At 43.8% G+C, this 49,489-nt stretch carries 36 protein-coding genes and 1 tRNA gene; 15 read left to right on the top strand and 22 right to left on the bottom strand.

Annotated features, from left to right (window positions below; translation table 11 throughout):
* Window positions 1-33 precede the first annotated feature (33 nt).
* The 8 genes from PLE34_RS15465 to PLE34_RS15430 form a co-directional block, all read right to left on the bottom strand.
* Window positions 34-107: transfer RNA gene (locus tag PLE34_RS15465), tRNA-Pro, on the bottom strand.
* A gap of 76 nt (window positions 108-183) precedes the next feature.
* A complete protein-coding gene (locus PLE34_RS15460; protein WP_324558402.1) occupies window positions 184-342 on the bottom strand; it encodes a hypothetical protein in 159 nt (52 codons plus the stop codon).
* Between the two features lie 40 nt (window positions 343-382).
* The gene (locus PLE34_RS15455) at window positions 383-2,311 is read right to left on the bottom strand and encodes a peptide-N-glycosidase F-related protein (RefSeq protein ID WP_324558401.1); all 1,929 of its coding nucleotides are present in this window, start codon (window positions 2,309-2,311) and stop codon (window positions 383-385) included.
* Window positions 2,312-2,609: 298 nt separating this feature from the next.
* Window positions 2,610-3,695: a Gfo/Idh/MocA family protein gene (locus PLE34_RS15450; protein ID WP_324558399.1), complete on the bottom strand. Its 1,086-nt coding sequence runs from the start codon at window positions 3,693-3,695 to the stop codon at window positions 2,610-2,612.
* A gap of 196 nt (window positions 3,696-3,891) precedes the next feature.
* Window positions 3,892-5,835: a GDSL-type esterase/lipase family protein gene (locus PLE34_RS15445; RefSeq protein WP_324558398.1), complete on the bottom strand. Its 1,944-nt coding sequence runs from the start codon at window positions 5,833-5,835 to the stop codon at window positions 3,892-3,894.
* 174 nt (window positions 5,836-6,009) lie between these two features.
* A complete protein-coding gene (locus tag PLE34_RS15440; protein ID WP_324558396.1) occupies window positions 6,010-8,148 on the bottom strand; it encodes a TIM-barrel domain-containing protein in 2,139 nt (712 codons plus the stop codon).
* Window positions 8,149-8,230: 82 nt separating this feature from the next.
* Window positions 8,231-10,006, bottom strand: coding sequence for an SGNH/GDSL hydrolase family protein (locus PLE34_RS15435; protein ID WP_324558394.1), 1,776 nt, complete (start codon window positions 10,004-10,006; stop codon window positions 8,231-8,233).
* A gap of 22 nt (window positions 10,007-10,028) precedes the next feature.
* Window positions 10,029-11,570: a sulfatase gene (locus tag PLE34_RS15430; RefSeq protein WP_324558393.1), complete on the bottom strand. Its 1,542-nt coding sequence runs from the start codon at window positions 11,568-11,570 to the stop codon at window positions 10,029-10,031.
* A gap of 138 nt (window positions 11,571-11,708) precedes the next feature.
* On the opposite strand from PLE34_RS15430, the gene PLE34_RS15425 reads away from it, so the two are divergent.
* Window positions 11,709-12,161, top strand: coding sequence for a DinB family protein (locus PLE34_RS15425; protein ID WP_324558391.1), 453 nt, complete (start codon window positions 11,709-11,711; stop codon window positions 12,159-12,161).
* Window positions 12,162-12,607: 446 nt separating this feature from the next.
* Complete coding sequence (locus tag PLE34_RS15420; RefSeq protein ID WP_324558390.1) at window positions 12,608-13,717, top strand: family 20 glycosylhydrolase; 1,110 nt, start codon at window positions 12,608-12,610, stop codon at window positions 13,715-13,717.
* A 10-nt stretch (window positions 13,718-13,727) separates the two neighbouring features.
* Here the strand turns inward: PLE34_RS15420 and PLE34_RS15415 are convergent, their stop codons facing one another.
* Window positions 13,728-14,024 (bottom strand): hypothetical protein, encoded by a 297-nt coding sequence (locus PLE34_RS15415; RefSeq protein WP_324558388.1) that lies wholly within the window; start codon window positions 14,022-14,024, stop codon window positions 13,728-13,730.
* A gap of 177 nt (window positions 14,025-14,201) precedes the next feature.
* Here PLE34_RS15415 and PLE34_RS15410 point away from each other — a divergent pair, with 177 nt between their 5' ends.
* The 3 genes from PLE34_RS15410 to tamL all read left to right on the top strand — a co-directional run bounded on the left by PLE34_RS15410 (window position 14,202) and on the right by tamL (window position 22,750).
* The gene (locus PLE34_RS15410; protein WP_324558387.1) at window positions 14,202-14,900 is read left to right on the top strand and encodes a 3-keto-disaccharide hydrolase; all 699 of its coding nucleotides are present in this window, start codon (window positions 14,202-14,204) and stop codon (window positions 14,898-14,900) included.
* 442 nt (window positions 14,901-15,342) lie between these two features.
* Window positions 15,343-20,448, top strand: coding sequence for a translocation/assembly module TamB domain-containing protein (locus tag PLE34_RS15405; RefSeq protein ID WP_324558386.1), 5,106 nt, complete (start codon window positions 15,343-15,345; stop codon window positions 20,446-20,448).
* A 1-nt stretch (window position 20,449) separates the two neighbouring features.
* Complete coding sequence (tamL, locus tag PLE34_RS15400; protein WP_324558384.1) at window positions 20,450-22,750, top strand: translocation and assembly module lipoprotein TamL; 2,301 nt, start codon at window positions 20,450-20,452, stop codon at window positions 22,748-22,750.
* Window positions 22,751-22,845: 95 nt separating this feature from the next.
* On the opposite strand, the gene PLE34_RS15395 is transcribed toward tamL, so the two are convergent.
* On the bottom strand, window positions 22,846-24,726 hold the full coding sequence (locus PLE34_RS15395) for a six-hairpin glycosidase (RefSeq protein WP_324558382.1): 1,881 nt from the start codon (window positions 24,724-24,726) through the stop codon (window positions 22,846-22,848).
* 214 nt (window positions 24,727-24,940) lie between these two features.
* On the opposite strand from PLE34_RS15395, the gene PLE34_RS15390 reads away from it, so the two are divergent.
* Window positions 24,941-25,270, top strand: coding sequence for an MmcQ/YjbR family DNA-binding protein (locus PLE34_RS15390; RefSeq protein WP_324558380.1), 330 nt, complete (start codon window positions 24,941-24,943; stop codon window positions 25,268-25,270).
* A 91-nt stretch (window positions 25,271-25,361) separates the two neighbouring features.
* Here the strand turns inward: PLE34_RS15390 and PLE34_RS15385 are convergent, their stop codons facing one another.
* The 4 genes from PLE34_RS15385 to PLE34_RS15370 all read right to left on the bottom strand — a co-directional run bounded on the left by PLE34_RS15385 (window position 25,362) and on the right by PLE34_RS15370 (window position 29,449).
* Window positions 25,362-25,883, bottom strand: a complete 522-nt coding sequence (locus PLE34_RS15385; RefSeq protein WP_324558379.1) for a flavodoxin domain-containing protein — start codon at window positions 25,881-25,883, stop codon at window positions 25,362-25,364.
* Window positions 25,884-25,981: 98 nt separating this feature from the next.
* On the bottom strand, window positions 25,982-26,299 hold the full coding sequence (locus PLE34_RS15380; protein ID WP_324558378.1) for a DUF3817 domain-containing protein: 318 nt from the start codon (window positions 26,297-26,299) through the stop codon (window positions 25,982-25,984).
* Between the two features lie 121 nt (window positions 26,300-26,420).
* Entirely contained in the window at window positions 26,421-27,884 is a 1,464-nt protein-coding gene (locus PLE34_RS15375; RefSeq protein WP_324558377.1) for a glycoside hydrolase family 28 protein, read from the bottom strand.
* Between the two features lie 269 nt (window positions 27,885-28,153).
* A complete protein-coding gene (locus PLE34_RS15370; RefSeq protein WP_324558376.1) occupies window positions 28,154-29,449 on the bottom strand; it encodes an acetyltransferase domain-containing protein in 1,296 nt (431 codons plus the stop codon).
* Between the two features lie 105 nt (window positions 29,450-29,554).
* On the opposite strand from PLE34_RS15370, the gene PLE34_RS15365 reads away from it, so the two are divergent.
* The 5 genes from PLE34_RS15365 (at window position 29,555) to PLE34_RS15345 (ending at window position 35,943) form a co-directional block, all read left to right on the top strand.
* Entirely contained in the window at window positions 29,555-31,618 is a 2,064-nt protein-coding gene (locus tag PLE34_RS15365; protein ID WP_324558374.1) for a tetratricopeptide repeat-containing sensor histidine kinase, read from the top strand.
* Window positions 31,615-32,364 carry a LytR/AlgR family response regulator transcription factor gene (locus PLE34_RS15360; protein ID WP_324558373.1) on the top strand — a complete coding sequence of 250 codons (750 nt, stop codon included), beginning with the start codon at window positions 31,615-31,617 and terminating at the stop codon, window positions 32,362-32,364. The genes PLE34_RS15365 and PLE34_RS15360 overlap by 4 nt, the downstream gene beginning before the upstream one ends.
* A 228-nt stretch (window positions 32,365-32,592) precedes the next feature.
* Entirely contained in the window at window positions 32,593-33,225 is a 633-nt protein-coding gene (locus tag PLE34_RS15355; RefSeq protein WP_324558371.1) for a hypothetical protein, read from the top strand.
* 50 nt (window positions 33,226-33,275) lie between these two features.
* Window positions 33,276-33,500, top strand: a complete 225-nt coding sequence (locus PLE34_RS15350) for a hypothetical protein (RefSeq protein WP_324558370.1) — start codon at window positions 33,276-33,278, stop codon at window positions 33,498-33,500.
* 25 nt (window positions 33,501-33,525) lie between these two features.
* Window positions 33,526-35,943, top strand: a complete 2,418-nt coding sequence (locus tag PLE34_RS15345; RefSeq protein ID WP_324558368.1) for a T9SS type A sorting domain-containing protein — start codon at window positions 33,526-33,528, stop codon at window positions 35,941-35,943.
* A gap of 80 nt (window positions 35,944-36,023) precedes the next feature.
* On the opposite strand, the gene PLE34_RS15340 is transcribed toward PLE34_RS15345, so the two are convergent.
* The 6 genes from PLE34_RS15340 to PLE34_RS15315 form a co-directional block, all read right to left on the bottom strand.
* Complete coding sequence (locus tag PLE34_RS15340; RefSeq protein ID WP_324558366.1) at window positions 36,024-37,322, bottom strand: bifunctional folylpolyglutamate synthase/dihydrofolate synthase; 1,299 nt, start codon at window positions 37,320-37,322, stop codon at window positions 36,024-36,026.
* A 151-nt stretch (window positions 37,323-37,473) separates the two neighbouring features.
* Window positions 37,474-38,355, bottom strand: coding sequence for a hypothetical protein (locus PLE34_RS15335; protein WP_324558365.1), 882 nt, complete (start codon window positions 38,353-38,355; stop codon window positions 37,474-37,476).
* A 195-nt stretch (window positions 38,356-38,550) separates the two neighbouring features.
* Window positions 38,551-39,846 (bottom strand): hypothetical protein, encoded by a 1,296-nt coding sequence (locus tag PLE34_RS15330; RefSeq protein WP_324558364.1) that lies wholly within the window; start codon window positions 39,844-39,846, stop codon window positions 38,551-38,553.
* 87 nt (window positions 39,847-39,933) lie between these two features.
* A complete protein-coding gene (locus PLE34_RS15325; protein ID WP_324558362.1) occupies window positions 39,934-41,028 on the bottom strand; it encodes a sialidase family protein in 1,095 nt (364 codons plus the stop codon).
* Between the two features lie 165 nt (window positions 41,029-41,193).
* A complete protein-coding gene (locus tag PLE34_RS15320; protein ID WP_324558360.1) occupies window positions 41,194-42,132 on the bottom strand; it encodes a dihydrodipicolinate synthase family protein in 939 nt (312 codons plus the stop codon).
* A 147-nt stretch (window positions 42,133-42,279) separates the two neighbouring features.
* The gene (locus PLE34_RS15315) at window positions 42,280-43,803 is read right to left on the bottom strand and encodes a sodium:solute symporter family protein (protein ID WP_324558359.1); all 1,524 of its coding nucleotides are present in this window, start codon (window positions 43,801-43,803) and stop codon (window positions 42,280-42,282) included.
* A 154-nt stretch (window positions 43,804-43,957) separates the two neighbouring features.
* Between PLE34_RS15315 and PLE34_RS15310 the strand changes: the two genes are divergently transcribed.
* Both PLE34_RS15310 and kdsA read left to right on the top strand, forming a co-directional pair.
* Window positions 43,958-44,845: an AraC family transcriptional regulator gene (locus PLE34_RS15310; RefSeq protein WP_324558357.1), complete on the top strand. Its 888-nt coding sequence runs from the start codon at window positions 43,958-43,960 to the stop codon at window positions 44,843-44,845.
* A 250-nt stretch (window positions 44,846-45,095) separates the two neighbouring features.
* Complete coding sequence (gene kdsA, locus PLE34_RS15305) at window positions 45,096-45,914, top strand: 3-deoxy-8-phosphooctulonate synthase (protein WP_324558355.1); 819 nt, start codon at window positions 45,096-45,098, stop codon at window positions 45,912-45,914.
* A 171-nt stretch (window positions 45,915-46,085) separates the two neighbouring features.
* Here kdsA and PLE34_RS15300 read toward each other — a convergent pair whose 3' ends face one another.
* Window positions 46,086-46,430 carry a heavy-metal-associated domain-containing protein gene (locus tag PLE34_RS15300; protein ID WP_324558353.1) on the bottom strand — a complete coding sequence of 115 codons (345 nt, stop codon included), beginning with the start codon at window positions 46,428-46,430 and terminating at the stop codon, window positions 46,086-46,088.
* A 205-nt stretch (window positions 46,431-46,635) separates the two neighbouring features.
* On the bottom strand, window positions 46,636-47,265 hold the full coding sequence (gene pyrE, locus PLE34_RS15295; protein ID WP_324558352.1) for an orotate phosphoribosyltransferase: 630 nt from the start codon (window positions 47,263-47,265) through the stop codon (window positions 46,636-46,638).
* A gap of 28 nt (window positions 47,266-47,293) precedes the next feature.
* Here pyrE and PLE34_RS15290 point away from each other — a divergent pair, with 28 nt between their 5' ends.
* Both PLE34_RS15290 and PLE34_RS15285 read left to right on the top strand, forming a co-directional pair.
* The gene (locus tag PLE34_RS15290) at window positions 47,294-47,938 is read left to right on the top strand and encodes an NUDIX hydrolase (RefSeq protein ID WP_324558350.1); all 645 of its coding nucleotides are present in this window, start codon (window positions 47,294-47,296) and stop codon (window positions 47,936-47,938) included.
* Window positions 47,939-48,103: 165 nt separating this feature from the next.
* On the top strand, window positions 48,104-49,216 hold the full coding sequence (locus PLE34_RS15285; RefSeq protein WP_324558348.1) for a hypothetical protein: 1,113 nt from the start codon (window positions 48,104-48,106) through the stop codon (window positions 49,214-49,216).
* Window positions 49,217-49,489: the final 273 nt, after the last annotated feature.

The following is a 49,489-nucleotide window of genomic DNA, read 5'->3' as shown; positions in this document are numbered from 1 at the left end:
CCAACACAGCATTGAATTTGCGGAAATTATCTGTCGGGAGGACAGGATTCGAACCTGCGACCCCGTGGTCCCAAACCACGTATTCTACCGGGCTGAACTACCTCCCGAACTGTTCTCTTTATTCTATCCCGCCCCGAGGCGGGATCTTCGAAAATCTATTACTCGTTTCGTCGCAATGATTTTCTACGACCGGGCTGAACTACCTCCCGAACTTTCTTTTCCTGCCACCGCCGCCAGGGCAAATGCAGAAAGGGTGGCAAAGGTAATGGAAATGATAATCAATTCCCAAAAGAGACTGAATTCTTCCTGAAAAATTTCTACAGTGGTTGCTTCTCTTACCATCTTACCATCTTACTATCTTACTATCTTACTTTTTTACCCCCTACCCTCCTACCCTTACCCTTTTATTAAAAACCAGCTTCCCGCCAACATATACCTTTAAATAATAACGTTGTGCCGGACGGTACGACAGATCGTAAGTAAATACACCTTCTTTCAGTTGTTCGTATATATGTTCTTCTATTACCTGGCCACCAGGATCAGCAACTAATTGTACCGTTACTTTTTGCGGACTATTGCTAAAATAATCCATCGTGGTTTTACCGCTTGTACGCGTTGGAAATACGCCAACAGCGGGCAGGGCATCCGGTAAAGCAAGCGCCGTGGTATCGGCCGATACTTCAAAGCTATAATAGATCTCACTTCCAAAATCGGAATCAAAATGTTTAAGCAATTGTCCTTTAATATTCAATAGCCTGGCAAACCCCCTTCCCCCACGGGTATTGAACCAGAATTCCAGCCCGTTATCTGCCGTATCTTTTAATACCAGTTCATAACATCCCGGTGCCAAATGAAGCGTATCCCTGTAATCGGTTTCCGCTTCTAAGGTACCCAAAGCTCTTTCATACATTGTTTTACCATCACTGCTGCGTACAATATACCCGTTTTGCTGCGGCTGGTTATTGGTGCGTAAATGAAATACCAGCGCACTGCCATGCACAGCTGCTTTTGTATATACGGTATGCATGGTATTATCGCTGCTGTTAGCGTCTTTTTTTTCATTGGGTGCAGTAAGCGATACGGTGAAAATGTTTTCCCCTGCATTGCCAGGTATTGTGCCGGGAAGCTCAATTTCAGTTTGCCGGTTAAACAACAGGTTGCCCTTCCATACGTATCTCCGCTTGTTAAAACCCGTGGTACCATATTCAATTACACATTGCGTAAGCGGCTTGCTGCCCATGTTCCGGATCACAATTACGGGATTAACACAGGAGGGGTTTTTACGAAGATGCGTTTTTGAACCGGTGGGTACCACAATATCTTCAATGGCCACATCATGCTGCGCCGCCGGCTTTTTATATTGAATAAGATAGGCGCTGATGCGTTCATTGGCGCTGGGGTTGGCAGTAACATAGGGTTCCATATTCATATCTATCGTATGTTCCACGCCGTTAGTAACAGGCAGATCAAATACATCGGGCTGCTGCAGGTAACCGGGGCACCAGTAGGCACGGTCTATGAGCCAGGTGCCCGCCTGCGGGTATAAAGGATTATCGCCACATTTTTTCCAGATATTCCTTTTGTCTATCATTTTCCCGTCGAACCACAGTTCGCGGTAGCGGCTGCAAAACTCGCCGCAACCATTGGCATCCATACCATGCCCTGTTTGAAAAATAAGGATACGGGCATGCTGTGCATTTTTTGCGGCAACAAAAGAAACCGGCTTTAAGTTTTCCTCAATATGTTGCGTACTGTCGCCGTAAGGAAAGCTGCCATCATATAATTTAAGAATAGAAACGGGTTCCAGCACCGGTTTTCCTTCAATGATCTCAAAGGTTATGGTAATCTTCCAGCCCCTGTCGTCATTCGGTTCATAACCCGTATGCTCGTATTCAATTTCAACGCTGTCTCTCAGCAACAAGCTAAAATCGGTAATGTCCGATTTCCAGTCAAAGCTCCAGTCCTGCCCAAACGCCCCGCCGTAAGGTGTAAGCATTCTTCCAACAGGATAATCTACAGACGGGCTGTTAACCCCTCCTTTTCTGCGGATATAAATATGATCTAAGTAATCCCAGTCGGCACAACGCAGCGAATCGGGGCAGCCGAAAGTAACCAGCAGGTTAATTTTGCGTACCGGCACTTTTGCCGAAGGAAATACCGCCCACTGCCGGTAGGCTTTCACACCTGTAGCCGGGTCAGTAACCACTATAGTCTGGTTGTGTGAAACAACGCGTATAGTGTCTCCTGTTTTTGACCAGAGCAGGGGAATGCTGCAAAATATAAGTGCAAGGGATAATAGAATTGTTTTCATATTATTTTTTTCTTTTTTTTGCTTGCCCAAAAAAGAAACAAAAAAAGGCACACGAAAACCCAGCCTGCCGGCTGGCAGGGATTACTGCCCGTTTTCGTGCTTGTTCCCTGATGCGACTTTTGTACTACTGTGATTTCAGCAGCAGGAAGTCTATTGCAGGCATCTCATTCAACACGCTAACTTCAAATCAATCCTTTTTCTATTTTCAGAAACGATGCACAAACTTTTAAAAGTAATCTCTTACTGTAATCAAAACATCGTAATCCCAAAATATTCTATTTCGTGCATGCACGCTATCTTAGGTCAACGCTACCACCTTGCCGGTATGTACCGATTCATCGCAGGCAAAGGCAATACGCAGGCTGTTCACGGCATCTTCAATATGATCGGTGAGATCAATGTTTTCATTTATAGCTTTCTGAAAATAAAGTTGTTCGCGGTCGCACAATTCCTGGTGGCCGGGCTCATCTTCTAAGTTGATCCATTCATCTTCCTTTGCGAATTTTTCATCCGCGTCTAATTCTGCATGATGCACCAGCAACGATTCCGTTTTGGTATGCGCATCAATAGAATCGGATTTACCGCTTCCTCCCGCTGTTTTGGCAACAATGGATACCGAGCCTTTCGGACCAATTACATCTTTTACAAAAAAAGCCGTTTCACTGATCATGGGGCCCCACCCTGCTTCATACCATCCTACCGATCCGTCTTCAAAACGGATCTGTAGCTGACCGTAATTATAATTTCCTGCCGGAATTTCTTCGGTTAGCCGCGCTCCTATAGCATATACCTGCACCGGTTTTGAGCGGGTCATCTGGCACATCACATCAATATAATGCACACCGCAGTCAACAATAGGGCTCAATGATTTCATAAGATTGCGGTGCAACGTCCACATTTTTCCGCTGCTTTGCTGGTTCAGGTTCATCCGTATGGCCAACGGCTTACCCAGCTTATGCGCTTCTTTAATAAAACGTTCCCACGATGGGTGATGCCGCAGGATATAACCCACTACTAATTTCTTTCCCGTTTTGCGGGCAACTTCCGCCACGCGTTCCGCGGCAGCAACTGAATCGGCTATAGGTTTTTCAACAAAAACATGGCAGCCGCTTTCCATTGCTTTTATAGCAAAACGTTCATGCGTATCGGGATAGGTAGATATGCATACCGCATCAGGCTTTGTAGCTTCCATGGCCAGGTCAAAATCGTTATACAGGTCATAGCCGCCACCTAATTTCTCATTCAATATTTCTTTAGTGCTCCCCCCTGAAACCAGCCCGCAAATTTCAAAACCATCAAGATGGTGATAAGCAGTTGCATGAGAGCTTCCCATATTGCCGCAACCAACTACTAATACGCGTATGTTTTTTGTGCTGTTAACCATAAATGAAATGATATTTATTTTGTAAAAATAACTGACCCTGTTTTTTAATTTCTTAATCTGAACAGCATTTGTACTGTATTTTTTTATGAGCCCGGTTTCAGTACTACTATTAAACCCAGTTGCCCGTCCGTACCGGCACGGGCGGGCGTCGCACGCTTCAACGTTCTGTTCACTATTGGCCTGCCCCACCCGTCTTTTACTTATTCACCAAAAAATGTACAACGCGACAGGCATTCCCTTTTGAATCTTTGTTCTTTTGAGCAATGATCTCCACCTTCAATACATGTTTACCGCGAGGCAAACCATCAGCCAGAACCAAATACCAGGGCAAATGCAATCCCCCGCTCCACTGTGTGTACATATCAATGGTTTTGGCCGGCTTTCCATCCACTGTATATTTTATCATTCCCGCATCCGGCCCGGCCACAATGGCAATACCCGCCGCATTTCCTGTAAAGGTAAAGCTAAAAGAAGCACCGGGGTGGCCCGCTTCAAGCACAGGCACATTCACAAATCCTGCTCTTGTTCCCACCTCGTCTTTGGGCTGCCAGCCCGGGGTAACGGAAAACCCCTTCAGCACAGTGGCTTTGTCTACACTTACATATCTTCCATTATCATAAGCTGATTTATATTGGGCAACCGGAAGTTTTACAGGTGTTAATCCTTCTTCTTTATACTCCGCGCCTGCCTTTTTTAAAAGTGTTTTAATGGTTTGAAAATAAATTTCCTGTCCAAAAGGAGAAGGATGCAGATCTTTAAAATCATCCTTCCATGTAAACTCTTTATTAGCAATCCGCTGCTGCACTTCCTGTGCAAGGTTAAGAAAAGAAAGCCGATAATGCTTTGCCACCTGGTCGTGTAAAGCTACTTCTGCAGGTGTTTTGCCACTTTCATAGTCCCTGATCTTGTCTTCGTCTGCAAAAGCCATCAATACAATATTCATGTAAGGATTAGCCGTAAGCGCATGCCTGATTATGCCTTCCATTGCTTTTTGCTGTTGTGCTACAGGGGTTTGATTGGCCAAATCGTTTACCGCCGCTTCTACAAACAAAAGGTCAACTTTTCTCTTACTTAAAACATCTGTTTGCAAACGAAAAGCATGCGGTACGCTTCCCAAAGATGCAATGCCCGCATATATAAAATGAAAGGTTGTTTGAGGATAAGCTTCCTGCAGGTATTGGGCTGTCTTATCCTTCCAGCCGGGGTTTTGTGTTATGGAGCCACCCAGGAAAGCAACGGTCAGCTCCTTTTTTTCTTTAACCTGGTAAAACGTATTGTTCAGGCTGCCATAGCTATGCACAAATTTTTCATTAGTAAGCGTTTGCTTTAAAGGGATCGTATGATTGAAAATAAAATCCGCATATTGTTCCGGATCTTTAATCGTAAAATGATGTCCCACATCATTTACACCTTCCGTCATATAATCCACGCGAATTTTGCCTCCATACTTTTTGTAATTCTTTTCCAGTATTGCTGTATTTTCAGCCAGTGGCACAATGCTGTCTCTTTCACATACCACGTGCACAACAGGCACTTTAAACGCGGCCAGTGTTTCTAAGTGATCAACCGGGTTATCGGCAAAAGCCATAGCCTGCTCTTCTGTATAATGATATGCTTTGAATAGTTTTTTCCAGTCGGCATCGCTGCCCCTTCCCTTTCCCTTGCCACCGGGCCAACTCTTAATGTCTAATACAGGTGCTTCGGCATAAATACAGCTCACCTTACCTGGATTCCGTTTAGCCCATGCATATACATACAGTCCGCCGCGGCTTACGCCTTCCAATGCCGGCTTTTCTGCAAAACGTTTTTCGCGTATAAGATAATCGTAAAATTTATCCCATACCTGCATGGCTTCCGCACTGCCAAACATATCACCACAATCAACATACGCGATATGGAAGCCACGTGCTAAAAGAATGCTGTCCATATCGGTATGCCAGTCGGGGAAATAGGCACGCCATACCCACGGGTTTCCCGGCAAAGCCTGTTGCGGCGCCACAATACGCGCCTGCCTTCCCTCAAAAATAAAACTGTGTTTAACAAAGCCATGCCATGGGCTTTGATCCGGCCCCTGCTGCGCAAACACAGATGTGCAGGCGAAGATGCAGAGCAATAATATGTTTCTGATGATCTTGTTCATATCTGGAAAAGTGGTGAATAGTCAATAGTGAATTGTGAATAATGAAAAGTGAGAAGTGAAACATGAGAAGAAGCCCCTTTCATCGTTCCCTTCCCGTCTATCGTTTCCCCTGCAACTTGTAACCTATGGCCTTGCAACCCGTACCCTGTACCCTGTAACCTGAAACCTCCTCTCCTACTTCGTCATAAACACCCACTCCACTTTATTATAATGAAAAGCCTTGCTTTTAGGTAATACCACCGAACCTTTTAAAACAGCTTTCTTATCTTTCTTTACCGACAATAACGCCCTGGCATAAGCGCCTTTTTCATAGTCAAAGGTTTCGCCATCATCATCATACAATTCTATACTGTTTTCCGCATGTCCGTAATGTCTTACCGTTAAAGGTAATATTTCATCCTTACCCGGCGTATGCAATACCGGCGGGATCATTGGAATAAGGGCTCCTTCTTTTACGAACAAAGGAATGTTTTGAAGTCCCGGTTCAATTTGAATTATAGCGCCATTACCTGCAAGCTTGCCCGTATAGAAATCGTACCAGTTGCCTTTAGGCAACACTACCTTTCTTGTTTTTTCACCGGCAAACATCGGCGCTACCAATATATAATCACCCAACATGTACTGGTCTTTAATATCCTGCTTTATGGCTGTTTCATAAGGGTTGTCGGATGAATTCAAATTTCCCCTTTCTGCTTTCGCATTAAAAAGGAATCCTTCTTCTAAATTCATGGCCCGTACCGGTGGTTTTCCTTCAAAATGATATTGCGCGAATGCATTGTACAGGTAGGGTAGCAATTGCATGCGCAGCAGCATTACCGATTTCACTTCGTTGGCCACATCAGCAAAAGTCCAGGGCTTGGTACCATCCGCCCATGCATTGAGCATAGCCATAGGAGAAAAGCAAACCGACTGCATGCGCCGCAGCCATTCTTCCGCTGTTTTGGACGAACGTGCTTCCGGCGTCCACAGCACGCCTATAAAGCTGCTGTTGCATAAAGCCGTAATGAAATCGCGGTGATTGTAATAATCATTATAGATCACGTAAGGCAAAGAAGGCGCGCCTGCATTGGAAGCCCGCGTTAACCCGTAAGTACGCTGATTTTTTTCGCGGAACCACTGGTCGCTCATTTTCTGAAACTGCAACCCATATACCTGGCGCATTTGCTCACCGCTCAGCCCGGAAGGGAATTTAGCGCCATCGGGCCAAAGCCATACATCGTAGCCATCTGTTTCATCTACTTTGTACCCCGATACGCCGATACCGAGATGCTGCTGCGAAAAAAGTTTTTTATACAGATCCTGTACCGGAGGTAGCGTAAGGTCGGGTACCACACCAGCCCAAACGGTATGCGTACCGGTGTAGGGTAGCACATCTTTGTAAATGGGTGAATGGGAAGATATATATGGGTTGATCCACAGGTTTACCCTAATATTTTTATCTAATAACCCCCGGACAAATTTTTGCGGCTGGGGAAAGCGAGCGCTATCCCAAACGAAATTATTAGGATAGGAATAGGTTTGCCAGCCAGGCTCCAGTCCTATAAAGCTTAAAGGATATCCTCTTTGTTCAAAAGCATCCACTTCTTCCATCACCTGCTTATCTGAAAAAAGTGTTGGGGTACGTTGGGTAAAACCCAGTCCCCACTTGGGTGGCAATACACCTCCGCCGCAAAACAGATTATAACGTTGCACCACTTCCAAAGCATTGCTGCCTGCAAAAACATACACTTCTGTTCCAGGCGCAGGCACTACTATCTCCACTGCATCGGAGTAAGGCTGCGGATCCCAGTTGGACTGGGTATTGCGGTTCATTTCCTCCGGCGGGCTTTTACTGTCTTTGCGCACGGCTATGCCCGCGTACACTTTAATGCGACGTGCGGCATTGATCAAAACCCCGTAGCCCTTATCGGATATATATAGCGCAACAGGCGCATGGGTACGGCCATCATCTTTTCCGCCATAATGATCTACCTGCAATTCCTTAATGGTGCCTCTTTGCTGAACCGATTTAAAATTCAATCCCAATCCAAAAAGCTGTTCTTCTTTTTCCAAAGGAAACCGAAGCAGGGTCTTTGCATCGAAAATTTCGTTTACACTTTGCCGTAAGTTTGCCGGAAAAACCGGCTCACCCAGCTTTGCAAGCGCCTGCTCATTGGGCTGTATACCGGCAATGCTTAAAGGGCTTATCTCTTCCGGAACACCTGCTACAGCTTTCCATACGCCCGGCGCCACCTGCTGCCATTGCAAAGATTTTTCCTGGGCGCTAACAACAATACAACCAAAAGTTAAGCTTAAATAAATCAAATACTTCATACTGGTGGTTTATGGTTTCATAATCTTTCCCCGTATCATTCAAAAATTTGAAAGATACTAAGCAAGGGATTATCAAACGCTATTATTTTTTAAGGTAAGCCGCCAGCACCGGCGCCAGCTTATTATAGCCCGCCGCATTAGGATGCAGTCCGTCGCTAAAAAGATTTTCATCAATTTTACCGGAAGCCTTAAGGAATACCCGGCCGGGGTTAATATAGGTAACCTTCATTGCCGCTGCCAGTTTTGTAATTTTTCCATTGATCTCCCCCACTCTTTTTTCCATATCTCTTCTTGGAAATATACCAGAAAGCAGTATGGCTGTTCCCGGCTGACGCAGTTGAACGGCTTCCACCAACAGTTTCAATCCTGCTATTATTTCTTCATTGGTATTGATGGCCAAATTATTGGTGCCGATCATGATCACCACGTGCTTTGCGGTATATCCGTCTAATGCACCATGGTATACCCGCCATAGCGCATTTTCTATCCTGTCCCAGCCAAATGCCATATTCCTGAGATCCAGTGGCGCCAGGTAGCGGTTCCACGAATCTTCTCCCCTTACAATCGGGTCTTTGGGTTCACCCGCCCAGTAATGAATAATGGAATTAGCGATAATTCCATTACGGGGTGGAGATTTTTTATTGAGTTCAATGATGGCATTGTGTCTTCCACGCCAGTTGTACCCGTCGCGGGTTTGTATAACAGGCTGCGTAGTACTGTATGCCGGGTTTGCAGGCTCATGCACAATTTCGCGGATGGCTTTCGTGTATGCGTCGGCGTGCTGCTTCATGCCCAGGTCGGTGGGATGGCTGCCGTCTACGGTTGAATTAATATCCATACCCAGCGCAGTACTGGATAATATATAGATATTTTTTACACCTTCGCTTTTTAGCTTCGCAAAGGTTTGCTGCAATACCTTTGTTGATCTTTCACAATCCTCCACTCTTTTAGCATTGATGATACCCGAATGGGAGCCCAGGCTGTGTTCAACCAATAATATGGGTGTGGAAGGACGTTTATTCTGCAAGCCTTTCACAGATTCCCTGATTTTATTTTCCAGTTCTTCATCGGGAACACCTACCAGGTTAGGCAAACAATCGAGCACGTATATTTTAGCGTCAATTTCTGTCATCAGGTCAATCACCGGCTTTTCTAATCTTCCATTACCTGAAAAACCGAGATTGACTAAGGGATAATCCAACTGCCGTTCTAATATAGCCGTCCATGCCATGCCGGGCCGGGATGCACAACCGCCCTGGGCTATAGAAGTGCCATAGATCACCACCGGCTTTTCTTCTGAAAGCGGCATTGGGATAAACGTATTTCCTTCCGGAACGCCAATTTCCATCCAGCTAACGGCATTGTATAGGGGAAGGAACAGCCTGAATTCGCAATCCCTTCCTTTAAATTGCGTGTCTGCTTCTATATTGGCATACCGGTAGGTTATCGTATCAGAAAAATTATATTGCCCCGGCGCCCACACCCAGTTTCCACTATGGTCAATAGCATACAGGTCTACTCCACTCACTCCGGTAGCCGGCATATGCGGCATGGCGAAGTTGCCTGTTGAAGTTACGCCGTAGCGAACCACAATGTTACTTGCATTCGTTTTGAATTTAATGTACAGTCCAGCGCTGTGCCGCGATAAATTCCATACTTCTTTTCTTACGGTTTGTTCGGCTCTAGCGGGTAAGCGGTCGTAAAAGCTTTTCACTTCCTTTGGCCATGCCTGCCCTTCAAGAACAGGAAAGGCATTGCCGGCAGGGTTCCACCAGGTAATGGTTTCTGTTGTTTGCGCCGCGGCTTTTTCAGCTATTAAAAAACAGATCAGTATCCCAAACAGGTATTTTAATTTCATACTCCGGTTTTTTAACTTGTATTTATAAGGATGCTCTTTCACCCGGCCAGGGCGTGTGCTTACCATTTGATTTATACACCGGCCTTTGGGCTTTTACCTCTTTTAAATATACTGTTAGCCGGCTGGCCAGGCTTTTCACCATAGCCGGGTATTTTTGTGCAATGTTATTCTTCTCTCCGATATCGTCTTTTATATTAAATAATTCCGATCGTGCATCTTTATAATAGTAGATCAGTTTCCAGTTGCCGGAACGGATGGAACTGGTTGCTCCGATACCGGGTCCTGCAGGACCCCAGTTATTGGGAAAATGCCAGTACAGGTTACGGCTTTTTCTTTTGGCCTGCGGATTTTTTAAAAGATCTTCAAAAGATATACCATCAACATGCTGTACCGTTTCCGGCGTTTTTATTTTAGCCAAAGAAAGGATGGTTGGGAAAAAATCTTCAGCAATAATATATTGATCACAGGTACTGCCGCCTTCGGTAACACCCGGCCATCTTACCAGCATAGGCTCCCGTATGCCGCCTTCATAGGCAGAGCCCTTGCCACTGTTGAGCGGGGCGTTATGGGTATGGGGACTGCCTGCCCGGGCATGGGCACTCAGTCCGCCGTTGTCCGACATAAAAATGATGATCGTATTGCCGGCAATACCTTTTTCATCAATGTAATTCAAAATGTCATCTAAGCTTTTGTCCATGCCTTCTATCATAGAAGCATACCGGGCTTCACTTTCGGGCAAGCCCTGATCCTGATACTTTTTATAGTAGCGATGGTCGGCTTCCAACGGAACATGTATGGCGTAATGCGATAAATACAAATAGAATGGCTTATGCAATGAGAGGGCAGTATCCATTGCCAGCATAGCTTCCCTGGTAAGCGCATCGCTCAGGTTAATATCCTGCCCCCAGTATTTTTGCAGTCCCGGAATGGCCCATACCTGTTTGCCGGCGTCTGGCGAATTGTTACCAAAATCATTTCGTCCCTGGTAAGTGGCCGGGCCGCCTGCAGCGTGGCCGGCAATATTCACGTCAAAGCCCAGGTTCTTGGGATCAGCCCCAGGCGTGGCTATTGCGCCCCAGTGCGCTTTACCGCAATGAATGGTATAATACCCGTTGTTCCGTAGTACAGCGGGTAACGGGGTAGCATACACGGTGCGCTCAATACCGGGAACGGGCGATAAGCCATTTACATTCCATAGCGGATACTCAAGCACATCGTCTTTCGCATCATTAGAGGCATTTTTTCGCAAAGTCCAGTTGGTTACCCGGTGCCTTGCCGCATTCATTCCTGTCATCAAGCTCACACGGGTAGGCGAACACACGCTGCTGGCATAAGCCTGGGTAAATTTCATGCCCGAGGCCGCCAGCCGCTCCATGGCGGGTGTATGATACAAATGGTTAAAAGGCGTTGCTTCCGTCCAGAAAGGAACCGAAGTATCCTGCCAGCCCATATCATCTACCAAAAAAAAGATGATATTGGGTTTGGGTTTATTCTGCGCGGATGATACCACGGGTGCAATAAACCAGGACAAAAGAAAAGCGGCAAATAAACAGGCTCTCTTCACTTCAAGTTATTTTACAGGCAGTGCGCTTTATACCAATCATTATCGCCAAACTTCAGCAACTACGCAATGCGAATAAAGACAAAAATTGGGGTTGCGCCTAAAACAAATGCTATAATTTTATGAACAATTTACATCGCTATGACAGCTACCATCCATGAACTGCAGGCTATTGTTGAAAAATACAGTCTGCTGCTGGCAGGGATTAATGAGGCAAATTACACATACAAACCATTACCGCACAAATGGAGCAAAAAAGAAATACTGGGTCATTTGGTAGATTCAGCACAAAATAATATCAGACGGTTTATTGTAGCGCAATATGAAGATGAGCCCCGGATTACCTACCAGCAGGATGAGTGGGTAAGCATATGCAATTACAAGGAATATTGTGTGCAAGACTTAATTCAACTGTGGCAACTGCTGAACCGGCATATTTGTGTTATACTGAACAATACTTCATCTGAAAAGCAAAACAGAACGGTATGCACAAGCGAACCCCATACAATTGCCTGGGTAGCCGAAGATTATAATAAACACCTCCTGCATCATTTGCACCAGGTGCTGGATATGGAACCTGTGGCTTACCCGTAATCAAAAAAAAACACATAGGCACAGTAGGATCATAGATATTATAAAGTCTCTTACATCATTTTCACCAGGTGCCGGATATGGAGTCTGCAAATTACCCAAGCACACTATGTGTTCCTATGCAACTATGTGCCTATGTGTCAAAACAATTAATACATAGGCACAGTAGGATGATAGATATTATAAAGCCTCTTACATCATTTGCACCAGGTGCTGGATATGGAGCCTGTAGCTTACCCGTAGTCAAAAAAATTAAACACATAGGCACAGTAGGATCATAGATACTATATTAACACCTCTTACACCATTGCACCAGGTGCCGGATATGGAGTGTCTGTAAATTACCCAAGCACACTATGTGTTCCTATGCAACTATGTGCCTATGTGTCAAAAAATATATTGTTTTGCTATGCCGGATTGTTTCAACAAAAATGCAGTATATTGGTTTTATGAAAAAAACAAGTATCCTTTTCCTTTTTTCCATGATCATTTTTATGGTAAGCAGCAATGCTTTAGCTCAAAATACTTTAGACAGTATATTACCTGTTCGTGGGTTTTGCATTGCGGCGCCGATGCCAAAAGGTGTGGATTCATTTGTAACTTTTATCAATAAGGAACTGGCTCCCCGCAAGGTAAACACACTGATCCTTCGTGTAGATTATAATTATCAATATACCAGTCACCCTGAATTGCGCGACAGCATTGCTTTATCAAAAACAGATGTTAAAAAAATAGTAGCCGCCTGCCGGGCGAACGGCATAAAAGTAATACCACAGGTTAACCTGCTCGGACACCAGTCCTGGGCAAACAAAACATCCAGTCTTTTGCGCGTATACCCGCAATTTGATGAAACACCCCATGTAAAAATGCCGGAAAAATATGTATGGCCCAATGCAGACAGTTTGTACTGCAAGAGTTATTGCCCCCTGCATCCCGGCGTTCATAAAATTGTATTCGCATTGATGGATGAGATCTGCGATGCTTTTGAAACGGATGCTTTTCATGCGGGCATGGATGAAGTATTTTATATTGGCGATGCCAGGTGCCCCCGCTGCGGCGGAAAAGATAAGGCGGAACTGTTTGCAGGAGAAGTAACCCGTATACACGACCATCTTGCCGGTTCAGGAAGAAAATTATGGATCTGGGGCGACAGGCTGATTGACGGGTATGCTACAGGGTTGGGTATGTGGGAAGCCAGTCATAACAATACCCACCAGGCAATTGATATGATCCCCAAAGGTGTAGTGATATGCGACTGGCATTATGAACGTCCCGATAAAACGGCGGTATACTTTGCCATGAAAGGGTTCAACGTAGTTACCTGTCCCTGGCGAAATCCATCCATTGCTGTGAGCCAGTTAAACGATATGGTAAGCTTCAGAAATGGATCCACACCTGAAATGAACTCCAGGTTCCGGGGAATGGTTCAAACCGTATGGTCGGGCGCCGATGGATTCCTGCGTGGTTATTATGGCGGCACAGAAAATGCTTCTGCAGCCGGCAATACGCCATGGGATTGCTTCCGGGTACTTTACCAGGAAATCAATAAGCTGCAATAAACAGCGGATACTACATTACCTGTTTCATGATCTCCCTTTCTGAAAACAACACCAGGGGCTTAAATTGCTCATACCAGCTTTTCCATTGATCACCGCCCAGTTCTTTTTTCAGATCGGCTTCATAATCGGCCAAACGGGCATAGGGTAATTCAATAATCAGGCGGTAACCTTCGCCGGTAAAATCGGTTAAAACCCTTGTGCCGGTGGGATGAAGCAATAAGCCTTTTTGCATGCCTTCATCCAATAAAGCTTTGGCATCGCGGTAGCGGCCAAACTGAAGATGGAAAATTTCACGAAAGATGTACATAACCCATTTGTTAAGATGAATAATAGGAATGAGCTATAATGGATCAGTAACAAAATACAGAACAAGATAAGCACCTCCTGTGAGAAATACAATGGTTAGCAGCAGCTATAGTATTCCTACATTTGTCTGCAGTAAATCTAAACCCGGTATCAACTTTCCATCTTAACACTAACGCATATGAAAGTTATTTTTTTCCTTATCTTTTTGCTGCCCGTAGGAGCCCTGTGTCAAACCGGTTCCTACAGCCTCTTTAACGGGCGTGATTTAAGCGGATGGCATATAGATGTTCCGGAAATGGATACCAATGCGCTGGCAAGAAATCCTTTTATTATAAGAAACGGATTGCTGGTTAGCTTAGGCACTCCCGGCGGACATTTGATCACAGATTCCGTGTACCAAAATTTCAGGTTACAGGTAGAATACCGCTTTGTGGGTAAACCAGGAAATTGTGGTGTGCTGGTATTTGCTTCTACTCCCAGGTCGCTTTATAAAATGTTTCCCAAATCCATTGAAGTGCAAATGATGCATGAAAATGCGGGCGATTTCTGGTGCATTGTGGAAGATATAGCCGTGCCTGATATGGAAAAACGCCGCGGACCAAAAGCAGAATGGGGTATAACGGAAGGTAAAAACAGAAGGATACTCAACCTGACAGACGGATCAGAAAAACCTTTGGGTGAATGGAACACGATGGTAGTAGAGTGCCTAAAAAATTCCATACGGGTGTGGGTAAACGGCGACCTGGTGAATGACGGTTTTAACTGTACGGCGGAAAAAGGTCAGATTGCTTTACAGGCCGAAGGTGCTGAAGTGGAATTCCGAAAAGTTGAATTAACGCCTATTACCCAACTATCGGCGGCTGTTAATGATAAATGAACCCTTTCTGAAAAACCCTGCAATAGCAGAAACCGAATCCAATAGCAGATGATTTTTAGTTTACCGTTGTATTTCTTCGGATTTAGAGCTTATGGCTTCGGATTTGAAGTTTATTTGGATCTTGTTTTTTGTAATTTGGTTCTTTGCAGGTACCAGCAGTCAGCCTTCAGGTGAGGCGGAAAAGGAGTATCATACTATCATTAGCAGCATTCACACCTTATACTCATACCTCCCACCTCACACCCCCACTTCTCCTATCATTTTCTTAATCCCACGCAGGAAACTACCTTATTTTTGCGCTACAGGCAGCATGTGGTGGGTAATTTATACCACATTCGCTATATAAATACAACGTATACAGGCATTAGCATGATTTTTTCTATTGATGGATAAGGCATTAGGTAAAAAATAAATACCCCGGTAATCACTAAGTATCTATAGCATGGATCAACAGGAAACGAAAAAAAGTACAGGAAAAAGAATAGCAGGGATAGCAGCCAAAACTGTTCTTTTTATACTGCTGTTCCTGGTGCTTCTTGCCGGGCTCATCCTTACACCGCCTGTGCAAAATTTTATTCGTGGAAAGGCGGTTACTTATCTTGAAAAAAAATTACAGACCAAAGTTGCCATTGGCAAAATTTACATCGGCTTTCCCAAAAAAGTAGTGGTTGAAAATGTTTATGTAGAAGACCAGGGCAAAGACACTTTAATTGCGGCAGGCAGCATAAAAGTAAATGTTGATCTGTTTGACCTCATTGCCGGGAATGGAATAGATGTCCAGTCTGTTGAATTAGATCATATAACGGCTAAAATTAAACGACAACTGCCCGATACCGTTTTTAACTTCCAGTTTATTATTGATGCTTTTGCTTCTGCAGATGCCAAACCTGCAGATGAAGATACCGGCTCCACTCCCTTTACTTTGCGATCGGTTGAGCTTAACCATATCAGAATCGTATACAACGATGTGATTACAGGCAATGATGTGGAAGCTCATTTAGAACATTTTGACACCAGGCTGGAAACATTCGACCTTGAAAAAATGCAGTTCAGCATTGCGCCGCTTACATTGCAGGGGTTAACCGCACGGGTGTACCAGTCAAAACCATTGCTTGAGGCAGAACCTGCGGAAGAAGATGTAGCAGATGCGAAAGCGCCTGTTAATGTACAGCTAGATCTGGACGATATAGATATTCAAAACATCAACCTTGATTACCGCAATAATGTTTCTGCTTTGTATACGCAGCTAAACCTGGGAGCCCTGCATATTCAACCGCAAAAAATTGACCCCGCACAACGCATCATCAGTCTCAATACACTTTTATTAGACAGTACAACGGCCGTTCTTCGACTGGGCAAAAAAGAAGGAGCAGGAATAGTTAAAAAAGAAACCCGGCAGGAAGTAAACGCCCAGGCCGAAGCCGGCTGGCGCATACAGATGGCCAGCCTGCAATTAGACAATACTAACCTGCGGTTTGATGATGACAACAGTCCCCAACAGCAAAGCGGAATGGACTATATGCACCTGAAAACCGGAGCATTGTCTTTACATGTCAGCGATCTGTTATACAGCAGCGATTCCGTCGGCGGCAGTATCACAAAAGCAATGTTCACCGAGCAAAGCGGTTTTGTATTGAACCAGTTGAAAACAGATTTCCTTTATTCAAACAGGCAGGCTTATTTAAAAGAGCTTTATTTAAAAACACCCGGAACAGAATTGAAACGGAATATTGCTATACAATATGATTCCATAGGCGCATTACAAAAGGATATCGGCCGCATGCAATTAAACTTAGATCTGCAAAACAGCAAAATACAGGTAAAAGATATATTATGTTTCATGCCTTCCCTGCGTTCACAGCCAGCCTTTACCGACCCCAATGCTATATGGCTGATCAATAGCCGCATGAGCGGCCGCATTGCTGATCTGCAGGTACCAGTTCTACAGATCAGCGGATTGAAAGATACGCGGATTGACATCAGCGGACAATTAAGGGGTTTACCTGATATGAATAAACTGGGCGCCGATCTTTCCATCAAAAATATCAGCAGTTCGCAAACAGACATGGCATTATTCGTTCCTGCAGGAACCCTGCCTCAAAACATTACCCTGCCTTCTCAAATGAATATATCCGGCAAACTCAATGGAAATACAGGGAAGCTTACTACCAACCTGTTACTGAAAACCAGCCTGGGTAATGCTTCATTAGAAGGAACAATGGAACAAATTGCCGACCCCAACAAATCCGTTTACGACCTTCAATTGAATACAACATCGCTCGATCTGGGAACCATTTTACAGGATAAGGAAAATCTTGGACCGGTATCTGCCGATTTCCACATTAAAGGAAATGGTTATGACCCCAAAACAGCCAACGCTGCTCTTACCGGAAAAATAAAGTCGGCCATCCTTAAACAATATGAATACCGCGATTTGAATTTGAAGGGAACAATAGCCAATCAGCAGGCAACAGTACATGCTGATATTGCTGACCCCAATATTCATTTTGCTGCGGATGCTATGGCCGATCTTTCAAAAGCATACCCGTCTGTACAATTGAATGCAACCATTGACAGTATTAAAATGCAGGCCCTGCATTTAACCGGCGATGAGCTGATCTACCGTGGTAATGTACAGGGCGATTTTAAAAATACAAATCCCGATAGTCTTGACGGTACATTGTTCATCCTTCAATCATTGCTGGTGTATAACCAGCAAAGAGTGCAAATGGATACCATTCAATTACTGGCAGGCACAAATGACAGCGCAAGATATATACAGTTGAACAGTGATGTGGTGAACGCCCGGTTGCTTGGCCGGTATAAGCTCACCGAGCTGGGCAGCATTTTCCAAGATGCTATACAACCTTATTTCGCTATGGCTGCTACGGATTCAGCAAAAAAAACGGAGCCTTATGATTTTACCATTAATGCAAATATTATAAACGGGCCGGCGCTTAAGGCTTTTGTACCGCAGCTCGAAAGAATGGATTCCGTAGTGCTGAAAAGCAGGTTCACAACCAATGAAGGCTGGAATGCATCGCTGGCTGCACCTGCTGTACATATTGGCGCCAATCAAATAGATGAGCTGCAGCTAAACGCCGCTACCACAGACAGTGCCATAAACATACACGCTGATGTAGAAAATATAGTTATTGGAAAAAGCCTCGCCCTGCATAAAACCAATATCACCGCTTCGGTAGCGAACAATACCATTGATTATGCATTGAATATAAAAGACAAAGCCGACAACGAAAGATATAACGTGAAAGGACTATTACAGCAATCACAAAATGGAGGTTACCGGTTTTCGATAAAGCCCGCGGACCTGTTGCTGAATTATAAGGACTGGACAATAGCAGCAGATAATAAAATTACAGTAGCTGATGAAGGAGTGCATGCGGAAAATTTTGTTTTAAACCAGGATAAGCAGCAACTGAGCATCAATAGCCTTTCCGAAGCAGCAAATGCCCCGATGGAAATCGGCTTTTCCAATTTTAGCATTGCCACCCTCACCGGCTTTGTGCAACCCGATTCCACATTAGCAGACGGCACACTGAACGGTAAAATTACCGTTAGCAATCTCACACAGCAGCCTGTGTTTGTTGGTGATCTTTCTATAAATGAACTGAGTATCAAAAAAGATACGATAGGGAATGTAAAAATGCTGGTCAACAATAAAGTAGCAGATACCTACAATGCCGATGTAACCATAACCGGCAACGATAATGATGTACAACTCAGTGGCAATTATTATGCTAACAATAAAGCTATAGATCTCAGCCTCAACATACGGAAGCTGCCGCTTACTACCGCACAGGCGTTTTCGGCGGGTGCACTACGTGATGCTTCCGGGTTTATAAACGGGGCATTTAAAATAACGGGCACAACAGATCAGCCTGCTGTAAACGGTGAATTGCTTTTCAACAAAACAGCATTCAACCTGAGCATGCTCAATAACATATTTGCTATTGACCAGGAAAAGTTATCGGTAACCAGCCAGGGTATTGTTTTCGATCGCTTTGAGATCAGAGACTCAGCCCGCAATGCACTGATCCTTGACGGCACTGCCGCCACCGGCAACTTTTTGAACTACAATTTTGACCTTACAATAAGAGCGGATAATTTCAGGGCATTGAACAGCACTAAAAAAGACAATAAATTATTTTATGGGCAACTGTATTTCAATACCAACCTCACAGTAAAGGGAACGGAAACAGCGCCTGTAATTGATGGAAGCCTGAAAGTAAACGAAAAAACAAAAATGACCATCGTCCTTCCCCAAAATGAGCCGGGAGTGGCAGACCGGGAAGGCATTGTGGTTTTTGTTGATAAAGATGCACCGCAAAATGATTCTCTTTTTTTGGCTTCCTATGATTCACTGAATACATCATCGCTGCAGGGAATGGACGTTTCGGTAAATATTGAAATAGATAAAGCCGCAGATTTTACGCTGGTGGTTGATGAAGGCAACGGCGATTTTCTGAATGTGAGGGGCGATGCGCAATTGAGTGCAGGTGTAGATCCCAGCGGAAAAATAACGCTTGCCGGAACCTATGAAATGGAAGAAGGCAGCTATGATCTTACCTTCAATTTTCTTCACCGCAAATTTGATATTGTAAAGGGAAGCAAAATTACCTGGGAAGGAGAGCCAACGGATGCCAATGTAGACATTACCGCGAAATATACCGCCAATACAGCTCCGCTCGACCTGGTAAAGAATCAATTGGGTGAAGATGTAAGCTCAGCGCAAAGAAATACTTACCTGCAGAAGCTTCCTTTTGACGTAATGCTTACCATGACGGGTAAATTGCTAAAGCCTAATATTAGTTTTGATATTATTCTTCCGGATAATAAAAATTACGGTGTATCAAACGATATTTTGGCCAATGTAAGAACGAAGCTCGACATCCTGCGGCAGGAAGAAGCGGAAATGAATAAACAGGTTTTTGCCTTATTGCTGCTAAACCGTTTTGTGGCAGAAGATCCTTTCAGCAGCAGTGGAAATACCAGCACATCTGCACTGGTAAGGCAAAGCGTAAGCAAGCTCATGACCGAACAGCTCAATCAACTGGCAGCCGACCTGGTAAAAGGCGTTGACCTGAACTTCGATATTGCTGCTTCCGATGATTATACTACAGGGGAAAGGCAAAGCCGTACCGACCTGAATGTGGGCTTATCCAAAAAACTGCTGAATGATCGCCTGACCGTTACCGTTGGCAGCAATTTTGAGATCGAAGGTCCTCAGAACGCCAACCAGCGGGCCAGCAATATAGCGGGTAATGTAGCGCTGGATTACCGTTTAAGCGAAGACGGCAGGTATATGCTGAGAGGGTACCGGAAAAACGATTACCAGGGCGTGATAGACGGTTACATTGTGGAGACAGGCATAGGCTTTATTATTACGGTGGACTATAACCGCTTCAGGGATATCTTCAAAAAAAGAAAAACGCAGGAGCAGCGCAGAAAAGACAGGGAAAGAAAAAAAACCGAACGGCAGGAACAAAAAAACAATCCACCGGAAAACACAAACCCTGCAAACCAATAAAATGAAGAAAAGGATCATTCATATTATTATAGTATGGGTAACTGTTTGTTTGCTGGCAGGTTGCAGCAGTACCCGTAAGCTTCCTGCCGGTGAAGCCTTATATACCGGCGCTACAATAAAAATAGAAGACCCGGCGCCACGTAACAAAGAAAAAAAGAAGATAAAAGCCGAACTGGAAGCCCTCACCAGGCCATTGCCCAATAAAACAATATTGGGAATGCCTTTTAAACTATGGATGTACAACCTGGCCGGCAATCCCAAAAAAGAAAAATCAATAGGAGGCTGGCTGAAATATAAAGTGGGTGAACCTCCCGTACTCGCCGGTGATGTTAACCTGGAATGGAATGTAAAAGTTTTACAAAGCACATTGGAAAACAGGGGATATTTTAAAGCTGTTGTACAGGGGGACTCAATACTGAAAAATAAAAAAACCAGGGTGGTGTATACCGTTCAAACGGGCAACCGCTATATCATTAATGAAGTGGTGTTCGATAAAGACAGTGCCGTTTTACAAAAAACAATAAACGTGTCATCCGGTAAAACGCTGCTTAAAACCGGTGATCCGTTTAACCTTGAGACCGTTAAAGCAGAACGGGAACGGATAGACGCCGAGCTGAAAGAGAAAGGGTTTTATTACTTCGATCCGGATTACCTTATTATACAGGCCGACAGTACAATCGGCAATAATACGGTAAACCTGCAGGTAAAAATTAAGCCGGGCACTCCGCAAAGAGCAAGAAAAGCATATACGATTAATGACGTATACATTTTTCCCGGCTACAGGCTTAGCGCTCAAAAAGCCGATACGCTGAAAAGTGATGCAGCATTTTACAAAGGCTATTATGTTGTAGATAAAGGTAAAACATACAAGCCGTTGATGTTCGCGCAATCCATGCAATTTAACCCCGGGGATGTATATAACCGTAAAGATCACAACCAGAGCATCAGCAGGTTAGTAAACCTGGGGGTATTTAAATTTGTAAAGAACAGGTTTGAGCCTGTTGAAGATCCCGACTCAGCCAAATTAGACGTTTACTATTACCTCACTTCGCTACCCAAAAAATCGCTGCGGGCAGATATTAATGCCAATACCAAATCAAATAACCTTACCGGCTCCGGCATTACCATTGGCTGGCGTAACCGCAATACATTCAGGGGCGGTGAATTGCTTTCCGTTAATGCTACTGCCGGTTTTGAGATACAGTACAGCGGACAATTAAAAGGTTTTAATACCTATAGAGGCGGATTAGAAGCCCAACTTACTTTTCCACGGTTTCTTATCCCTTTTGTTACTTTGGATACCCGTAGCGGTTTTGTACCTAAAACCAACATACTCGTGGCCTATGATATTTTAACCAAAGAAAAGCTATATACCATGAATTCCTTCAGGGGTGAGTTTGGTTATGCCTGGAAAGAAACAGCCAGCAAAGAACATCAGTTTAACCCCATAGCTATTAATTACGTGCAACCCATACGCGTTACCCCCTTGTACGAAAGCAATGCCGCCAATAATCCCTCCCTGCAAAAAGCCATTGAAAAGCAGTTTATCATTGGCTCCAATTATAATTACAATTACAATGAACTAACAGGCAACAATGGTTTAAAAGGACTTTACTTTAATGGCAATGCTGATTTTTCAGGAAATATCGCAGGTTTAATTACCGGCGCCAATACACTGAACGGAAAACCTAAAACCATTTTTGGAGCGCAGTTTTCACAGTATGTTAAACTCGAAACCGATCTCCGGTATTACGTGAAGCTTTCTTCAAAAAATACATGGGCAAACCGTTTGATCGTTGGCTTTGGTTATCCTTACGGTAATTCATCAGAGCTTCCCTTTATCAAACAGTTTTTTGTGGGCGGCAACAACAGTATCCGCGCGTTCCGCAGCCGTTCACTGGGTCCTGGCACCTATAAAGACATGAATACCATGAATTTTATTCCCGATCAGTCGGGCGATATTAAGCTGGAATTCAATACAGAGTTAAGGGCTAAATTATTCAGCATAGTACACGGCGCTGTTTTCGTGGATGCGGGCAATATCTGGCTTTATCATAAAAATACAGATAAGCCAGGAAGCCAATTTAGTAACAGCTTCATGAAAGAGCTGGGTGTAGGCACAGGTGTGGGGTTACGGTTTGATGTATCCTTTCTTGTACTGCGGCTCGATGTGGCATTCCCTTTGCGTAAACCCTGGCTGCCGGAAGCTGAAAGATGGGTAATAGATCAGGTGGATTTGGGCAGCAGCACATGGCGAAGGGATAACCTTATTTTTAATTTGGGAATAGGATATCCATTTTAGTGTTGCGTCAGGCAAATTATATCTGTATTGCAGCTCGTGAAACGATAAATGTGAGACGATAAACGTAAAACAATAAATTATTCTCCACTCACCATTCACTTTTCACCATTCACCACCACATCATCCACATAATACACCGCTTTAGCAACTTTTTCATCGGCGCCGGGCAACGGAGGCTCAGGTTCTTCATTGGGCGTTCTGCGGTTGGGAATATCCCTGTAAGGCCCTGTTCTGAAAGAGATGCGCTCTACCGATTTTACTGCTTCGGCTAATGCTGCCCGTGATAGTACTTTTTTACCGTTCAGCAAAAGATCGAATGATCCGCTCAGACCAGCATTGATGATAAGCCGGAAATCATACCAAGTGCCGTGCCCGTATTTTTGGATTATAATACTTTTACTGCCATTCGTTACTTCAATTTCTCCCTTACTGTTAAAGCTGATCCGTACCGGGCGATTGCCATAGCGGTCGCTTACATCAACAGACAGCTCGCCATGATCACTTTGCCCGGCATATACCCTGAACTGCAGATCAGCCTTAGTGGTTTCTTTAAAAACCCGTATTGCCCGGGCATAGTCATAAGGATCTTCATCCGTTAGCTGCAGGCTTTTATTTCTTGTATCCGGAAAATCCGCTACTGCAACGGGCGCCCATTGTGGTGAATAGATATTCCAGTTGGGAATTGCTTTCCCCGCAACAAAGGAATTAAAATTATCATTTACAGGGGTGTTTACACTGTAAGTAACGGGTACGGGCACGCGTGTAACCCACATGTCTTCCTTATTCATGCTGTATGTGATCCACATATCGTTGCCCGGCGGGTTACCATTGCCTTCTATTATCCCTCTTGTATAGCAGGGGCCGAAATCTTTCCACCTGCCAAAAAAACGCCTGGGCGGCACTTCACCCTGTACCAGCAGCATATCATCAAAAATGATCCCGTCATCGCTTGTCACTATGATTAAAGGATAACGGTATTCAGAGTTGTCTATCGGGTTATAGCACATGGCATACCTGCCATCTTCTGTACTTTGCCCCCAGTTTTTACCGCCCGACATTAAGAGTGTAGACACTTTCACAGGTGTAGAAAATGTAGCACCTTCATCATCCGATAAAGCGGCTTTCGATTTTTTCCAGAGCATTACTACTTTGCCGTCCTTACGATGAAAATAAGACAGCGCGGAAAGATGATCATCATTTTTATTTTCAGCATATAAAGTATCCTTACCATCATCCTCATCCTTCCACTGTAATATCATTAATTTATTGTTCAGCAATGCTTTGCAGGCGGCTACAAAGCCGGTATCTTTTGATTGGGTATAAAAAGGGAAGCTGGTATTGGTTTCATTCCATTGGGCATGCGACTCATAGCGGATAAAATATACAGGACCGAAACTGCCGTCTTTGTATATCTCTCGCACTACCCTGCCAATGCCACCTTCCTGGAAAGGGTCTTCCGTATGCCCGTAAAAAGCCAGGGTGAGTAAGCGCCCGTTTGGCGCCACGTAAAATCCCATGCGCTGGTGCATCATATAGCCATGATATCCTTGCGGAATTTTTACCCCCGCCGGCGGCTGGTAAGGTGCAAATAAAATGCGTGGTTTTTCCCAGTTGCGTCCATCGGCAGAAGTAATGAGCAGTGTTTGTCCCGGTGCAATATGCTCATCAACCGGGTTGCTGAGATACTGCAGGTAAAATTTCCCGTTCCGGTAGGCCAGGTTAGGCGCATGATTGTAAGTCCAGCCCGAATCGCCGTCTATTCCGCCATGTGCTCTGTTGGCACGCATTACCTGTATGCTCTCCGCTCCCACCGCCCACCGCAGCCGGCCTTCATGCACCGATGGATCAATGGTTACACCGCCCACATATCGAACGGGCTCGGAGGCGCTGCCGGTTTGGGCAAACAAATATGCAGGTAGTAAAATAACCACCATGCATATGGCACAAATAATTTTGCTGTGGGTTGAACAAAACATAGTGATGAAATTAAGGTATTCAACTATATAAAACAGCACCCCTATGCTGAATCTTATTCTAATTTCTATAGAGAAATTCTATTTCGATTTATACTGCATAATATACCTGTCGTTAATCTTTCGGTTTGGGTTTCGTGGCTAAGGGTTACAGGTTTCACGCAGTGTACGCTGCGTGAATAAAAGTTTTAATTTTGACCGTTGAAAAATATACCACATGAACGTTGAACAAATACGGGAATACTGCTTATTGAAAGAAGACGCTGAAGAATCACTCCCCTTCGGCCCCGATACCGTAGTGTTCAAAACAGATGGAAAAATATTTTTATTACTTTCCTTAGATACAGAACACACTCAGTTCAATGTAAAATGCGATCCGGATAAAGCAGAGGAGCTCAGGGCAGCATATTCCTGTGTATTACCCGGTTACCACATGAACAAGAAGCATTGGAATACCATCATTGTAGACGGATCGGTTTCATCCGGAATATTAAAAGAATGGATTGATGATTCGTATAAACTGGTGAAGAAAAAGAAGAAGCGTTGAGTGATACGGATTTGTATCTCGAAGTCTGAGACATCGTACAGCGATGAAGAGGAAGAAAAAAATGTAACACCTATACCCTTACTGCTTCGCGTTAGAAAGAAATGTTATCCGCTGCAAGTAAGGTTTCAATTTTGCTGATCATCGCGCTAATGTTTTCTTCCTTTACATTATCCCTGTCCTGCAGCATGAATTTCTTAGCCTCAGGATCTTTTACCAGCATAGCGCCCACTTTAAGCATAAACTTATCTTTCCATGACAGCTTACTTTGTATCAACCGTCCGGGCAGGAAAAAAATATGGGAGGGGTCAACAAGCCCGTCAGGAACATTTTGCTTTATGATCTTTTCCCGGTCTTTAGGGTTATTGCTGCCGCAAACTACAAACAGCACTACCTTTTTATTTTTTAAAACACCGGCATATTGCTTTATCCATTCGCGGATGAGCAGCTTGCCGATATACACGGAACTGCCCACTATAATAAAATCGTATGCTTTAATATCCGCCTCCTGCAGCTCTTCCTGTGTTTTAAGTGGCAGATGAAGTGCAGTGCCCAGCCATTCGGCATACTGGCGTGTGGCTCCGTATTTGCCCTTATAAATGATAACGCTTTTCATAATAGTATTTTAAAACGGCATAAAACTATTAAGATGCGGCGCTGAAAACTATGATATAGTGCAGTGGTTTTCCTGATAAAAATCACCCGAAACCCGTACTAAGCATTAGCTGCCTGTTGTTCCTTTTTTAATTTGCTGTCCAGCACAAATGTGCCGAAAGGCAAAAGAGAAGCAATAAATGCCAGCACTACTTTACCAAAGCTCCACCGGTACTGTATCCATACTTTTAGTAATAAGACCATATATAAAACAAACAGTACACCATGCGCCCAGCCTGTATACTTTACCGCTTCCGGAAGTCCTGCAAAATACTTTAAGGGCATAGCTATGCCCAATAAAATAAGGTAGGATATACCTTCCACTATTGCTACTAACCTGAACCTGCCTAATGTTGAATCCCAAAAAGAATTATTCATGCCTGAAATTTTTGGAAAGATATAAAGATTTCACGCAAAGCCCGGGATGAAAGCAAGAACCAATTTAAAACCGGCCTGTTTTCCCAGCTACCGTTTCGCGGAGACACGAACCGGGCGTTAATCATTTAATAACAACCCGTGTGGATCTGTTTGAAAATACCGGCACCTTTTTCGCCGGCTCTTTCACAACCAGCTTACTGATCGTTATATCATGCCCGTTATCAATAACAATGGCAGTACGAAAATCCTTTTTTTTCACGGAAAGAAGCATGTTCTCAATACGAACATCCTCCACATGCTTAAAGAAAAATCCCCAGGCCGGCAACTCGCCAAACATGGAAAACTCAGGGTAAGCTGTGGCTTTTTCAGGAATTTTGTTCAAAGCATTAAGGGGAACCGCTGCAAAATGAGGATCTCCTCCTCCGGGATACCTGATCTCAATATTCCTCATTTCCACATGGCGGATAAACGCATCCGGAAGCCCTGCAAAAGATGACGGCGAAATATTACGCGGCATATCTTCTACCGGTCCTTCGTATTCATATCCTGCATCGGGTTTGGTAGCAGCAATTTCGGCATACAGGTTTGATATCCGTATATGCTCCATGCGTCCTTTTTTACCCGGCACACGTTCTCCTATACGAAGAAAGACCGCATTTCCCGTATTGAAGGCCTGCAGGCTGTCAACAATTATATCTTCCACAAAACCGCCATCCACGGCTGCAAAAGTAATCGCCGAGCGGTAGGTGTTATACACTTTATTATTCATGATCCTCACATTACTGAACCCGCCATATGAAGCCGTTCCGAACTTGATGCCATTTGCGCTGGATCGTATCGTATTATTGATTATCTCAACATTTTTACAAACTTTTGAAGCATCGTGCGATTTAAGACATATACCGTCATCAGACGCATCAATATAAGAATTAGTAATTTTTACCCCGTTGCAATCCACGATATCAATGCCATCGTTGTTCCAATACGCTTTACTGTCTACGTAAATGCTGTCTAACCAAAGATCGGTGCACTGGTCGTAGGTTTGTACCCAGCTCGATGAATTTTTGATCGTAATGCCGCGTATGAGTATATCTTTACATCCTTTCAGGTAAAAGATCATCGGTCTGGCTTCTGCTTCTGGCCGATCATAGCGGAAGCCATCTTTATAAATTCCGCGATGGATGACATCTACGAAATTGCGGGCTACCTCGCGCCCCTGCCCGTCAATATACCCCTTCCCTGTAATGGCAATATTTTCCTGGTCTAATCCAAACAGCAAAGCCGTCCAGCCTTTCCTGTCGTATTCCCAGGGGTTTAATGCGCCAATCAACCCGGCGCCTTCTTTCAGCTCTATAGACACATTAGACCGCAGGTAAACTGATCCCGTGAGGTATCTGCCCACATGAAAAACCAGCCGGCCGCCCCCGTTATCGTGAATATAGTTAAGCGCATATTGAATAGACCGGGTATTCAATGTTACGCCATCCGAATAAATATTAAACAATGAGGCCGGGTAATCTTTACCCGAAACGATAGTGAAAGGCAGAGAGAGCAGCAGTATAAACAGGTATTTTTTTTTGTGCATGATCATTTTTTTAAATTATGGCTGCCACAATTATCCTTCCGGATGTGAACGGAAATGTAAATGCGATAACAAAACAATAAAATTTGCTGATCCGCAGGCGGGCCAGTTTTTGAAATTAATTCTCAAATTGAAATAAAACAAAAGAAAAAAGCGAATGCTGTTCAACCAAACAAAAAAGGATAAACCACATTTCGTGGAGACATGAAACCGGGGCGGTGAAATCTGTCTACCTGTTTCAGGACAATAAACCGTATCACCGGTTGCTTTTCCTATAAATAACCAAGCCACCACTTGTGATGTACATGCAGGCTTTTATACCGGTCATATTTTTTACACAGGGGAAATAAAATAAGCACTACCGATACCCATACTGCATACACTCCCCACAAATTAAATCCGAAATCACTTGGCCGGAAAAGGAAAGGATTGTTGGGCGTAACAATTTGGCTGCCGGAATAACCCTGCGCATAGAAAAAGATGACAACCAGCAGGTGGATAAGATAAAAATGCAGGATATAATAAAACATGGGCACACGACCATATATCCTGAAAAAATCAGTGGTTTTATTTTTTCTCTCTTCCAGTAATGACAACAGCAGCATTCCACCGCCAATAGTAAGACAAAGAAATTGGAGCGATGGTGGGTATTTGTTGACATTAATAAAGGAAAGAAAAGTAAACACATCACCTCTTGGTTGTACGGACCATGGAACAGGGTCGCCATATTTATTGATAAGCCGCAAAAGAATAAAAAGCAGTAAAAGCCCCGCTCCCATCTGCCATAATATCTTTTTTCTCCATGCCGCATTAACACCGGAACTGAATAATCTTCCAAAACAATATCCAAGCAGCATTACGCCAGTCCAGGGCAGAAACGAATAAACAATAAGAAATAAATGATCCTTATCAATATTGTAAACAGAAAAATCAGAGAAGTACAAGAGGTCTGAAATCAAACTTCCTTTCAATCCCGCGCTGATGCCCGGATAATCGAGCAGGTTATGACCAAAGACAATGATAAGCCCAATAGTTAAGATCGCTTTAAAAGGCAGGTATATTAATATACCCAGGATGAAAAAACTTATACCGATAGCCCAGATGACCTGCAGAATGATAACATTATAAAATGGATTGAAAGTCCAGCCCAAAGTAATGATCCCTACTTCCACCACTACCAGCCATAACCCTCTTTTGATCAGAAAGCTGCTGAGTTCCTTTTTTGTCTTTTTAAAACCAAGCAAATAACCTGAAGTACCTGCCAGGAAAACAAAAATGGGCGCACAGAAATGAGTAATCCATCTGGTAAAAAACAGTGCCGGTGTGGTACTGTCAAGATCAGTAGGACCGGTGGCAAGCTCATCGCCGCCCTCCACAACCACTCTATGAAAAAAATCCCTGACATGGTCCAGTGCCATGATAACCATCACAAGTCCGCGAAGTACATCAATCGAATCAATCCGGTAGCGCCTCTTAACCGATAATTCCTGCATACCATTGCATTTAACGTTTAAGATACGAAAAGGAGATTGCCTGCAAATACCCGAATTGGGGTATAAAGCTGCCATTTTATTTCCTGTTCATATAACATGCGGCAATCTTACTTTGCTTTAAACCCAGGCTGCTTGCTCCTTACTGATTTATTGAATAGTTTTACTTCAAGAATATTCGTTATGTCAACGATTTTACTTCATCGGGGTATTTTATTCTTTTCCTGCTTACCGGCATTTTTACTTTCGTTAACTGCCCAACCGCAAAAAATACAGGATACTGCTGTTGTTAAAAATGAATTGAAAATTCCGGCTGATGTTCAGTTTTACATTGATAGTCTGCATACAAACCTGCAGGCTGCGCCGGGAGGCGCTGAAAAGATCGGTTTATATGGAAAGATATGCTGGGCCTATTTAGGCATACATCAATTAGAAATAGCGAAACAATACGCTGACAGTGTACACCTGTTGTCCCATACATTAAAAGACTCCGCTGGAATCATGAAAGCAGCATATTATTATGGCGTGATAGCAAGATTCAGGGGAAATCATACGGAAGCACTGATGCACCTGGAACCCAATCTTCATTACTACGAAAGAAAAGGCGATTCCGGCCGGGTAGCTGCGGTGCTATATCAAATTGGCATTGTTAACTCGCATTTGGGAGACTATGAAAAAAGCCTGGCAGCCTATTACAGGTTAATGAACATAGAACAAAAGGATGGCAATGACTACAGCGTAGGATATACGCTAAATGCAATTGGCGTCATACTAAAAGAAACAAAAAAATATCCTGATGCGGAGCTGCTGTTCAAAAAAGCTCTGGTTATATACGACACGCTCGATGAAAAAAACGACAAGACATACGTATTAGTGAACCTGGGAAATCTTTATACCGAAACACACCAGTTTGAAAAAGCAAAACAAAATTACCTGCAGGCCCTGCAGATTTACCGGGAAATTGGTAATGAAACTGGTACTGCATTGTCTTTAGCCAACATTGCATTCTTATTCGATAAAATGGCCCGGTATGACAGTGCATTGATTTATCATTTACAGGGTCTCGCAATACGTGAACAGCTTCCCAGTAAAGAAGATCTTTCGAGAAGCCTGATAGGCGTTGGTCTCGGGTATAGCCGGCTAAGGAATTATGATTCGGCAATACATTATTCCCTTAAAGCTCTCTCCCTTGTAAAGGAAATAAGATCAAAGCCAATGTTGAAAGATGTTTATGAAAACCTTGCAGACATAAATGCTTCGCAAGGGAATTTTTCAAAAGCCTACAATTATCATGTATTATATTCAAAGATTACAGATACACTCCTGGGTGAGCAAACAGCGAGGCAGTTGAATGAGCTCCAAACAAAATATGAAACCGCTGAAAAAGACAGGCAAATTCAATTGCTGGCAAAGGAAAAACTGCTACAGGAGCAGGAAACCCAGCGACAGGCTACATTAAAGAAAGGGCTTTTAACCGGATTATTATTATTGGGACTGCTGGTTGTTTTATTGATTTACATATTCCGGCAACGGTTAAAAAATCAAAAATTACTTGCATTAAAAAACAATGAGATCAGGGATGCAGACTATAAGCGACAGATGAGCGAACTGGAAATGAAAGCCCTTCGGGCACAGATCAATCCCCACTTTTTATTCAATTGCATGAATTCGATTAACCGCATGATACTGCAGGGTGAAACGCAAAACGCCTCATCCTACCTTACCAAATTTTCAAAACTGGTACGGCTCATACTGGAAAATGCGGAATCGCCAACGGTTTCACTGGAAAATGAAATGGCTTTGCTGGAATCGTACATCCAACTGGAAGGTCTGCGTTTTAAAGGCAGGATCAATTACAATATCTCCATTGATGAATCCATTGAGCCGGAGAGCACTTATCTTCCCTCCATGGTATTGCAGCCTTTTGTGGAGAATGCCATCTGGCATGGACTGATGCATAAAAAAGAATACGAGAAAAATAATATTTTTATTGGTGTAAAGGAAGATAACGACAGGCTGCTGTGCACTATAGAAGATAACGGTGTAGGAAGGGAAAAAGCGCAGCAACTCAGCGAAAGATCTGTGTTCAGGAAAAAGTCAATGGGTATGAAAATTACCGAAGACCGGCTAAGACTGCTCAACAGGGAAAACCCCGAACAAATAATACGGGTAACAGATATGAAAGATACACATAACAACGCGGTGGGCACGCGTATAGAAATCAATATTCCAGTTTCTGAAAGATGATTACAGCAATTATAATAGATGATGAGCAAGACGGACGGGAAACCATTCAGATGACGCTTGAAAAGTACTGCCCTGAAGTGGCTATCGCGGGAATATATGCCACTCCTGCTGAGGGCATTGCAGGCATCAGGCAACATAAGCCATCACTGGTATTCCTGGATATCCAGATGCCGGAAATGTCGGGCTTTGATGTATTACTGCAACTTTCACCTGTAACTTTTGATGTGATCTTTGTATCGGCTTACGACAGGTATGCCATTAAGGCCATCAAGTTCAGCGCGCTGGATTATCTTCTGAAGCCTATTGACGTAGATGACCTTGTTCATGCTGTTAAAAAAGTAAAAGACCGGTTACAAGGCAAAAACAGCTTTTACCAGTACCAATCCGTGCTGCATAATATTCAGTCGGGATCCGGCAAAATAGAAAAGCTTGCTATCCCTTCCTTAACCGGTATTGATTTTTTTGACACCGCTGACATTATCTATTGCAGGGCCGATGGCAGTTACACTACGCTGTTTCTAAAAAACAAACAAAGCTGCTTGGTATCCAGGAATCTGAAAGATTTTGAAAATATGCTTGCAGATTCGGGATTTTGCCGGGTGCATCATTCGTTTTTGATCAACCTGCGGCATGTACAGAAATATATAAAAGGCGAAGGTGGTTATGTTATACTCACCGGCAATCACCATGTAGATATCTCCCGCCGCAAAAAAGATGAATTCCTTGCCATGCTTGATACGTTTTAAACGCGCTGTAAAAAATTTCTGCAAAAGTTTTCAGCGTTCAAATCCCTAAGCCTGAAACTTATTTGTCTTCCGTCAATTATGATTCCCACTCTCCACTTATAAAACCGCAGCCGCCAGATATGAAAGGATTATTCCTTTCGCTATCCATCCTATGTAGTTTTAAAGTGTGATTCGGCAAACCAATTCATAACCCTGTCTGCCGACAGGCAGGCATTAAAATTATTTACTATGGCAAGTTGTCAAAGCGTGACCTCAAAACTTATTCAAGTGGCAGGTAGCTTCCTGAAGCAATACCAGGAATTTAGAAAACAAGCGGCAAAAATTTATGTAAATACTATAATACCCGGCGAACCAGGCGCGCAAAAGGAACTGAACAAATTAATTGATGCAGCATTCGATCTGCAAACCGACCTCTTAAAATCTTACGGAAAAATTTCCAATGACAGCAATTGGGAAATTGGCGCCAGGGAACTGCTTATCCCTACCAAAAAAGTTGCCGGTTCATTAATTGCTACCGAAAGAACATTTACCATTGCGCCCTCACCATTTGATAAGGTTATTATAACCATCAGAAAAACCGACGGAAAAGCGGGAGCGGAAATAGCGGTTTGTGCCAAGTACAGCAGTGGCGAGCCGTTTAACAAAAAGGAAAAAGAAATCGGGAAAGGAAAAGATTCTATAGGCAACGAAGTAAGATTCGTACTGGCCGACATGGCAGAAAAATTCACCACTATCCACCTTGTACACAAGGGTTTCCCAACCGACAGGTTCAACTATTCTGTTGAAATAGAAGGTGAATTTGAAGAAGACGCCATGAAAGACCTGGCGGGGAAAGGAGCAGGAGCAGTGCGACAGCATTAGACCTCATCGGCTCTGGTTAGTGCTTTTGTTATCAATAAAAAATAATTAACATGAAAAAAATGATTATTACTACAGCCACTGTACTATTAACGGGTATACTCATTTCACTATCCGCATGCAAAAAAGATAAGAATGATGAACCAAATTCAGACTGCAAAACCTGCAAGGCATTAGGCGGATCGGATGAGCAGACCGTTGAAGAAAAAGTTTGCTCCGAGGAGGCGAAAAAAGCCTTTGCCAATCGCTGGGCGGGCAGAGAGATTATGTGTAATTAATTCACGGTTATTACAAACAACGAGGATGAAACAACTATACCTCCGGGCTGTTGCAATTCTTTTGCTATTGCATTTGCCGTTGTACCTTTTATGTCAGCCTCCTGCCAACGACGAATGTATCGGGGCCACTATAATATCAATAGTGACATTTGGATCCTCCTGCGCTGGGTCTGTTAGCGCCAGTACAGCAGGCGCTACGCGATCTGTGCCCGCTCCTTCCTGCACCAGTAGCGAGAATGATGATGATATATGGTACCAGTTTACTGCCACAACTACATCGGTAGTGCTTCGCTTCTCCAATACGATCAATATTGGCACGGGTGGCAGTGCAATTATCGGCTATGCATTATATGAAACAGCCTGTCCTGCAAACAGGAGTGCGCTGCAGTGTAATAATATCGGATCGGCGGGCGCGGGGTTTCAAATCATCGGCGGATTAACAGAGGGCAATACCTATTTTCTCCGGTTCTGGTCAACATTAACCGCGGGAAATGCGGCTACTTTTGATTTTTGCATACAGGAAGCTACCGCACCTGCCAACGATGAATGTGCAAATGCCACTGAAGTTACAACCCGGCCGGTGGGAACCATCTGCAATAGCGGAACCCCAGCCAGTACAATTGGCGCAGGTCCGTCAACACCTGCACTTTCGTGCCCGAATGATTACACTGATGATGATATCTGGTACAGCTTTGCAGCCAATACAAGCGCTATACGCATTAACTTCAGCAACGCAAGATTAGCTACTTCCACATCGGGAAACGGCGCCCTGGGATATGCCTTGTATGATGCAAACTGCGGAACTGGTGCGGCACTTAGCTGTTCCGAAAATATAGGCTCGGGCAGCGGCAGTGAACTGGTTGGCGGGTTGGTTCCCGGCAATCGTTACCTCCTCCGTTTTTTTTCGTATGCCGGCAACAGGTATATAACCTTCGACTTTTGTCTTGTTGATGTTGATCTTCCGATCAATGATGAATGTGTGAATGCCAGTGAGCTCGGCGTAAGTAACAGTTTCTGTACCACACCGCTGCTCACAAGCCTGGCCAATGCCACTACATCGCCGGGATTTGGGCCACCTGCCTGTGCAGAACTGTCGGGCAGCGAAGATGTATGGTATAAAGCAACAGTGCCTGCTTCCGGAAACCTGGTGATACAAACTTCCGTTGCTGACAACAACATTAACGATTTAATTATGGAAGCATACACAGGCAATTGCGAAAGTTTGATTTTACTGACCTGCGATGATGATGGCAATCCTGAACCGGTTATTAATTCGCTACACCCAAGAATTGAATTAACAGGAAGAACGCCGGGTGAAATTATTTTTATCCGCATACTCGGAAAAGGCAGTATCAATTTTGGACCTTTTACGATCTGTGCCTGGGATGCTTCCGTGTTAGCCGCTGTATCAGCCGGTGGCAATTGTATAGCGGGCAACACCATCACCATAAATGCCGCTAGTGGTAATCATTATATGTGGGTGCCGGTATTTGATGCATCGGGCAACATCATTGCCGAGATCAATGCAAATGGCAACGACCTGGGAACGGTCAATACTTCGCTGTTTGTTCATACAGCAGGAACCATAAGACATAATGCAATTACAGGGATATCTTACCTTGACCGTAACGTTGCCATCCGGCCCACCGGAACAGGATCAGCAAAACTGAGAATATACTTTGAGGAAAATGAATTTGCGGCTCTCCGGATCAGATACCCCTCGCTAACCCTGCAACAGCTTGACATACACAAGGATGAAGAAGTTTGCCAGGAAGGTATTCCCGCGACACCGGTATTGATTGAGCACGACAGAATTGAAAATTATAATGGTGACCATTTTATTGAATTTTCCACGGCTTCCTTTTCCAGTTTCTATATCATGCGCATATCCGGTGCATTACCCGTACAGCTTATTTCCTTTACAGCCTCCTGCAAAAACAATACGGTGGTGCTGAAATGGGCTACCGCAACAGAAACCAACAACAAGAAATTTGAAGTGGAAAAAAGCAGTGATGGTACCCTTTTCGAAAAAATCGCTGACATACCCGGCACCGGAAATTCCAACTCGGTTATAAACTATTCTTTCACAGATGAGCAAATCCTCGCCGCTACAGCTTTTTACCGCCTAAAACAGGTTGACAGCGATGGAAAATTTGAGTACAGCAAAGTGGTTCGGGCAGTATGCAACAACGATATGGGCATCAGGGTATTTCCAAACCCGGTTTCAAGCCGGCTGGAGGTAGAAATGGATAGCCGGATCAGTAAAGGGAAATTAATAATAGTTGATGCAGCAGGCAGACAAAGAATGGCCGGGGAGTTTGGTTCATTGCAAAGCGGTAAGATCATTATCAATACCAAAACGCTAGCACCGGGTATATATTTTCTGCGGTTGCAAAGCCCTGAAATATTTATGAGTACACCCGTAAAGTTTATAAAGCGCTAACAGATCTATTGAAATCCTAAAGAGACATCTTCTATGGGCGTCCCTTTATTATTTCAATAAAATAAAAACATCCATTTCCATCATTTTAAATTCCGCTCCACTTCCCCCACCACAAACACACTGCCGCACACCAGCACCAGGTCGGCTTTGTGTGCGCGGCCAAGGGCATTTTGCAAAGCGATATTCACCGAAGGAAAATGATGACCTGTTAACCCGTGTCCGGCGGCAACGGCGGCAAGCTGGTCTTCCGGCATGGCGCGGGGTGTTTGCGCTTTCGTAAAATAATACAACGCTTCTTTAGGAAACAATTGCATTACTTTATTAATCTCCTTATCCTTCACCATTCCAATTACGATATGAAGGTTATGATAATCCGTCAGCTCTAATTGTTCCGCTATCTGCCGTATGCCGTCTTCATTATGCCCTACATCTAACACTACCGTTGGCTGGCGTTGAATAACTTCCCAGCGGCCATGCAGGCCCGTTAGCTTTTTTACATTTCTCAACCCCTTACCTGCGGCTTGCTCCGGGATATGCCAGCCGGCCTTTTTTAACTGGTCTATAGCGGTAAGCGTTGTTACCAGGTTCTTTACCTGGTATATGCCTGGAAGATCGAGGATATAGTTCTGCTTATCATTGTCTGCAGCACGCACTATTTCAACCGAAAGTTCCTCTGCATGGTAGCTGTAGCTATCGGCGTACTTTTCCCTGTTCGCCCAAACCAGCGGCGCTCCTTTTTCAGCAGCTACAGCTTCAAAAACCTTTTCTGTTTGGGGCAATGTTTCTCCTACAACAACCGGTATGCCCGGCTTAATGATCCCGGCTTTTTCAAAAGCGATCTGTTCTATGCTGTTGCCCAGGATATTCATATGATCCATGCCGATATTAGTGATCACCGATAACACGGGCAGTATTACGTTCGTACTGTCTAAACGCCCGCCCAAACCGGTTTCTATAACGGCCACGTCTACCTGCTTATCAGAGAAATACTCAAATGCCATGGCTACGGTTATCTCAAAAAAGGAAGGCTCCATGGTTTCAATGAGCGGCTTTATCTTTTCAGTGAACGTTACCACAAAATCCTCCTCAATCATAACGCCATTCACCCTTATTCTTTCCCTGAAATCTTTTAGATGCGGGGAAGTATATAAACCCGTTGTATATCCCGCTGTTTGCAACACTGCCGCCAGCATATGGCTTACTGAACCTTTCCCGTTGGTTCCGGCAACGTGAATGCTTTTAAAATTGTTCTGCGGATTATTTAGTTCTTTACATAATGCAAAAGTGTTGGTAAGGTCTTTTTTAAGCGCTGCCGCACCCATGCGGCTAAACATGGGAAGCGCGCTGTAAAGAAAGTCAACGGTTGCTTTGTAATTCATAAACTATATGCTGCCGGTATGCAGGAAGCAAAAGTAAGCGGAATAATAAATGAAACGGAAATTTGTGCAATAAAGAAAGGCATACACGGCAGGGTTATCATGTGACCGTGTATACCTTTTTGAAGATATTGGGCTTCAAAAACAGGTATCTTTAGTTCGTTACTTTAAAATTGAAGATGATCGTTCCTCTTTGTTCATCCCCCGCCGCAAACTTTAATTGCCGGGCTTTGCGCAAAGCGATATCTTTCATTGCCGCATTGGATGTGGTTGATCCCCTGGGCTGGTAGGTGGCGGCTGTAACCGCTCCGGAAGCATCAACGGAAAGATCAACGGCCACTTTGGCGTTTTCGTTGAAATCGTCCTGGAATGAAGGCTGACGGATAATTTGCCGGCCTCTTAAATTACCCTGGATAGAATAACCACTGCCACTACCTCCAAAACCATCATAGTTCTTTGAATTGGGATCGCCATTGATCTTGCCTCTGTCGCCAGAGCCCGTGGTGTTTCCTTCGCTGCGGCTGTCATTCCACGAATCGGCATTGTTGCCACCCGTGCCGCTACCATCGCCCCCTTTATAAGTGGCTTTAGGTTTGGGAGGAGCAGGTTTGGGATTTTCAACGATCTGTGGTTTGGTATTGTTTTGTTTTGTTACCGTGGTATTTTCTTTGGTAGGAACATGCGTGCTTTTAGGATTAGATACTTTGGGCTTTGGCACTGTTACATCAGGCGCTTCTTCATCATTGTCGTCTGTTTCAACAGCTCTTACATCCTGAACGGGCGTATTGGCAGCTTTGGGAGGTGTGTTCACTTCCTTTTCTGCTGCAGCAGGCTCACCCGGAATGAGGGGTTGTATATCTCCCGATCCATCATCACTGTTTCCCAGGTTTACTTCCAGTCCTTCCTCAACAGGCGGAGGAATAACAACCGGCACAGACCAGGAAACCAGGAAAAAGAATAATAATAAGGCGCCGGATATCACCCCCGTGATCGTTCCGGCCTTTACATTTTTTGCTTTTTCAAAATCTGACGACATTTTCCTATAATAAATTAGTTATACAAATTTAACTATGTTATTGTTATAATTCTGTGAATTTGATGATAACATTATGGTGGAACAATATTATTATGCCACGTATGCACGAATTATTGCTATACGAATTCGTGCATACGTGGCGTATTAATCAAAATAGCAGATAATCATTATTATTTTATCATATAACAATGTTTGTTATTCAAATCTTACCTGCGCATTAGGATGCACGTAGCCCGTTGAAACAGCAATATAGCTCAGTAATAAAATGCAGAGCAGCACAGCGGCCCACCACTTCAGCACGGTAACAGGCCAGGAGGCGGAAACTGCATTGCCTGCTTCCGGCATTATAGCAGTGGTGCTTTTGCGTAAAAACAGCCCTACTATCACGAGGTTTATCCAGTATAAATGCTGTGAGCTGAATGCCGGCGTTAACCATATAGCGCTCACCACATTACTGATAATAATATACCACGCCAGGTAAACTAAAGTGAGGGTGGTTGCCTTTTTCTGAGATGACGCGCCCTGTAACGCGGGCTTATAATAATAAGTGAGGGCCAGCATACATATTAGCGACATCACCCACATAATTACCTGCCAGTTGAAAGCGAAAGCAGCCGGATCTGCAGCCTGAATGCCCTCTCCGGTTGCGGTCATTGTTTTGGTGTTTACACCTTCAATAAGATTAATGACCGGGAGCAGTATAATTAAAAACAGCCATGCCAGGGTGTTGGATATTTTATGTGATGCAATTGTTTTTGGCCATTTGCTGTTGGAAAAAATGCCATAAGCCATCCCCAGTCCGCCAAAAAAACCTATGGAATATTCCATTACATTCCACCAGTTGAATTTTATACCGGAAGTGTGTCCCATGCGCTGCAGGAAATTACCAAACCCAAAGCCAAAACCGGCGCCCAGTGCGCTGAAAAAGGCCGTACGCAGCGCATAGGTGTAACCGTTACGATACATATACCATCCCAAAGCAAGCGCGGCGCCCATACAGGCAGCCCACAATTCCGACCTCGGTGGCGTCATGAACCATTCCAACTGGAAAATAAAAAAGCCCCAAAATAAATACCCTCCCGCAAACATCTGTGTAAATACTGCCGCCCAGTCTACCTTATGTTCAGGCGTGGTTGATAAAGCCAGTGCCGTTATCCCGCCTCCCAAAAATCCGTACAATGCGCCAATGATTACCAGCATTAATAAGCCGTAGCTTACATTCAGGTAATCCGCGGCATGCCCGTAGCCAACTATTTTTCCATAGCTGATCATACCGCCTGCACCCCATGCAATGGCGCCCAGCACAACAATAACGGGTAAACGATCGTACCAGTCTTTACGGCCCGAAAGCGCTATTACGGTTAATATGCCAATGGCCGCGGCCCAGGTGGCGCCATATTCATGGCCAATTTGTCCGCGGGCAGCCCATGCGGTGCCTAATGCAAGCGCCACAGGCAGCATGCGTTTAAAAAACAATGAAGATGTATGCATCAGTAAGGGTTTAGTAATGCAGAATGGGGAATGTTTTAAACCATTCAAGTTTCAAATTTGAAATTTGAAATCTTAAATTTGAAATTGCTACCTGTCTTTTGCCGCTTTTATCAACGCGTCTTTTGTACCTATCCAGTAAGCGATGTTTTTCCGGTTCCATGTATAGCTTACCGCAATGGTATCGCCATAACTGATCACTGCGGGGTAAGAAAACTCATCTTCTTTATCGCCGCTGTCTATATCTAATATTTTCGGCCAGGTAACGCCGTTATCAAAAGATATGGCTAATGAAAGCGGGGAGCGCGATCCCCAGTTTGCCGTATCGGGGTTATACGCCAGCACTAATGTTCCATCGGGTAGTTTGGTAAGATCAATACCGCTGTTGGGATTGGGTAAACCCGATTTATAACCGGCATTCCAGGTTTTTCCCCCGTCTTCGGAATCGCTGCGGTAGATAGCGCCTTCCGAACTACGAAGCAGCATATGTACTTTATCGGGGGCAGATTCCCAAAGCGTGGGTTGTATTACGCCCTTGCCTTTGAAGTCGTTCCGGTTTAATGCAATATAAGGTGCAGCCGTCCAGCTTTTTCCCTGGTCGGTGCTGATATCTGCAAAAGCATCCCATTTCCCTTCTTCATGTGAAGCGCCCGCTATCCATAACCCTTCAGAGGTTACAATGGGCTTGTTACGCACCGGTCCCCTTCCTCCTTTATCTCCTTTCACCATTTCGGTTGCTTCAGACCATGTTTGCCCGTTATCGTCAGATGTTTTAACCCAGGTTTCCCAGGAAGGGATCTTTTTACCTACTTTAAAGTATAAAAATATTTTTCCTTCAGGCGCCTGGAAGAGTACCGGGTTCCAGTGTGCATCTTCCCGTATTTTAGCTACTTCAACAGGTTCCGACCAGCTACCGGGATTTCCCTTTACCAGCCATATCCCTACATCATCGGTTCCCTCTTTTTGTCCGCCAAACCACGCGGCCATAAATTCTCCGTTTTGCAAATGCAGGATGGTAGATGCATGGCACTCCGCGAAAGGAGCCGGAGTGGTAAAAAAATAACCCTTTACAAAAGAAGTATCACCGGCAGGCATATCTTTGTTTTCGGTTTCTGTATGCTGTTGCGGCCCGGAGCAGGAACACAAAATACCAATACACAAAGCGGCTAGTAATCTATAATACATGTCGGATTTAGATTTGAGGTTAGGAATTATAATTTATGGTTTGTGGTTTATGGTTTGTAGTTTATGGTTGCATTTCGCTTCGAATTTTGGATTTTCTTCTTCGGATTTGTATTTGAATTTATTTGTTATTTGTAATTTGGTTCTTGGTGCTTTGTATTTTATTCCTCAGGCCACATCTTCATACGCCACTTCCTTTATGTCTAATTTTTCGTACCACGTTTTAAGCGTATCTAAGATGGAATGCAAAACGGCTTTTTCTTTGGGCGTAGGCTCCAGCGCATGGGCTCTGCTGATGCCGTGAATAGGCAAGCCTCTTAAATGCAGGAAAAATTTAGCGCTCATAGGATAAGCCACATGGATCAACGGATCTACCCGTGCCAATTCACGCTGCAGCCATGCTACTTCTTCCTGCTTAGACGGGTCATTAACATGCTCACATAACCAAACCAGCACCTCCGGGTAAAAATTACCCGCTATGGCCGACAGCCCTGCTGCACCTGCTTTCATGGAAGAAACGCCATTGGGAGTATGCGCATCGAAAAACTGCATAGGCGTACCTTTGATCACCTCCAGCTTTGCCTTTACCTGCGCTTCATCACAGCAGGTATCTTTATGATAAAACATGCGGTTGGTTGACACGAGTGTTTTTAACACTTCCGGCGTTACCACTCTTTTATATGGCGCGGGGCATTCATATAATCCCAGGCGGATATTGCCCGTTAATGACAGCATTTTATCGAACCGTTGCAGCAAAATATCATCTCCTTCATCTATCGCCGCATAATGCCCTGTAATAAGCACTACAGAATCAATACCGGTATCAAATATTTTTTTAGTGAACTCCGCTTTATCTTCTATCGTTAAGCCAAACGAGCCCGTAGCCACCACGGGAACACGGCCGTTAACATGCTCCACCACGGCCCGGGTAAGCGCCAGGCGCTCATCATCGCTGATACTGTACATTTCACTGGAAAGGCAATTGGCGAATAATCCTTTTACGCCCGCGGCAAGATAAAAATCTACCAATACCTTCACCATATCAAAATCCAGTTTCGCCTCTGGTGTAAAAGGCGTTATCATTACAGGAACAAATTTCTTTGACATAAATTTGCTTTGGTTTTTTCAAATACTTGTTGAATAATATAAATCTGCAAAACAGGTATAAAAGAAAGCAGTTCCCTGCTACCTGCTTTTATTGCTTCTCCGCTATAAATACTGTAATGTATAGAGCCTTTACCTGTAGGCTCATACTCATCTCCCTTTCACTTTCGTTAATAACAGACCTACCAGGAATATGGTTAAAGTGCCTACTACTACGATCATGTTCACGTGGAACGGGCTTTTAAGATGCTCCCATTGTTCGGGGAAATACTTGGATAGCGACATCCATAAAATAACTAAAATGCCAACGATTGTTCCCGTAACGGCTTCCGCATTTCGGGCTTTTTTTGCGATCATACCTAATAAAAACAAGCCCAGCATACCGCCAGACAAAATACCGGCCAGCTCCCACCACATATCCAAAATGCTTTTTACACCAATTAATGCGATACCGAATACGATGGATAATATACCGGTAAAAGCAGTAACGGTATAAAGAATGATCATTTCTTTTTTAGGCCCCGGATTGGGGTTGATATACCGCTGGTAGATATCCTTTAAAAATACAGTAGCCGAGCTGTTCATCCCGCTGCTTATGGTACTCATTGCGGCGCTCAGGATAGCGGCAATGATCAATCCCACCAATCCCTTGGGCACTTTCAGCACCATAAAATAAGGCAATATTTTATCTCCGTAATCAGCCGGTGTGAGGGTATTGATATCTACATTTTTTTCGGCGGCCACCTGTTGCTTTACCACATCCAGTAATTCGGGATGCTGGCTGAAATACGCATACAATGCCGTGCCTATAATAAAAAACAGCAGCGATACGGGAAGGTACCAGTATACACAGAGCCAAACGCTTCTTGCTGCTTCTTTTTGACTGCGCGCGGTATGGTAACGCTGCACATAGTTCTGATCCATACCAAAATTATTCAGGTTGATAAAAAAACCATACAAAAAAACAACCCAGAAAGTGGAAGAGCTAAAATCCGTAAGAGAAAAGCTGCCCAAACCAAACTTTTCATCCGCCACACCGATCCTGTATATCTCTCCTACGCCTCCTTTCATTTCGTATAGTATAATACCCAGCACAATTAAAGCGCCCACTGTTTTAATGATCCCCTGTACCACTTCCGTCCATATCACGGCTTCCATTCCTCCCAATACGGTATAGATGATAATGCAAACTCCGGTAACCACCATAATGGTTTTCATATCAACACCGGTTAGCGCCTGCAGCGTGAGGGCGATACCAAAAAAGATAGAGCCCATGCGGGCCAACTGGGTAAGTATAAAACAAACCATAGCATAGGTTCGGGCCCATGCGCCAAATCTCTTTTCAAGGTGTGTATAGGCGCTCACTTCGCCGTGGGTACGGTAAAAGGGCACAAAAAACCGGGTGGCAAAATATGCTGCAAAAGGCATAGACAAACTAAATACAAGCGAATTCCAGTTACTGCCAAAGGCTTTGCCCGGAACACCCAGAAAGGTATTGCTGCTTAAAAAAGTAGCATATAGTGATATTCCCAGCGCCCAACCCGGTATAGTACCCGAAGCTGTAGTAAATTGTTTGGTGTTTTTGTTTTTCCTTGAAAAATATACACCAACCAGTACCATACTGAGGAGATATACCAGGATTACTATCAGATCAATCAGGGGTAAGTGCTGCATGTTTCAGATCAGTGCGTTTAGTTGCGGGTTTCGGTCAAAGATTATTCAAATTTAAAAAGCGGCCAATGTTAATTGTTATAAAAAGAATAGCACAAATTATTATTGCCCTCTAAATTAATCCTACTTTTAAACCTTCTAAAATTGTCTGAATATAGTGAATATTGCAATAAAACAAGCGGCACGCAGCATGGAAGCAACGGCTCAAACGCACTGGGTTTTACCTGCACGTTTAAGAAGCAAATTAGATGATCATCCCATCGGAAAAAACCTGTACATTACCGAAATAGCTTTTTACCCGGAACAAAGCACTCTTGAAAAAGAGGTAATGAAAAACAATCCCGATCATGTATTGATTTATTGCGTAAGCGGCATTGGGTGGTATAAGGTTAATAATAAAAAACTATCACTGAAAGCCAATCATTTTGCCCTGCTGCCCCGGAAAACCTATTTCCAGTTGGGTGTGGAGCCTTCGGATCAATGGAGCCTCTATTTTGTAAAATTTAACGGGGCCATTGGCGAGGCTATGTATACTTACCTGCTGCGGGATAAAAATAATAAAAATCAAACTACCCCGCCATTAGTAGGACGGATAGCACAATTCCAGGACATTATGCACCATCTTGACCTGATGGACAATATGGAAAACCTGCTATACGCCAATTTCCGGTTCTATAGCTTTCTCGGCACTTTCCGGCTCACGGTTTTCAACTATATGAAAAAGGGAGTGGATAATATTATTGAGCGCTGTATTCTTATTATGAAGCAGCATCTTCATAAAAATCTTACCCTTGATGAGCTGGCCAAAGAAGCCTGTGTATCTGCCTCCTATCTTTCGGCCCTGTTCCGGCAAAAAACACATTACTCCCCCATCCAGCTTTTCACTTCGCTGAAAATACAAAGGGCCAGTCAGATGCTGCGGTCAACAAAAACACCCATCAAGCAGATCGCTGAAGAAATGGGTTACACCGACCAATACAGCTTTTCCAGATCATTCAAACAGATCATGGGCACTTCACCCAAGCAGTTTAGAGAAAATAAATAGGTTGCAGGTTGCAGGGAATATCCGTTGTGGCAATTAGCAATCAAATTTTGCATCAGGTGGTGTCTGCTAATGACAGGCTATGTACTCTTCTTTTCACTTCTCTCACCTCCCTTTTGGTTGCCTTTCCCTTCGGGCTTCAGGTTTACGCACTTCGGATTTCGGATTTTCTTCTTCGGATTTGGTATTTGAATTTATTTGTGATTTGTGATTTGGTTCTTGGCGCTTTCCTTCTCATACTTAACTTTGCCGCATGGAACAATTTTTAAAGGAACTGTTCGCTGGTCAGTCCTATAATGAGAAAAGCTTTTTTCTTATTGCCGGCCCCTGCGTTGTAGAAAGCGAGGAACTGGTAATGGAAGTAGCGGAAAAAGTATCCGGCATTTGCAAAAACCTCGGCATTCCTTACATTTTTAAAGCCTCTTACCGGAAAGCCAACCGCACCAGCGCTTCTTCGTTTACGGGTATAGGTGATAATAACGCGCTGGCGCTGGTGAAGAAAACGGGTGAAAAATTCGGACTGCCTACTACCTCCGATATACATGCCCACGATGAAGCGGCGCCTGCTGCACAATACATAGATGTGCTGCAGATCCCTGCTTTTTTATGCCGCCAAACCGATCTGCTGGTGGCAGCAGCGGAAACAGGCAGGGTGGTGAATGTAAAAAAGGGACAGTTTTTAAGCGGCCCCGCTATGCAATTTGCTGTAGAAAAAATAAGGAAGGCGGGAAACAATAAAATTATACTAACGGAAAGGGGTACCACTTTCGGCTACCAGGACCTGGTAGTGGATTACCGCAATATTCCCTGGATGCAGGCACACGGCGTACCAGTGGTTATGGATTGCACCCATTCGCTGCAACAGCCCAATCAAACCAGCGGTGTTACTGGAGGCAATCCTCAACTCATAGCTACTATTGCAAAAGCAGCTATAGCAACCGGCGCTGAGGGATTATTTATAGAAACCCATCCCAACCCGGCCATCGCCAAAAGCGACGGCGCCAATATGCTGAAGTTAGATCTACTGGAACCGCTTTTACAAAAATTGCTGAAGATAAAAGAGGCGGTGTAGGGAGTTCCAGGTTTCAGATTACAGGGAAGATTATTATTGGAACTAAACTTATCCTGTGACTTATACCTTACACCTTACACCTTATACCCTATACCTGTATCCTGCAACTTGTGACTTGCAACCTGTAACCAAACATAAACTTCCAAACTACAAACCACAAACTTTCTGCTATCACTGGTCCTCCGGTTTCTTACAGCAGGTAGGCAACGCTTTATAGGAATCCTCATTGGCTTTTACATCCCCTGCATCATAACCTGCGTTGGCGATCCCTGTTTTTACATTTTCAATGTTCGTTCTGTCGGGAAGATAGGTTATCGTTGTTTCCTTACGCTTATAATTTACATTCACTTTGGCAATGCCATCCTCATGCTTCATATAGTTTTCTATATTCTTTTTGCACTGTTCACATTGTACGGTAGGAGTAGCAATTTTAACCGTTACAGGCTTCTTGGGCTGCGCCACGGCAGACCATGCCACACCACAAATTAAGGTAACAAGCAGCGCAAATTTTTTCATGGTAAGATTTTTTATGATTAAAGAAGTTATTTATGCCGGAATTATTTCTGAAAAGGTAGCGCTTTATTGTAAAAGAAATTGTTAATGCATATTACATCTTCACATTTGCCACATTTTACCAGCGGTCTGACGCTCCTCTCATCGCGTACCGGCCGCCTGTTTCCTCATTCCCACATTTCTCACATTCTCATATTTCCCACATCCCTTAACCCTCCCAATTCGCCGGATCCTGCCGCCAGCTTAATAATGTGGCTTCTTCAGCTGCACCTATTATTCCTTTTTCCAGCGCGAGGGTTATCAGCGTTTGATAGTTGGTTAACGATTTAAGCACCACACCGGCTTCTGCAAAAGCCTGCACCGCCACATCAAATCCATAAGTAAAAATAGAAACCATACCTTCTACTTCAAGCCCCTGCTCTTTAAGCACGCTGCATACCTGCAGACTGCTTTTACCGGTAGAAATCAGGTCTTCCACCACCACCACTCTTTTACCGGGTTCAACATAACCTTCTACCTGGTTGCCTAATCCGTGCTCTTTAGGCCTGGGGCGAACATATATATACGGCAGCTTTAGCTGGTCGGCAGCCATAGCACCCCATGCAATACCGGCAGTAGCCACGCCGGCCAGCATATCGGCGTCAGGAAAGCTTTCGAATATGACATTACAGAGCTCCGATTTCACAAAGTCGCGGATATAGGGAAAAGACAGTGTTTTGCGGTTATCGCAATAAATAGGACTTTTCCAGCCCGATGCCCATGTAAATGGTTGTTGCGGATTCAGCCGGATAGCATTAATTTGTAAAAGCTTTTCAGCTACTGCTTTTTCGTTTGTCATGGCGCGAAAATAATAAAAATTGAATGGTATGGTTCTGAAAATATACTTTGGCGATAAGCCCGTTTTTATTTGTGATGAGATAACCCCTGCTATAGAAATATACAGGCATCACCCGGATACCATTTTTATAGATGAAATGTCAAATCCAGCCGTTAATGCATTATTGCATGAAATAGCAAAGCCGGGGTTTCACGCAGGCATACTTTTTACTGCAAATATGGAACAATCAAAAAAAATGTTCCGCAAGCATTTTACGGTGATACAGGCCGCCGGGGGTTTGATAGAAAATGAAAAGAACGAAATACTGATGATTTACAGGAGAGGGAAATGGGACCTTCCTAAAGGCAAATTAGATGAAGGAGAAACGCTGGAGGAATGCGCGGTGAGGGAAGTAAAGGAAGAAACCGGGCTACAAAAAGTGCAGCTCAAAAAATTCATACTAATCACCTTCCATACCTATACTGAATTTGGCAGGCATATATTAAAAGAATCGCACTGGTACAGCATGAAAGCCGCGTCATCGCAGGCCCTGAAGCCTCAAACAGAAGAAGATATACAGCAGATTGAATGGGTAAAGCCCGCTGCACTGGGCGAAAAGCTAAGCAATACTTTTCCATCTATTAAAGATGTGATGGAGATTTTCGTCCCGCCTGGGTCTTCGCCGGGTGAGTGAGAAGCGTGAGACTCCAGCGAATCGTTCAGCGCCAGGGTTTCATAGCTGGCCCACAACGGCTGGTGATGAAAACCCCGGCGCGAATCAAATTAGGGTTGCATATCAAATAAAAATAGCTCTATATTAGTGTACGTTAACTGAACTCTTAACCCAAGATACTTCAACGTGACTAAAGTAGAAAATTATTTCGGAAACAATAAGGAGACATATGCTGTGGTTTTTAGCTTTCTGGCTCTCTCACTCAGTATTGGTAGTTTTTACCAAAGTTGTAAAAATATAGAATACGTAAAGAAGCAATTTGAATATAGCCAACTTGCAGGTTGGCAGTTCGAAAGACTATATTCAAGCAATAATGTTGACCTTGTTTCACTTACTCTAAAAAGCCGATTAACTGAAATTACTGTAAAAAGAATGGTAGTGTTTCCGCCGTCTGATTTTAAAGAAAATGATTCTTTTGAAATTATTGGAGATACTTGGGTTACCTATGCTTTCTTAACAAAACTAAACAAAACAATCTCTTCTTACTATAACATCCCAGAGTTGAACCCATATATGAACTATAGTCGGATGACAAGGTATCCGGTTGCTGTCAAAATCGAGTATTGGCAAAACAACGAAAGTAAAATTTCTACGTGCTTGTTTATGCTTCACTTAAGGATTTTCAACAAAGAAAAAATAAAAGTTTTTAATATTGAACCTATCAGCGTTCTTGAATCCTTAGATGACAAAGCTATTGTAGCACGAGTTGATGAATTGAATAAAAATGCTGGTATATTGGCAGATATACTCTCGATTAAATCATATCCTGATATTTATAATGAAGCAGGAATTATCCTTGAACTATCAAGAGTTGGGGTGGCGCATCGGATCAGGGTATTAGACAAAGATTTGAAGTTTGAGAGGATTGATACAGCATATTTTCCCAAATTTACAACTGACTTTGCAAAAAGAGACAGTTTAATTGCTGCTTTAAATTTACTTACAAATAATTTGAATATTTTTTCGGAAAGAATAAAGAACAGTATCATAAACGCATCTGACTTTATTGAAACTCATCCTCTTATAGAAGATTCCGAGGATGTAAATTCATATGTGATTAACAGCAGTTGGCGGTCAAAAAGAACATATTATGGATGGCTTAAAATCGTTTGGGAGTTACAGAAGCTCTTTTGTTTTGAACTTGATAGTAAATATAAACTTACCAATTGCGATACTTCCGCTTTAGATCGAAGTTATAAAGAGTATATAAAGTCATTAAACATAACTGAAATCAAGTAACGTTTACCCTCTCCACTCTCACCTTCTGGCGCAGGTAGCCGTGGTGTTGTGTAATAGCCAACCTGATGCCTGAGCGTTACTTGTTTTGCAATAATGATAGATATAAGTTTATAGCCGGGCTCATACGCTACTTGCTTAAGAAATATTAAGATAAGTAGAAACACGGCAACAGGTCTGGCCCGGCACAAAGCAATGCTACCAAACCTGCGCCAGTGTGGTATATAAAAAACTAACCAAAGGTCTGGATGATGTTGTCAATTACGAAATACAGCT

Source organism: Agriterribacter sp., assembly GCF_035445465.1.
GTDB lineage: Bacteria > Bacteroidota > Bacteroidia > Chitinophagales > Chitinophagaceae > Agriterribacter.
The sequence above is the reverse complement of the archived record's forward strand: the minus strand, read 5'-3'. Positions and strand labels throughout refer to the sequence as shown.

What these genes read in the sequence shown, in the direction of transcription:
- PLE34_RS15455 (WP_324558401.1), bottom strand. Translation starts at nt 2,311, where the DNA reads ATGAAAACAATTCTATTATCCCTTGCACTTATATTTTGCAGCATTCCC.
- PLE34_RS15390 (WP_324558380.1), top strand. Translation starts at nt 24,941, where the DNA reads ATGAACGTTGAACAAATACGGGAATACTGCTTATTGAAAGAAGACGCT.
- PLE34_RS15355 (WP_324558371.1), top strand. Translation starts at nt 32,593, where the DNA reads ATGGCAAGTTGTCAAAGCGTGACCTCAAAACTTATTCAAGTGGCAGGT.
- PLE34_RS15385 (WP_324558379.1), bottom strand. Translation starts at nt 25,883, where the DNA reads ATGAAAAGCGTTATCATTTATAAGGGCAAATACGGAGCCACACGCCAG.
- PLE34_RS15330 (WP_324558364.1), bottom strand. Translation starts at nt 39,846, where the DNA reads ATGCATACATCTTCATTGTTTTTTAAACGCATGCTGCCTGTGGCGCTT.
- PLE34_RS15340 (WP_324558366.1), bottom strand. Translation starts at nt 37,322, where the DNA reads ATGAATTACAAAGCAACCGTTGACTTTCTTTACAGCGCGCTTCCCATG.
- PLE34_RS15335 (WP_324558365.1), bottom strand. Translation starts at nt 38,355, where the DNA reads ATGTCGTCAGATTTTGAAAAAGCAAAAAATGTAAAGGCCGGAACGATC.
- tamL (WP_324558384.1), top strand. Translation starts at nt 20,450, where the DNA reads ATGAAGAAAAGGATCATTCATATTATTATAGTATGGGTAACTGTTTGT.
- PLE34_RS15365 (WP_324558374.1), top strand. Translation starts at nt 29,555, where the DNA reads ATGTCAACGATTTTACTTCATCGGGGTATTTTATTCTTTTCCTGCTTA.
- PLE34_RS15425 (WP_324558391.1), top strand. Translation starts at nt 11,709, where the DNA reads ATGACAGCTACCATCCATGAACTGCAGGCTATTGTTGAAAAATACAGT.
- PLE34_RS15345 (WP_324558368.1), top strand. Translation starts at nt 33,526, where the DNA reads ATGAAACAACTATACCTCCGGGCTGTTGCAATTCTTTTGCTATTGCAT.
- PLE34_RS15375 (WP_324558377.1), bottom strand. Translation starts at nt 27,884, where the DNA reads ATGCACAAAAAAAAATACCTGTTTATACTGCTGCTCTCTCTGCCTTTC.
- PLE34_RS15415 (WP_324558388.1), bottom strand. Translation starts at nt 14,024, where the DNA reads ATGTACATCTTTCGTGAAATTTTCCATCTTCAGTTTGGCCGCTACCGC.
- PLE34_RS15315 (WP_324558359.1), bottom strand. Translation starts at nt 43,803, where the DNA reads ATGCAGCACTTACCCCTGATTGATCTGATAGTAATCCTGGTATATCTC.
- PLE34_RS15325 (WP_324558362.1), bottom strand. Translation starts at nt 41,028, where the DNA reads ATGTATTATAGATTACTAGCCGCTTTGTGTATTGGTATTTTGTGTTCC.
- PLE34_RS15420 (WP_324558390.1), top strand. Translation starts at nt 12,608, where the DNA reads ATGAAAAAAACAAGTATCCTTTTCCTTTTTTCCATGATCATTTTTATG.
- PLE34_RS15395 (WP_324558382.1), bottom strand. Translation starts at nt 24,726, where the DNA reads ATGTTTTGTTCAACCCACAGCAAAATTATTTGTGCCATATGCATGGTG.
- PLE34_RS15370 (WP_324558376.1), bottom strand. Translation starts at nt 29,449, where the DNA reads ATGGCAGCTTTATACCCCAATTCGGGTATTTGCAGGCAATCTCCTTTT.
- PLE34_RS15405 (WP_324558386.1), top strand. Translation starts at nt 15,343, where the DNA reads ATGGATCAACAGGAAACGAAAAAAAGTACAGGAAAAAGAATAGCAGGG.
- PLE34_RS15410 (WP_324558387.1), top strand. Translation starts at nt 14,202, where the DNA reads ATGAAAGTTATTTTTTTCCTTATCTTTTTGCTGCCCGTAGGAGCCCTG.
- PLE34_RS15445 (WP_324558398.1), bottom strand. Translation starts at nt 5,835, where the DNA reads ATGAACAAGATCATCAGAAACATATTATTGCTCTGCATCTTCGCCTGC.
- PLE34_RS15320 (WP_324558360.1), bottom strand. Translation starts at nt 42,132, where the DNA reads ATGTCAAAGAAATTTGTTCCTGTAATGATAACGCCTTTTACACCAGAG.
- PLE34_RS15440 (WP_324558396.1), bottom strand. Translation starts at nt 8,148, where the DNA reads ATGAAGTATTTGATTTATTTAAGCTTAACTTTTGGTTGTATTGTTGTT.
- PLE34_RS15450 (WP_324558399.1), bottom strand. Translation starts at nt 3,695, where the DNA reads ATGGTTAACAGCACAAAAAACATACGCGTATTAGTAGTTGGTTGCGGC.
- PLE34_RS15360 (WP_324558373.1), top strand. Translation starts at nt 31,615, where the DNA reads ATGATTACAGCAATTATAATAGATGATGAGCAAGACGGACGGGAAACC.
- PLE34_RS15300 (WP_324558353.1), bottom strand. Translation starts at nt 46,430, where the DNA reads ATGAAAAAATTTGCGCTGCTTGTTACCTTAATTTGTGGTGTGGCATGG.
- PLE34_RS15290 (WP_324558350.1), top strand. Translation starts at nt 47,294, where the DNA reads ATGGTTCTGAAAATATACTTTGGCGATAAGCCCGTTTTTATTTGTGAT.
- pyrE (WP_324558352.1), bottom strand. Translation starts at nt 47,265, where the DNA reads ATGACAAACGAAAAAGCAGTAGCTGAAAAGCTTTTACAAATTAATGCT.
- PLE34_RS15380 (WP_324558378.1), bottom strand. Translation starts at nt 26,299, where the DNA reads ATGAATAATTCTTTTTGGGATTCAACATTAGGCAGGTTCAGGTTAGTA.
- PLE34_RS15350 (WP_324558370.1), top strand. Translation starts at nt 33,276, where the DNA reads ATGAAAAAAATGATTATTACTACAGCCACTGTACTATTAACGGGTATA.
- PLE34_RS15460 (WP_324558402.1), bottom strand. Translation starts at nt 342, where the DNA reads ATGGTAAGAGAAGCAACCACTGTAGAAATTTTTCAGGAAGAATTCAGT.
- kdsA (WP_324558355.1), top strand. Translation starts at nt 45,096, where the DNA reads ATGGAACAATTTTTAAAGGAACTGTTCGCTGGTCAGTCCTATAATGAG.
- PLE34_RS15435 (WP_324558394.1), bottom strand. Translation starts at nt 10,006, where the DNA reads ATGAAATTAAAATACCTGTTTGGGATACTGATCTGTTTTTTAATAGCT.